This window comes from Bradyrhizobium sp. BR13661 (genome assembly GCF_029892425.1).
GTDB lineage: Bacteria > Pseudomonadota > Alphaproteobacteria > Rhizobiales > Xanthobacteraceae > Bradyrhizobium.
This window is the reverse complement of sequence record NZ_JARXWB010000005.1, coordinates 171503-227743: the sequence shown is the minus strand read 5'-3', so window position 1 is coordinate 227743 and position 56241 is coordinate 171503. Positions and strand designations below refer to the sequence as shown.

At 63.6% G+C, this 56241-nt stretch carries 57 protein-coding genes and 1 tRNA gene (2 of these 58 only partly in view); 53 read left to right on the top strand and 5 right to left on the bottom strand.

Annotated features, from left to right (window positions below):
- Positions 1-670, top strand: partial view of an SDR family oxidoreductase gene (locus M2427_RS10765; protein WP_200293268.1) — the 3' portion only. It extends 98 nt beyond the left edge of the window; 670 of the gene's 768 nt are visible here — the last part of the coding sequence; its start codon lies beyond the left edge, outside the window; the stop codon is at positions 668-670.
- Positions 671-820: 150 nt separating this feature from the next.
- On the opposite strand, the gene M2427_RS10760 is transcribed toward M2427_RS10765, so the two are convergent.
- A complete protein-coding gene (locus M2427_RS10760; protein ID WP_280706244.1) occupies positions 821-2041 on the bottom strand; it encodes a serine hydrolase domain-containing protein in 1221 nt (406 codons plus the stop codon).
- A gap of 163 nt (positions 2042-2204) precedes the next feature.
- Here M2427_RS10760 and M2427_RS10755 point away from each other — a divergent pair.
- The 12 genes from M2427_RS10755 to M2427_RS10700 all read left to right on the top strand — a co-directional run bounded on the left by M2427_RS10755 (position 2205) and on the right by M2427_RS10700 (position 20583).
- Positions 2205-2280 (top strand) — tRNA-Trp (locus M2427_RS10755).
- A 329-nt stretch (positions 2281-2609) separates the two neighbouring features.
- Complete coding sequence (gene secE, locus M2427_RS10750) at positions 2610-2801, top strand: preprotein translocase subunit SecE (RefSeq protein ID WP_007611620.1); 192 nt, start codon at positions 2610-2612, stop codon at positions 2799-2801.
- On the top strand, positions 2801-3358 hold the full coding sequence (gene nusG, locus M2427_RS10745) for a transcription termination/antitermination protein NusG (protein WP_038942315.1): 558 nt from the start codon (positions 2801-2803) through the stop codon (positions 3356-3358). The genes secE and nusG overlap by 1 nt, the downstream gene beginning before the upstream one ends.
- 131 nt (positions 3359-3489) lie before the next feature.
- Positions 3490-3918, top strand: coding sequence for a 50S ribosomal protein L11 (rplK, locus tag M2427_RS10740; protein ID WP_008136439.1), 429 nt, complete (start codon positions 3490-3492; stop codon positions 3916-3918).
- 6 nt (positions 3919-3924) lie between these two features.
- Positions 3925-4617: a 50S ribosomal protein L1 gene (rplA, locus tag M2427_RS10735; RefSeq protein ID WP_280706240.1), complete on the top strand. Its 693-nt coding sequence runs from the start codon at positions 3925-3927 to the stop codon at positions 4615-4617.
- Positions 4618-4723: 106 nt separating this feature from the next.
- On the top strand, positions 4724-5677 hold the full coding sequence (locus M2427_RS10730; RefSeq protein ID WP_280706239.1) for a 2-hydroxyacid dehydrogenase: 954 nt from the start codon (positions 4724-4726) through the stop codon (positions 5675-5677).
- A gap of 582 nt (positions 5678-6259) precedes the next feature.
- Positions 6260-6778: a 50S ribosomal protein L10 gene (gene rplJ, locus M2427_RS10725; protein ID WP_200499671.1), complete on the top strand. Its 519-nt coding sequence runs from the start codon at positions 6260-6262 to the stop codon at positions 6776-6778.
- 54 nt (positions 6779-6832) lie between these two features.
- Positions 6833-7210, top strand: a complete 378-nt coding sequence (gene rplL / locus M2427_RS10720) for a 50S ribosomal protein L7/L12 (protein ID WP_280706238.1) — start codon at positions 6833-6835, stop codon at positions 7208-7210.
- 518 nt (positions 7211-7728) lie between these two features.
- On the top strand, positions 7729-11853 hold the full coding sequence (gene rpoB / locus M2427_RS10715; protein WP_280706237.1) for a DNA-directed RNA polymerase subunit beta: 4125 nt from the start codon (positions 7729-7731) through the stop codon (positions 11851-11853).
- Between the two features lie 129 nt (positions 11854-11982).
- Complete coding sequence (gene rpoC, locus M2427_RS10710; protein ID WP_280706236.1) at positions 11983-16179, top strand: DNA-directed RNA polymerase subunit beta'; 4197 nt, start codon at positions 11983-11985, stop codon at positions 16177-16179.
- Positions 16180-16371: 192 nt separating this feature from the next.
- Positions 16372-18426 (top strand): FAD-dependent oxidoreductase, encoded by a 2055-nt coding sequence (locus M2427_RS10705; RefSeq protein ID WP_280706235.1) that lies wholly within the window; start codon positions 16372-16374, stop codon positions 18424-18426.
- Between the two features lie 135 nt (positions 18427-18561).
- Complete coding sequence (locus M2427_RS10700; RefSeq protein ID WP_280706233.1) at positions 18562-20583, top strand: ABC transporter ATP-binding protein; 2022 nt, start codon at positions 18562-18564, stop codon at positions 20581-20583.
- On the opposite strand, the gene M2427_RS10695 is transcribed toward M2427_RS10700, so the two are convergent.
- On the bottom strand, positions 20502-21749 hold the full coding sequence (locus M2427_RS10695) for an NAD(P)/FAD-dependent oxidoreductase (protein WP_280706232.1): 1248 nt from the start codon (positions 21747-21749) through the stop codon (positions 20502-20504). The genes M2427_RS10700 and M2427_RS10695 overlap by 82 nt on opposite strands.
- 668 nt (positions 21750-22417) lie before the next feature.
- Here M2427_RS10695 and rpsL point away from each other — a divergent pair.
- The 35 genes from rpsL to hisC all read left to right on the top strand — a co-directional run bounded on the left by rpsL (position 22418) and on the right by hisC (position 46022).
- Positions 22418-22789, top strand: a complete 372-nt coding sequence (rpsL, locus tag M2427_RS10690; RefSeq protein ID WP_007603006.1) for a 30S ribosomal protein S12 — start codon at positions 22418-22420, stop codon at positions 22787-22789.
- Positions 22790-22804: 15 nt separating this feature from the next.
- Positions 22805-23275, top strand: coding sequence for a 30S ribosomal protein S7 (gene rpsG / locus M2427_RS10685; RefSeq protein WP_041748231.1), 471 nt, complete (start codon positions 22805-22807; stop codon positions 23273-23275).
- Positions 23276-23308: 33 nt separating this feature from the next.
- Entirely contained in the window at positions 23309-25381 is a 2073-nt protein-coding gene (fusA, locus tag M2427_RS10680) for an elongation factor G (protein WP_280706229.1), read from the top strand.
- Between the two features lie 40 nt (positions 25382-25421).
- Positions 25422-26612, top strand: coding sequence for an elongation factor Tu (gene tuf, locus M2427_RS10675; protein WP_280706228.1), 1191 nt, complete (start codon positions 25422-25424; stop codon positions 26610-26612).
- 81 nt (positions 26613-26693) lie between these two features.
- Positions 26694-27002, top strand: coding sequence for a 30S ribosomal protein S10 (gene rpsJ / locus M2427_RS10670; protein ID WP_002712302.1), 309 nt, complete (start codon positions 26694-26696; stop codon positions 27000-27002).
- A gap of 52 nt (positions 27003-27054) precedes the next feature.
- Positions 27055-27771 carry a 50S ribosomal protein L3 gene (gene rplC / locus M2427_RS10665; RefSeq protein WP_128951221.1) on the top strand — a complete coding sequence of 239 codons (717 nt, stop codon included), beginning with the start codon at positions 27055-27057 and terminating at the stop codon, positions 27769-27771.
- Between the two features lies 1 nt (position 27772).
- The gene (gene rplD, locus M2427_RS10660) at positions 27773-28393 is read left to right on the top strand and encodes a 50S ribosomal protein L4 (RefSeq protein WP_011088150.1); all 621 of its coding nucleotides are present in this window, start codon (positions 27773-27775) and stop codon (positions 28391-28393) included.
- On the top strand, positions 28390-28692 hold the full coding sequence (locus M2427_RS10655) for a 50S ribosomal protein L23 (RefSeq protein ID WP_027535292.1): 303 nt from the start codon (positions 28390-28392) through the stop codon (positions 28690-28692). The genes rplD and M2427_RS10655 overlap by 4 nt, the downstream gene beginning before the upstream one ends.
- Positions 28693-28704: 12 nt before the next feature.
- Positions 28705-29538, top strand: a complete 834-nt coding sequence (gene rplB, locus M2427_RS10650) for a 50S ribosomal protein L2 (protein ID WP_011088148.1) — start codon at positions 28705-28707, stop codon at positions 29536-29538.
- Between the two features lie 12 nt (positions 29539-29550).
- Positions 29551-29829, top strand: coding sequence for a 30S ribosomal protein S19 (gene rpsS, locus M2427_RS10645; protein WP_008136357.1), 279 nt, complete (start codon positions 29551-29553; stop codon positions 29827-29829).
- 10 nt (positions 29830-29839) lie between these two features.
- On the top strand, positions 29840-30229 hold the full coding sequence (rplV, locus tag M2427_RS10640; RefSeq protein ID WP_057745488.1) for a 50S ribosomal protein L22: 390 nt from the start codon (positions 29840-29842) through the stop codon (positions 30227-30229).
- 18 nt (positions 30230-30247) lie between these two features.
- The gene (gene rpsC, locus M2427_RS10635) at positions 30248-30973 is read left to right on the top strand and encodes a 30S ribosomal protein S3 (RefSeq protein WP_280706227.1); all 726 of its coding nucleotides are present in this window, start codon (positions 30248-30250) and stop codon (positions 30971-30973) included.
- Between the two features lie 30 nt (positions 30974-31003).
- Entirely contained in the window at positions 31004-31417 is a 414-nt protein-coding gene (rplP, locus tag M2427_RS10630) for a 50S ribosomal protein L16 (RefSeq protein ID WP_027535296.1), read from the top strand.
- 5 nt (positions 31418-31422) lie between these two features.
- The gene (rpmC, locus tag M2427_RS10625; protein ID WP_027535297.1) at positions 31423-31629 is read left to right on the top strand and encodes a 50S ribosomal protein L29; all 207 of its coding nucleotides are present in this window, start codon (positions 31423-31425) and stop codon (positions 31627-31629) included.
- Between the two features lie 13 nt (positions 31630-31642).
- Positions 31643-31891: a 30S ribosomal protein S17 gene (gene rpsQ, locus M2427_RS10620; protein WP_057745481.1), complete on the top strand. Its 249-nt coding sequence runs from the start codon at positions 31643-31645 to the stop codon at positions 31889-31891.
- Positions 31892-31987: 96 nt separating this feature from the next.
- Positions 31988-32356, top strand: a complete 369-nt coding sequence (gene rplN / locus M2427_RS10615; protein WP_007603030.1) for a 50S ribosomal protein L14 — start codon at positions 31988-31990, stop codon at positions 32354-32356.
- Positions 32356-32670, top strand: coding sequence for a 50S ribosomal protein L24 (rplX, locus tag M2427_RS10610; RefSeq protein WP_063982583.1), 315 nt, complete (start codon positions 32356-32358; stop codon positions 32668-32670). Before rplN ends, rplX begins: the two co-directional genes overlap by 1 nt.
- On the top strand, positions 32663-33220 hold the full coding sequence (gene rplE / locus M2427_RS10605) for a 50S ribosomal protein L5 (RefSeq protein ID WP_011088141.1): 558 nt from the start codon (positions 32663-32665) through the stop codon (positions 33218-33220). The genes rplX and rplE overlap by 8 nt, the downstream gene beginning before the upstream one ends.
- Positions 33221-33267: 47 nt before the next feature.
- Positions 33268-33573 (top strand): 30S ribosomal protein S14, encoded by a 306-nt coding sequence (gene rpsN, locus M2427_RS10600; RefSeq protein WP_057745473.1) that lies wholly within the window; start codon positions 33268-33270, stop codon positions 33571-33573.
- Positions 33574-33587: 14 nt separating this feature from the next.
- Entirely contained in the window at positions 33588-33986 is a 399-nt protein-coding gene (rpsH, locus tag M2427_RS10595; protein ID WP_027535303.1) for a 30S ribosomal protein S8, read from the top strand.
- Between the two features lie 16 nt (positions 33987-34002).
- On the top strand, positions 34003-34536 hold the full coding sequence (gene rplF / locus M2427_RS10590) for a 50S ribosomal protein L6 (RefSeq protein WP_027549201.1): 534 nt from the start codon (positions 34003-34005) through the stop codon (positions 34534-34536).
- 11 nt (positions 34537-34547) lie between these two features.
- Positions 34548-34910 carry a 50S ribosomal protein L18 gene (rplR, locus tag M2427_RS10585; RefSeq protein ID WP_027535305.1) on the top strand — a complete coding sequence of 121 codons (363 nt, stop codon included), beginning with the start codon at positions 34548-34550 and terminating at the stop codon, positions 34908-34910.
- A 44-nt stretch (positions 34911-34954) separates the two neighbouring features.
- Positions 34955-35548, top strand: coding sequence for a 30S ribosomal protein S5 (rpsE, locus tag M2427_RS10580; RefSeq protein WP_057745465.1), 594 nt, complete (start codon positions 34955-34957; stop codon positions 35546-35548).
- A gap of 25 nt (positions 35549-35573) precedes the next feature.
- Complete coding sequence (gene rpmD / locus M2427_RS10575; protein ID WP_280706225.1) at positions 35574-35780, top strand: 50S ribosomal protein L30; 207 nt, start codon at positions 35574-35576, stop codon at positions 35778-35780.
- 14 nt (positions 35781-35794) lie between these two features.
- Positions 35795-36280 (top strand): 50S ribosomal protein L15, encoded by a 486-nt coding sequence (gene rplO / locus M2427_RS10570; protein ID WP_280706223.1) that lies wholly within the window; start codon positions 35795-35797, stop codon positions 36278-36280.
- 150 nt (positions 36281-36430) lie between these two features.
- Positions 36431-37762 (top strand): preprotein translocase subunit SecY, encoded by a 1332-nt coding sequence (gene secY, locus M2427_RS10565; RefSeq protein ID WP_280706222.1) that lies wholly within the window; start codon positions 36431-36433, stop codon positions 37760-37762.
- A 278-nt stretch (positions 37763-38040) separates the two neighbouring features.
- On the top strand, positions 38041-38898 hold the full coding sequence (locus M2427_RS10560; RefSeq protein WP_280706426.1) for an adenylate kinase: 858 nt from the start codon (positions 38041-38043) through the stop codon (positions 38896-38898).
- Positions 38899-39086: 188 nt separating this feature from the next.
- On the top strand, positions 39087-39455 hold the full coding sequence (gene rpsM / locus M2427_RS10555; protein WP_014494511.1) for a 30S ribosomal protein S13: 369 nt from the start codon (positions 39087-39089) through the stop codon (positions 39453-39455).
- A gap of 122 nt (positions 39456-39577) precedes the next feature.
- Positions 39578-39967, top strand: a complete 390-nt coding sequence (gene rpsK, locus M2427_RS10550) for a 30S ribosomal protein S11 (RefSeq protein ID WP_007603045.1) — start codon at positions 39578-39580, stop codon at positions 39965-39967.
- A gap of 113 nt (positions 39968-40080) precedes the next feature.
- Positions 40081-41112 carry a DNA-directed RNA polymerase subunit alpha gene (locus tag M2427_RS10545; RefSeq protein WP_254132177.1) on the top strand — a complete coding sequence of 344 codons (1032 nt, stop codon included), beginning with the start codon at positions 40081-40083 and terminating at the stop codon, positions 41110-41112.
- Between the two features lie 201 nt (positions 41113-41313).
- Positions 41314-41730, top strand: a complete 417-nt coding sequence (rplQ, locus tag M2427_RS10540) for a 50S ribosomal protein L17 (RefSeq protein WP_280706221.1) — start codon at positions 41314-41316, stop codon at positions 41728-41730.
- Between the two features lie 118 nt (positions 41731-41848).
- Positions 41849-42685: a c-type cytochrome gene (locus M2427_RS10535; RefSeq protein WP_280706219.1), complete on the top strand. Its 837-nt coding sequence runs from the start codon at positions 41849-41851 to the stop codon at positions 42683-42685.
- Positions 42686-42766: 81 nt separating this feature from the next.
- Entirely contained in the window at positions 42767-43555 is a 789-nt protein-coding gene (locus M2427_RS10530; protein ID WP_280706218.1) for an SDR family oxidoreductase, read from the top strand.
- Between the two features lie 95 nt (positions 43556-43650).
- Positions 43651-44967, top strand: coding sequence for a chloride channel protein (locus M2427_RS10525; protein ID WP_280706217.1), 1317 nt, complete (start codon positions 43651-43653; stop codon positions 44965-44967).
- Entirely contained in the window at positions 44964-46022 is a 1059-nt protein-coding gene (gene hisC / locus M2427_RS10520) for a histidinol-phosphate transaminase (RefSeq protein WP_280706216.1), read from the top strand. Before M2427_RS10525 ends, hisC begins: the two co-directional genes overlap by 4 nt.
- A 111-nt stretch (positions 46023-46133) precedes the next feature.
- On the opposite strand, the gene M2427_RS10515 is transcribed toward hisC, so the two are convergent.
- Together M2427_RS10515 and M2427_RS10510 are read right to left on the bottom strand one after the other, a co-directional pair.
- Positions 46134-47147 carry a zinc-binding alcohol dehydrogenase family protein gene (locus tag M2427_RS10515; protein WP_280706215.1) on the bottom strand — a complete coding sequence of 338 codons (1014 nt, stop codon included), beginning with the start codon at positions 47145-47147 and terminating at the stop codon, positions 46134-46136.
- 136 nt (positions 47148-47283) lie between these two features.
- Positions 47284-48915: an OprO/OprP family phosphate-selective porin gene (locus tag M2427_RS10510; protein ID WP_280706214.1), complete on the bottom strand. Its 1632-nt coding sequence runs from the start codon at positions 48913-48915 to the stop codon at positions 47284-47286.
- A 344-nt stretch (positions 48916-49259) separates the two neighbouring features.
- Here M2427_RS10510 and M2427_RS10505 point away from each other — a divergent pair, with 344 nt between their 5' ends.
- From M2427_RS10505 to M2427_RS10495, 3 genes are read left to right on the top strand one after another with little or no spacing between them, the layout of a single operon-like run.
- Positions 49260-50663 (top strand): DegQ family serine endoprotease, encoded by a 1404-nt coding sequence (locus M2427_RS10505; protein ID WP_280706213.1) that lies wholly within the window; start codon positions 49260-49262, stop codon positions 50661-50663.
- Positions 50660-51997 (top strand): replication-associated recombination protein A, encoded by a 1338-nt coding sequence (locus tag M2427_RS10500; RefSeq protein ID WP_280706212.1) that lies wholly within the window; start codon positions 50660-50662, stop codon positions 51995-51997. The genes M2427_RS10505 and M2427_RS10500 overlap by 4 nt, the downstream gene beginning before the upstream one ends.
- 52 nt (positions 51998-52049) lie before the next feature.
- Complete coding sequence (locus tag M2427_RS10495; protein ID WP_280706211.1) at positions 52050-53264, top strand: RluA family pseudouridine synthase; 1215 nt, start codon at positions 52050-52052, stop codon at positions 53262-53264.
- 13 nt (positions 53265-53277) lie between these two features.
- Here the strand turns inward: M2427_RS10495 and M2427_RS10490 are convergent, their stop codons facing one another.
- Positions 53278-53724 (bottom strand): hypothetical protein, encoded by a 447-nt coding sequence (locus M2427_RS10490; protein WP_280706210.1) that lies wholly within the window; start codon positions 53722-53724, stop codon positions 53278-53280.
- Positions 53725-53812: 88 nt separating this feature from the next.
- Here M2427_RS10490 and M2427_RS10485 point away from each other — a divergent pair, with 88 nt between their 5' ends.
- Together M2427_RS10485 and M2427_RS10480 are read left to right on the top strand one after the other, a co-directional pair.
- Positions 53813-54607, top strand: coding sequence for an ATP12 family protein (locus M2427_RS10485; RefSeq protein ID WP_280706209.1), 795 nt, complete (start codon positions 53813-53815; stop codon positions 54605-54607).
- Between the two features lie 55 nt (positions 54608-54662).
- Positions 54663-56241 carry the 5' portion of a flagellar hook-length control protein FliK gene (locus tag M2427_RS10480; RefSeq protein WP_280706208.1) on the top strand. Its footprint extends 50 nt past the window's final position, so only the first 1579 of its 1629 coding nucleotides appear in the window; its start codon is at positions 54663-54665; its stop codon lies beyond the right edge, outside the window.

The following is a 56241-nucleotide window of genomic DNA, read 5'->3' as shown; positions in this document are numbered from 1 at the left end:
GAAGGTCGTGATCTCCTCGCGCAAGGCCGACGTCTGCGAAGAAGTTGCCAAGGGCATCAACGACAAATTCGGTAAGGGCACTGCGGTGGCGATCGCCGCCAACATCTCGTCGAAGGAAAATCTGCAGAACCTCGTCGACGAGAGCAACCGCGCCTTCGGCAAGATCGACGTGCTGGTCTGCAACGCCGCGTCGAATCCGTATTATGGTCCGCTCGCCGGCATCTCCGACGATCAGTTCCGCAAGATTCTCGACAACAACATCGTCGCCAACAACTGGCTGATCTCGATGGTGGTCCCGCAGATGATCGAGCGCAAGGACGGCTCTGTCATCATCGTCTCCTCGATCGGCGGCCTGAAGGGCTCGACCATCCTCGGTGCCTACGCGATCTCCAAGGCCGCCGACATGCAGCTCGCGCGCAACCTCGCCTGCGAATACGGCAAGCACAACATCCGCGTGAACTGCATCGCACCCGGCCTGATCAAGACCGATTTTGCGAAAGCGCTGTGGGACAATCCTGAGAACCTGAAGGCGTCGACCGCGCGCTCGCCGCTCCTGCGCATCGGCATCCCCGACGAGATCGCGGGTGCTGCCGTGTTCCTGGGGTCCAAGGCGGGCGACTTCATGACCGGCCAGACCATGGTCATCGACGGCGGCGCGACGATCAGCTGACGCTCTCGTGTCCCGGACGCGGCGCAGCGTGTAACGCTGCTCCGCAGAGCCGGGACCCAGAAGGCGACGCTCGAGATAGCGGACACATGGGCCCCGGCTCTGCAACGCACCGCTACGCGCTGCGTTGCGTCCGGGGCACGAGAGCGGAGGTCAATCCACCGCCGCGTAGACCAGATCCCTTACCAGCGTCCGCGTAAAGTCACGTTGTCCCGGGCCCTGGGTCATGAACACCGTGAACAGATCCTCCTTCGGATCGATCCAGAAGAACGTGCCGGCGATGCCGCTCCAGAAATAATTGCCGACGCTGCCGGGGAAGGGCGCGATGCCGGCTTCGCGGCGGACGGCGAAGCCGAGACCAAAACCGTGGCCGGGCGACAGCAGCGTGCCGTTGGTTTTCACCTCGGGCCCGAGGTGGTCGGACGCCATCAGCTCCAGCGTCTTGCGGCCGATGATCCTGACGCCGTCGAGCGTACCGCCATTGCGCAGCATCAGCGCGAAGCGGGCATAGTCCATCGTGGTCGAAACCAGGCCGCCGCCGCCGGATTCCATCACCGGCTGCTCGAGCATGTTGAACAGCGCGACCTTGTCGCCGGTCCAGGGATCGGCTTCGAACGGCTGGGCCAGCCTGCCGGCATTGGCCTCGGAGGTCGAGAAGCCGGTCTCGCTCATCTGCAAGGGCGCGAGGATGCGCTCGGTGAGGAACGTGCCGAGCGATTTGCCGCTGACGACCTCGATGATGCGGCCGAGAATGTCGGTGGAGCGGCTGTAGTTGAACTCGTCGCCGGGGTGGCAGACCAGCGGGAAGCTCGCGACCAGCGCGGCGTGCTCGGCATTGCTGATCTTGCGGCTGCGGACGCGGGACTCCTGGTAGAGCTTGTGCACGGGGCCGTCGCCCTGGTGCTCATAGGTCAGACCCGACGTGTGGCGAAGCAGGTCCTGCACCGTCATCGGCCGTTTGGCCGGAACCAGTTCCAGCCTGCCGCCGCTGACCACGCCGACCTTCTGGTCGGCAAATTCCGGAATGAACTTGGCAACGGGATCGCCGAGGAGGAGGTGGCCGTCCTCGACCAGCGCCATGATGCCGACCGAGACGATCGGCTTGGTCATCGAGAAGATCCGGAAGATCGAATCAAGCGCCATGGCCGGGCCCGTGGGGCCCTGCTTGCCGAGCGCCTCGAACCAGCCGACCTGGCCGCCTCTGGCCACCAGCACGGTCACCCCGGGAACGGTTCCCTTGTCGATCTCGCGCTTGAACGCATCCGACATCGCCTGCAGGCGCGGCCGCGACAGGCCCAGCGTCTCCGGCTTGGCCTCGGGCAAAGGCGGGGTTTTCGGCGCGATCGAGGGGCGAGGGGCGGCGGTGGCGGTCATGTTCACTCCCGGGGCACATTATTGTCGGAAACGAAGATTGGCCCAGAAGCCGCCGCTTGAACAAGCGAAGCCAGCGCGCTTCACCCTTGCAATCCGTCCTTGCAATCCGGCCGTCCCTTGTGCTTGAAAGCGCGCCTGATCCGGCGGCGACGCGAGGGTCCGTAGGAGTGTAGCTCAATTGGTAGAGCACCGGTCTCCAAAACCGGGGGTCGCAGGTTCGAGCCCTGCCACTCCTGCCAGCTAATCCCGACATTCAGGATCGACAGGCAGGACGATGACGGGCTGAATAGCTCGGGCGCTGGGTCATGGGGATTGGGTAAGCCCTTGATCCGCATCGCCTCCGCGAGCCGGGCCCGGATGCATTCCGGTCCGGCCGCACCTTGACCTTTGGCCCCATCCGCAGTAGATACCCCGCACTCGCAGCCGGCCCGTTGAGATGCGGATATCCGGCGCGGCTTTGAAATCCCCCGAACATCAGAGCCCGGTTTTCCGGCTCATCCTTCGAGACAGAGGGCTGGGCCACATCAGGCTGTTCGGATCCCTGAAATCCTTAATGGCGTCTCAAACGATGGCAGTCAGCCCGTTCAAGTTCTTGCAGGAAGTGCGCTCGGAGACAGCCAAGGTCACCTGGCCGACCCGTCGTGAGACCACGATCACCACCATCATGGTGTTCGTGATGGTCGCCGTGGCCTCGATCTTCTTCTTCGCCGCCGACCAGATCATCCGTTACCTCATCACCTTCCTTTTGGGCATTCACTGATGGCAACAGCCGCCGCAACCCAATCGTCCGACAAGCGCTGGTATATCGTCCACGCCTATTCGAACTTCGAGAAGAAGGTCGCCGAATCGATCCGCGAGCAGGCCAAGCAGCGCGGTCTCGAGGAGCTGTTCGAGCTGGTGCTGGTTCCGACCGAGAAGGTCACGGAAGTGCGCCGCGGCCGCAAGATCGACGCCGAGCGCAAGTTCTTCCCGGGCTACGTGCTGGTGAAGATGAAGCTGACCGACGAGGCGTTTCACCTGATCAAGAACACGCCGAAGGTGACGGGCTTCCTCGGCGCCGAGAACAAGCCGATGCCGATCTCGGAAGCCGAGGCGATGCGCATTCTGCACCAGGTGCAGGAGGGCGTGGAACGGCCGAAGGCGTCGGTGTCGTTCGAGATCGGCGAGAACGTGCGCGTGGCCGATGGCCCGTTCGCTTCGTTCTCGGGCGTGGTCGAGGAAATCGACGAGGCGCGCTCGCGCGTGAAGGTCGCCGTGTCGATCTTCGGCCGCGCAACGCCGGTCGAACTGGAATTCGGTCAGGTCGAGAAGGTCTGATCGGGTAAGGCGTGAGGCTTCGGCCTCACGCGACAAGAGGCCGTGGGAGGGAGAGGGCGGTTGCCAGCCGCATCCGACCCAGACCACGAACCTGAAACCGCCGGCATTTGCCGGCACAACAGGAGTGATACATGGCAAAGAAAGTGACCGGATACCTGAAGCTTCAGGTCCCGGCCGGTGCGGCGAATCCTTCGCCCCCGATCGGTCCCGCGCTTGGTCAGCGCGGTCTCAACATCATGGAGTTCTGCAAGGCGTTCAACGCCCAGACCCAGAAGGAAGAGAAGAACACCCCGATTCCCGTCGTGATCACGATCTACGCCGATCGTTCGTTCACGTTCGAGATGAAGACCCCTCCGATGTCCTTCTTCCTCAAGCAGGCTGCCAAGATCCAGTCCGGCTCGAAGGCGCCGGGCCGTGACAAGGCCGGCAAGGTGACCAAGGCGCAGGTGCGCGAGATCGCCGAGAAGAAGATGAAGGATCTCAATTGCGACACCATCGAATCGGCCATGAAGATGGTCGAGGGCTCTGCCCGTTCGATGGGTCTGGAAGTGGCGGGGTAAGCGGCTATGGCAATCGGAAAGCGTTTGAACAAAGCCCGCGAAGGTGTTGACCGCGAAAAGCTTTACCCGCTCGCGGACGCCATCAAGATGGTCAAGGAACGCGCCAAGGCGAAGTTCGACGAGACCATCGAGGTCGCGATCAATCTCGGCGTCGATCCGCGTCACGCCGACCAGATGGTCCGCGGCGTCGTGACCCTGCCGAACGGCACCGGCCGTACGCTCCGCGTCGGCGTGTTCGCCCGTGGCGCCAAGGCTGACGAGGCCAAGGCCGCAGGTGCCGACGTCGTCGGCGCCGAGGACCTGGTCCAGAAGGTGCAGGAAGGCACGATCGATTTCGATCGTTGTATTGCGACCCCCGACATGATGCCGCTGGTCGGCCGTCTCGGTAAGGTGCTCGGCCCGCGCGGCCTGATGCCGAACCCGAAGATCGGCACCGTGACCATGGACGTCACCGGTGCGGTGAAGGGTGCCAAGGGCGGCTCGGTCGAGTTCCGCGTCGAGAAGGCCGGCATCCTGCAGGCCGGCGTCGGCAAGGCCTCGTTCTCCGAGGAGAAGCTGGTCGAGAACATCAAGGCTCTCGCGGACGCTGTTGCGAAGGCGAAGCCGGCCGGCTCCAAGGGCACCTACATCCAGCGCGTTGCGGTGTCCTCGACGATGGGCCCGGGCGTGAAGGTCGAGCCGGGTACGATCCTGGGCTAAGGCTTGCCTCGGCTAAGTCTGGAAATTGCATGAGGCGAGGGGCGGAATTGGGCAACCGATTCCGCCCCTCGTCGTTTGTGGGCGTCATTCACCGGAAACAAGAACAATGGCTGACAAGGTCCTGATCTATTCGCGCTTTCCCAAGACGATGATGGCGCGCTTCGCCGAGCGGTTCGAGTTGCTCGACACCGGTGGCAAGCCCGCGCGCGAAGTGTTTTCGGCGGAAGAACTCGGCGGCATTCGCGCGATGCTGACGGCCGGCGGCTCGCCGCTTGGCGCGGAGGCGATGGACCTGTTCCCAAAACTCGGCGCGATCGTCTGCTACGGCACCGGCTATGACGGCGTCGACCTGAAGGCCGCGGCCGCGCGGAACATTGCGGTCGGCCACAGCCCCGGCGCCAATGCCGCCTCGGTCGCCGACATCGCGATGACGCTGATGCTGGCGACGACGCGGCGGATCCTGGTCGCGGACCAATATGTCCGCAGCGGCGATTGGGCCGCGTCCAAACAGTCGCCGATGATGCGCCCGCAGGCCGGCATGCCCGGTCGCCGCATCGGCGTCTATGGCATGGGCGAGATCGGCCGCAAGATCGCCGCCCGCTGCACCGCCTTCGAGAGCGAGGTCGGCTATTTCAGCCGCAGCAAATACGATCTGCCCTATCAGTATTTCCCGTCGCTGGAAGCGCTGGCCGACTGGTGCAGCGTGCTGATGATCGCGGTCCGGGCGGGGGCCGAGACCCAGCATGTCGTCAACGCTGGCATCCTTAAGCGGCTCGGCGAGGATGGCTATGTCGTCAACATCTCCCGCGGCTCGGTCATCGACCAGAGGGCCCTGGTTGCGGCCTTGACCGACAAGACCATCGCCGGCGCCGGCCTCGATGTCTTCGAGAAGGAACCGCACGCCCCCGATGGGCTGACCGCGCTGCCGAATGTGGTGTTCGCCCCCCATATCGGCGGCCACACCCTCGAATCACACGTGGCCATGCAAGATTGCGTGCTGGCCAATCTCAGCGCATTTTTCGAGGGCAAACCGCTTCCTTATGGGGTCAAATCGGCCTGAATCGGCCCTTGTCAGGCCGCCTCAAGCCCTGATGGCAACGGATTGGAACTGGTGTGAATTTTGCTCTTGGCAAGCAGGCAGAGAGCGGTTAAAGAACCGCTTCCGGACGTGCCGGCCTTGGCTGGCGCGTTCGTGCACGCATTCCGAAAACCCGACACGCAGGAGATCATTCCTTTTCAGGACGTCCGCAAGGATTTGCCCGAAAAGGAAGGAAAATCCATCGGCCGGTAGGATGCGGGCAGAGGTCAGGCGGTTCGCCGGCTGGCCTTGTCCTGTCCAAGACTGCAGGCGCCCGCGGGAAATTCCGATTTCCCAACGGCTTAATCGCATGGCCTGCATAGACGGGTGAAGACCGGATTTCACTTCGCTTTCCACTTGAGGGTGGTCGCGGAAGGAGTTTGGTTCGGACCTCGACACGCCGTGGGCTCTTAACGGGCTCCCGGAGGGCAGGCTTTGAATTGTCGTCTCGCCCGGGCGCGTGTCCGAAGGGTTTTGGCCCCGAGGTTCAGGTTTTGGGTGGGACGATGGGTGCAACCCGGCGGTCCCGCTTTTGCGATGACCGCCAACCGGAAAGAGCTTGCTGTGGAACGAGCGGCAAAAAAGGAAGCGGTCGAACAGCTCAATGGGGTCTTCAAGACCACGAGCGTCGCGGTCGTTGCCCAATATTCCGGCCTCACCGTTGCCCAGATGCAGAAGCTGCGCACGCAGATGAAGCAGGCTGGCGCCTCGGTTAAGGTCTCGAAGAACCGTCTCGCCAAAATTGCTCTTGAAGGCACTGACGTCGTTGCCATCGGCCCCATGCTGAAGGGACCGACCGTGATCGCCACTTCGAACGATCCGGTAGCGGCGCCAAAGGTCGCCATCGAATTCGCCAAGGCGAACGAAAAGTTCGTCATCATCGGCGGCTCGATGGGGAAGACCGTCCTGAATGTCGACGGCGTGAAGGCGCTTGCCTCGCTGCCGTCGCTTGACGAACTGCGCGGCAAGATCGTCGGCCTGCTTGTGGCCCCGGCGACCAAGCTCGCTCAGCTCGCCAACGCGCCCGCGGGCAAACTCGCGCGCGTCATCCAGGCTCATGCCTCAAAGGGCGAAGCGGCCTGACGCCCTTCGCAAAACTCAAACCCGAACCAGACTTACACTCAAGGAAACTGAACAATGGCTGACTTGCAGAAGATCGTTGACGACCTCTCGAGCCTCACCGTGCTCGAGGCTGCCGAACTCGCGAAGCTCCTCGAAGAGAAGTGGGGCGTTTCGGCTGCCGCGGCTGTCGCCGTGGCCGGCCCGGCTGGTGGTGGCGCTGCTGCCGCTCCGGTGGAAGAGAAGACCGAGTTCACGGTCGTCCTCGCCTCGGCTGGCGAGAAGAAGATCGAGGTCATCAAGGAAGTCCGCGCCATCACCGGTCTCGGCCTGAAGGAAGCAAAGGACCTCGTCGAGGGCGCGCCGAAGCCTGTCAAGGAAGGCGTGAACAAGGACGAAGCCGAGAAGATCAAGGTCCAGCTCGAGAAGGCTGGCGCCAAGGTCGAGCTGAAGTAACGCAAGTTACTTCAGCGAAATCCCGGGCTCGCGAAGCGAGGCCCGGGATCTCGTCCCAAGATCGTGGATGGCCGGGTGAAGCCCGGCCATGACGATCGGAAAGACCGAGGCCAGATGCAAAAGGCGTGCGACGGATCGTCCCGACGCAGGCTAAACACGAAAAAGTGTGGGGATTTGAGGGTTTAACCCTCGAATCTGAACTATTGTCGCCCCATATCGGGTCGGCAGCACGAAAGCGCGGTGGGCGGGGATGCCAGATTTCCCTGTAAGCCGTTGGGAGAGCAGGCTATTTCGGGCTTTTGCAGTCCGTGAAGACGATCGTTGTGACGGGCGGGCGTGCCTATGCGCCCCGCGCGTCGTTTTGCGTTTTGAAGGTCTGAAGAACAGATTCAGGACATTCCCGCCTGAAACTGAGTCTCCGGCCCCCAAAGCGGGTTCGAAAAATTCAACCCGGGGAGCGGCGGCAGCCGCGTCCCGGACGGTTCGCCCAGAGCGGGCGACGAAAATGAGAGGCCACGATGGCGCAGCAGACATTCACCGGTCGCAAACGCGTTCGCAAGTTTTTCGGACACATCAAGGAAGTCGCCGAGATGCCGAACCTCATCGAGGTTCAGAAGGCGTCTTATGACCAGTTCCTGATGGTCGATGAGCCCGCGGGCGGTCGTCTCGACGAAGGCCTGCAGGCCGTGTTCCGCTCCGTGTTCCCGATCTCGGACTTCTCGGGCACCTCGATGCTGGAATTCGTCCGCTACGAATTCGAGCAGCCCAAGTATGACGTCGACGAGTGCCGCCAGCGCGGCATGACCTTCGCGGCTCCTCTCAAGGTGACGCTGCGCCTCATCGTGTTCGATATCGACGAAGAAACCGGTGCGAAGTCGGTCAAGGACATCAAGGAGCAGGACGTCTACATGGGCGATATCCCGCTCATGACGATGAACGGCACCTTCATCGTGAACGGCACCGAGCGCGTCATCGTCTCGCAGATGCACCGTTCGCCGGGCGTGTTCTTCGACCACGACAAGGGCAAGACCCATTCGTCGGGCAAGCTGCTGTTCGCTGCCCGCGTGATCCCGTATCGCGGCTCCTGGCTCGACATCGAGTTCGACGCCAAGGACATCGTCTATGCGCGTATCGACCGTCGCCGCAAGATTCCGGTGACGTCGCTGATGTTCGCCCTCGGCCTCGACGGCGAGGCGATCCTGTCCACGTTCTACAAGAAGATCCTCTACAAGCGGACCAAGGAAGGCTGGCGCGTTCCGTTCGACGCCAACCGTTTCCGCGGCTACTCGACCGTCAACGACCTGATCGACGCCGACACCGGCAAGGTCGTGCTCGAGGCCGGCAAGAAGCTCACCGTCCGTGCCGCCCGCCAGCTCCAGGAGAAGGGGCTCAAGGCGCTGCGTCTGTCGGATGAGGAGCTCGTCGGCAACTATCTGGCCGAGGACCTCGTCAACCCGAAGACCGGCGAAATCCACGCCGAAGCCGGTGAGGAAATCACCGACAAGTCGATGAAGGCGCTCAACGAGCACGGCTACAAGGAGTTGCCGCTGCTCGACATCGACCACGTCAATGTCGGTCCCTATATCCGCAACACGCTCTCGGCCGACAAGAACATGACGCGTGAAGACGCGCTGTTCGACATCTACCGCGTGATGCGTCCGGGCGAGCCGCCGACGCTGGATTCGGCGCAGGCGATGTTCCAGTCGCTGTTCTTCGACGCCGAGCGTTACGACCTCTCCGCGGTCGGCCGCGTCAAGATGAACATGCGCCTCGACCTCGATGCGCCCGACACCCAGCGCACGCTGCGCAAGGAAGACATCCTTTGCGTCATCAAGACGCTGGTGGACCTGCGCGACGGCAAGGGCGAGATCGACGACATCGACCATCTCGGCAACCGCCGTGTGCGTTCGGTCGGCGAGCTCATGGAGAACCAGTACCGCATCGGCCTCTTGCGCATGGAGCGCGCGATCAAGGAGCGCATGTCCTCGGTCGACATCGACACGGTCATGCCGCAGGACCTGATCAACGCGAAGCCGGCGGCTGCCGCCGTGCGCGAGTTCTTCGGCTCCTCGCAGCTCTCGCAGTTCATGGACCAGACCAACCCGCTCAGCGAAATCACCCACAAGCGCCGTCTCTCGGCGCTTGGACCGGGCGGTCTGACCCGCGAGCGCGCCGGCTTCGAAGTGCGCGACGTGCATCCGACGCATTACGGCCGTATCTGCCCGATCGAAACGCCGGAAGGCCCGAACATCGGTCTGATCAACTCGCTCGCGACCTTCGCGCGCGTGAACAAGTACGGCTTCGTCGAGACCCCGTATCGCAAGGTCAAGGACGGCCGCGTCACCGACGAGGTCGTGTATCTCTCGGCGATGGAAGAAGGCCGCTATTCGGTCGCTCAGGCCAACGTGCCGGTTGACGCCAAGGGCCGCTTCACCGAAGACCTCGTGGTCTGCCGCGCCAGCGGCACCCGCGACGTCGTGCCGATGACGCCCGACAAGGTCGACTACATGGACGTGTCGCCGAAGCAGCTCGTTTCGGTCGCCGCGGCGCTGATCCCGTTCCTCGAGAACGACGACGCCAACCGCGCGCTGATGGGCTCGAACATGCAGCGCCAGGCGGTGCCGCTGGTTCGCGCCGAGGCGCCGTTCGTCGGTACCGGCATGGAAGGCGTGGTTGCGCGTGACTCGGGTGCTGCGATCGCGGCGCGCCGTTCGGGCGTGATCGACCAGATCGACGCGACCCGCGTCGTTATCCGCGCCACCGAAGATCTCGATCCGACCAAGTCGGGCGTCGATATCTATCGTCTGATGAAGTACCAGCGCTCGAACCAGTCGACCTGCATCAACCAGCGTCCGCTGGTGAAGGTGGGCGACATCGTCAAGAAGGGCGACATCATCGCTGACGGTCCGTCGACCGATCTCGGCGAGCTCGCGCTCGGCCGGAACGTGCTCGTCGCGTTCATGCCGTGGAACGGCTACAACTTCGAAGACTCGATCCTGCTCTCCGAGCGGATCGTGAAGGAAGACGTGTTTACCTCAATTCATATCGAAGAATTCGAGGTGATGGCCCGCGACACCAAGCTCGGACCTGAGGAAATCACCCGCGACATTCCGAACGTCTCGGAAGAAGCGCTGAAGAACCTCGACGAAGCCGGTATCGTCTACATCGGTGCGGAAGTGCGCGCCGGCGACATCCTGGTCGGCAAGATCACGCCGAAGGGCGAAAGCCCGATGACGCCGGAAGAAAAGCTCCTCCGCGCCATCTTCGGCGAAAAGGCCTCCGACGTTCGCGACACCTCGCTGCGCGTTCCGCCCGGCGTGCAGGGCACGATCGTGGAAGTCCGCGTGTTCAACCGCCACGGCGTCGACAAGGACGAGCGTGCGCTGGCGATCGAGCGGGAAGAGATCGAGCGTCTGGCCAAGGACCGCGACGACGAGCAGGCGATCCTGGACCGCAACGTCTACAACCGTCTTGCCGAGCTCCTCGAGGGGCGGCAGGGCATTGCCGGCCCCAAGGGCTTCAAGAAAGACACCAAGATCACCCGCGCGGTGCTCGAGGAGTACCCGAAGTCGCAGTGGTGGCTGTTCGCGTCGCCGAACGACAAGCTGATGGCCGAGATCGAGGCCATGCGGAAGCAGTACGACGAGTCGAAGAAGGGGCTCGAGCAGCGCTTCCTCGACAAGGTCGAGAAGCTTCAGCGCGGCGACGAATTGCCGCCCGGCGTGATGAAGATGGTCAAGGTCTTCGTCGCGGTGAAGCGCAAGATCCAGCCCGGCGACAAGATGGCCGGCCGCCACGGCAACAAGGGCGTGGTGTCGAAGATCGTGCCGATCGAGGACATGCCGTTCCTCGAAGACGGCACGCACGCCGACATCGTGCTCAATCCGCTGGGCGTGCCCTCGCGCATGAACGTCGGACAGATCCTCGAGACCCATCTCGGCTGGGCGTGCGCCGGCCTCGGCAAGCGCATCGGCCAGACGGTTGATGCCTATTTGTCGAAGCAGGACATCAGGCCGCTGAAGGAGACCTTGAAGAAGGTCTACGGCGAGGACGAGACCATCAAGACGCTCAACGACAACGAGCTGCTTGAACTCGGCCACAATCTGAGCCGCGGCGTGCCGATTGCGACGCCGGTGTTCGATGGTGCCAAGGAGAGCGACATCGAGGAGATGCTGAAGCTTGCCGGTCTCGACGCTTCGGGTCAGTCGACCGTCTATGACGGCCGCACCGGTGACGCCTTCGATCGCAAGGTGACGGTGGGCTACATCTACATGCTCAAGCTGCACCATCTCGTGGACGACAAGATCCACGCGCGTTCGATCGGTCCGTACTCGCTCGTGACCCAGCAGCCGCTGGGTGGCAAGGCGCAGTTCGGCGGCCAGCGCTTCGGCGAAATGGAAGTGTGGGCGCTCGAAGCTTACGGCGCGGCCTACACGCTCCAGGAGATGCTGACCGTGAAGTCGGACGACGTCGCCGGCCGTACCAAGGTGTACGAGGCGATCGTACGCGGCGACGACACCTTCGAGGCCGGTATTCCGGAATCGTTCAACGTGCTGGTCAAGGAAATGCGCTCGCTCGGCCTCAACGTCGACCTGCACAATTCCAAGGTGGGACCGGCGTCGACGTCGGAAGCGGCCGAGTAACGCGACCTTTCATGCCCGGCCTTCGCGGCCGGGCATTGGCGCCCCTCCCGATGCCTTGAGGGCAGGGCGCCCCGCTTAAGTGATTTTCGAATTTGCGGCCGGAGGCGACCGGTACGCGAGGAGAAGACGATGAACCAAGAAATTATGAATCTCTTTAACCCGACGACTCCGGCTCAGGTCTTCGACCAGATCCGGATCTCGATCGCGTCCCCGGAGAAGATTCTGTCCTGGTCCTACGGCGAGATCAAGAAGCCGGAGACCATCAACTACCGTACCTTCAAGCCCGAGCGCGACGGCCTGTTCTGCGCGCGCATCTTCGGGCCGATCAAGGATTACGAGTGCTTGTGCGGCAAGTACAAGCGCATGAAGTACAAGGGCATCATCTGCGAGAAGTGCTCGGTCGAGGTCACGCTGTCGCGCGTCCGGCGCGAGCGCATGGGCCATATCGAGCTCGCGGCGCCGGTTGCCCACATCTGGTTCCTGAAGTCGCTGCCCTCGCGCATCGGCCTCCTGCTCGACATGACGCTGAAGGATCTCGAGCGGATCCTCTACTTCGAATATTACGTCGTGCTGGAGCCGGGTCTCACCGCGCTCAAGGATCGCCAGCTGCTGTCGGAAGACGAGTATCTGAAGGCGCAGGACGAGTACGGCCAGGATTCCTTCACCGCCATGATCGGCGCTGAGGCGATCCGCGAGCTGCTCAAGGGCATGGACCTCGAGAAGCTCGAGCTCAGCTTGCGTGCCGAGATGCAGGAGACCGACTCCGACATCAAGCACAAGAAGCTCGCCAAGCGCCTGAAGATCGTCGAGGCCTTCCGCCACTCCGGCAATAAGCCGGAATGGATGATCCTGACTGTCGTTCCCGTGATCCCGCCGGACCTGCGTCCGCTGGTGCCGCTGGACGGCGGTCGCTTCGCGACCTCGGACCTCAACGACCTCTACCGCCGCGTCATCAACCGCAACAACCGCTTGAAGCGGCTGATGGAGCTGCGCGCGCCCGACATCATCATCCGCAACGAGAAGCGCATGCTTCAGGAAGCGGTCGATGCGCTGTTCGACAACGGCCGCCGCGGCCGCGTCATCACGGGTGCCAACAAGCGCCCGCTGAAGTCGCTCGCCGACATGCTGAAGGGCAAGCAGGGTCGTTTCCGTCAGAACCTGCTCGGCAAGCGCGTCGACTATTCGGGCCGTTCGGTGATCGTGGTCGGTCCCGAGCTGCGCCTGCATCAGTGCGGCCTGCCGAAGAAGATGGCGCTCGAGCTGTTCAAGCCGTTCATCTACTCGCGGCTTGACGCCAAGGGCCTGTCCACCACCGTGAAGCAGGCGAAGAAGCTGGTCGAGAAGGAGCGGCCCGAGGTCTGGGACATCCTGGACGAGGTGATCCGCGAGCATCCCGTGCTGCTCAACCGCGCGCCGACGCTGCATCGTCTGGGCATCCAGGCGTTCGAGCCGGTGCTGATCGAGGGCAAGGCGATCCAGCTTCACCCGCTGGTCTGCTCGGCGTTCAACGCCGACTTCGACGGCGACCAGATGGCCGTGCACGTTCCGCTGTCGCTCGAAGCGCAGCTGGAAGCGCGCGTCTTGATGATGTCGACCAACAACATCCTGCATCCGGCGAACGGCCAGCCGATCATCGTCCCGTCGCAGGACATCGTGCTCGGTCTCTACTACGTCTCGATCATGCGTGAAGGCCTGCCCGGCGAGGGCAAGCTGTTCGGCGACATGGCCGAGCTCGAGCACGCCCTGCACGCGAAGGTCATCCACCTCCACACCAAGATCAAGTACCGGTGGGAAGGCATGGACGAGACCGGCAAGATCTCCAAGCGCTGGATCGAGACCACCGCCGGCCGCGTCATGCTGGGCAATCTGCTGCCGAAGAACCCGCGCATCTCGTACGAGATCATCAACAAGCTGATGACCAAGCGCGAGATCTCGGGCGTCATCGACCAGGTCTACCGTCACTGCGGTCAGAAGGAGACGGTGATCTTCTGCGATCGCATCATGGCGCTCGGCTTCTACAACGCGTTCAAGGCCGGCATCTCGTTCGGCAAGGACGACATGGTCGTGCCGCACTCCAAGTGGAAGATCGTCGACACCACCCGTACGCTGGCGAAGGATTTCGAGCAGCAGTACAACGACGGCCTGATCACGCACGGCGAGAAGTACAACAAGGTCGTCGATGCCTGGTCGAAGGCGACCGAAGAAATCGCCAAGGCGATGATGAAGGAGATCTCCTCCACCAAGAAGACGGCGAGTGGAGCCGATGCCGACATCAACTCGATCTACATGATGGCTCACTCCGGTGCCCGCGGTTCGCCGGCCCAGATGCGCCAGCTCGCCGGCATGCGCGGCCTGATGGCCAAGCCGTCGGGTGAGATCATCGAGACGCCGATCATCTCGAACTTCAAGGAAGGCCTGTCGGTTCTCGAATACTTCAACTCGACTCACGGCGCCCGTAAGGGCCTCGCGGACACCGCGCTGAAGACCGCGAACTCCGGCTACCTGACCCGTCGTCTGGTCGACGTCGCGCAAGACTGCATCATCACGCAGTCCGACTGCGGCACCAAGCTCGGCATCAAGATGCGCGCCATCGTCGATGCCGGCACCGTGGTCGCTTCGCTCGGTTCGCGCATCCTCGGACGCACGGCCTGCGAAGACATCCGTGACAGCTCCGGCAAGGTGATCATCAAGCGCGATACGCTGATGGAAGAGAGCCATCTGGACGCCATCCAGCAGGGTGGTGTGCAGGAGGTGAAGATCCGTTCGGCGCTGACCTGTGAACTCGTCAACGGCATCTGCGGCAAGTGCTACGGCCGCGATCTTGCCCGCGGCACGCCGGTCAACCACGGCGAAGCCGTCGGCGTTATCGCGGCGCAGTCGATCGGCGAGCCGGGCACCCAGCTGACCATGCGCACCTTCCACATCGGTGGTGCGGCGCAGCTCAACGAGCAGTCTTTCGTCGAAGCCAATTTCGACGGCAAGATCGTGATCAGGAACAAGGCCATCGCCCGCAACAGCGAAGGTCACCTGGTTGCGATGGTGCGCAACATGGTGATCGCGATCGTCGATGCCGACGGCACCGAGCGTGCGACGCACCGTATCCAGTACGGCGCGCGCCTGCACGTCGACGAGGGCGACATGGTCAAGCGTGGCCAGCGCATCGTCGAGTGGGATCCCTACACCCGTCCGCTTCTCACCGAGGTGGAAGGCAGCATCGGCTTCGAGGATCTGGTCGAAGGGCAGTCCATCACGGAAACCCTGGACGAGGCTACCGGTATCGCCAAGCGCGTGGTCATCGACTGGCGCTCGAGCCGCGGCGGCGCGGACCTCCGTCCGGCCATCGTGGTCAAGGGCAAGGACGGCAAGGTGCTCAAGCTCGCTCGTGGCGGTGATGCCCGCTACATGCTGTCGGTCGACGGCATTCTGTCGGTCGACGTCGGAGCCAAGGTCAACCCGGGTGACATCCTCGCCCGTGTCTCGACCGAGAGCGCCAAGACGCGTGACATCACCGGCGGTCTGCCGCGGGTGGCGGAACTGTTCGAGGCACGGCGTCCGAAGGATGCGGCGATCATCGCCGAAATCGCGGGCACCATCCGGTTCGGACGCGACTACAAGAACAAGCGTCGCATCTCGATCGAGCCGATGGACAAGACCGAAGAGGCGCGCGAGTACCTTATCCCGAAGGGCAAGCACATCCACCTTCAGGATGGCGACGTTGTCGAAAAGGGCGACTTCATCGTGGAAGGCAACCCGGCGCCGCACGACATCCTTGCGGTCAAGGGCATCGAGGAGCTCGCGGCCTACCTGGTCAACGAAATCCAGGAGGTCTACCGGCTTCAGGGCGTGCTCATCAACGACAAGCACATCGAGGTGATTGTCCGTCAGATGCTCCAGAAGGTGGAAGTCACCGACCAGGGCGACACGGACATGATCTCCGGCGAGCAGGTCGACAAGATCGAGTTCGACGCGCTCAACGAGAAGGCCAAGGAAGAGGGCAAGAAGATTGCCACGGGGACGCCGGTTCTGCTCGGCATCACCAAGGCGAGCCTGCAGACCCGCTCCTTCTTCTCGGCGGCCTCGTTCCAGGAGACCACCCGCGTCCTCACCGAAGCGGCGGTCAACGGCAAGGTCGATCCGCTCGAGGGTCTCAAGGAGAACGTCATCGTCGGCCGGCTGATCCCGGCGGGCACCGGCGCCTCCATGGCCAAGATCCGCGAAGTCGCTGTGAAGCGCGACAAGATGATCCTGGACGAGCGCGAGAAGCAGCAGTCCGTCGTGTCACCCGCGCCGGAAGCCGAGCTTCCTGCGCTGCCGCCCGCGGAATAATAGATCATCCGTAGGAATACCGAGGACAATGAAAAGGCCGGCGCAAGCCGGCCTTTTTGCTGCTTTCTTTGCTTGCTGCGGTGCAGAACCAACCTTTGTTCATCTTCCCTTCAGTCAGAAAAGCGCTTCTGCTAGGGGAGTTTAGACCGGTGGTCCCGTGACGGGGGCAGGGCCGGAGACCACGGAACTCACATGCTTGATCTCGCAATCGTAGGCGGCGGCCCCGGCGGGCTGATGAGCGCCTGGTACCTGAAGCGTAAGCTCGGCGACCTCTGCCGCGTCACGATCTATGAGGCCTCCGATCGGCTCGGCGGCAAGATCGTCACGCGCAAATTCGATTCAGCGCCGGCGATGTACGAGGCCGGCGTCGCGGAGATCTACGACTACTCGATGACGGGTCCCGATCCGCTGCGCGAGCTGATCCAGCATTTCGGCCTGCAGACTATACCGATGGACGCCGAGCAGGTCCAGTTCGGCGGCGAGCTGCTCGACGACGTCGCCGGCATGCGCCGCAAATACGGCGCCAAGACCGCGGCCGCGATCGAAGCGTTCCGCCAGCGCTGCGCCGACGAGCTGTCGCCGGTCGAATATTACGAAGGCGTCGGCGCGCACGACAACGAGAACCCCTGGGCCTACAAGACCGCCGAGCAGGTGCTCGACGAGGAGGTCGAGGACGAGACCGCAAAGCGATTCTTCAAGGTGATGGCGCGCTCGGACATCGCGACCGAAAGCCACAACACCAACGGCCTGAACGCGCTCAAGAACTATCTGATGGATGTCGACGGCTATATCGGCCTCTACTCGATCCAGAACGGCAACGAGCAACTGATCGAATGCCTGCAGTCGGAGGTCAACGCCGACATCCAGCTCAATCATCGCGTGCTCGCCGTCGGCAAGGCGCCGACCGGCCGCTATCAGCTGAAGATGATGAACGGGAAGGGGCCGGAGACGCGCGACTTCGATCTCGTGCTGGTCTGCCTGCCGCACTCCTGGCTTGCCACGATGGGGTGGGAAGGCGAGCAGCTGCGCAAGTCCATGGTCAAGCATGTCGCTTATTTCGACCGTCCCGCGCATTACCTGCGCGTCTCGATCCTGTTCGACGCTCCATACTGGGGCGACAAGATTTCCGGCGCCTGGTTCATGTCGGAAGCCTTCGGCGGCTGCTGCGTCTACAACGAGGGTGCGCGTCACGACGTTGGCAAGCACGGCGTGCTGAACTGGCTGATTCCCGGCTCCGATGCGCTGGCTTTCGCCAATCTCTCGGACCAGGAGCTGATCGATGCCGCGCTGAAATCGCTGCCGGCCTCGCTCGGCGATGCGCGTGCGCATTTCATGGAAGGCAAGATCCACCGCTGGCTGTCGTCGGTGAACGCGATACCGGGCGGACTGCCGGTGCGCGACGTCATGACCAATCACCGGCCCGAGCCGAAGGAACACCCAGGCATCGTCGTGGTCGGCGACTATTTGTTCGACTCCACGCTGAACGGCCTGCTCGACTCCTCGGATGCCGCGACCGACATCATCCTCACCGAGATGATGCGGCTGCGCCGCGAGCAGGAAGGCAAGCCGGTTTCCAACAAGATCGATCGCGACTATTTCGAGAACTATCGCGGCCTCGGTCCCTACAGCGAGGCATGGCACCACTTCACCGACCCCGATTATCTGACCAAGCTGATTGGCATCGTCTGGGACCAGGTGAAGGGCACCAAGCTGCTGGTCGCGGGCTCCGCCAGCGGCGAGCTGGTCGGCGCGTTGCGCGATCGCGGCATCGATGCCTGGGGCATCGAGAACAACCGCGCGATTCATGCCAAGACGCCGAAGGCGCTGAAGAAGTACAACAAGCTCGGCTCGATCACCGACATGCCGTTCAAGGACGGCAGCTTCGACTACGTGTTCGAGACCAGTCTCTGCCACGTTGCCCCGAAGCAGGTGGTCCGTGCGATTCGCGAGCTGAACCGCGTGGTCAAGACCGGCCTCGTGTTCGGCTCGATCACCTCGGACATGGCGTCGGTCGTGATCGATCGCTATGACCTGTTGCGCGGCGTCAAGAAGCTCGGCACCTGGTGGGAATGGTCCGAGCTGTTCTTCGGCAACGGCTTCGATCTGTCGATGCACCGCAAGGACTGCGCCGACGCGCTCTGGACCGTGACGCTCGCCGCCAACAAGGGCCCGGGCCAGTGGTATGCCGACGCCGACTCCTTGCGCTATTCCTTCTTCGACAAGGTCGAGAACGAAGACGACGACTAGCATCATAGAGCGGATGAATTCGCCAATTGCTTTGCCGAATTCATCCTGATCGCATAGACTCGGTGGCAGTAGCGGTGCTCCGCTATTTCCCTGCTCTCTCTGCGGTCATGCCGGCCGTCAGTATCGGTTGGTTTCATGGCGTCCAGGCCTCTCACTCCCGACAAACAGAAGCTCGCCGCGCAAGAGGCGGAAGAGCTCGAGGACAAGCTCGCCGCCGGCACCGAGCCCGAGCTGGAAGACGACGAGGAAGACGAGGACGACGACGAGCTGGAGCTCGACGACGACGATGAGGAGGACCTCGTCGTCTTTACGGCGCGCGAAGCCGCCGGCGCGCTCGCGACCATCCTCGGTTTCGTCAAGCCCTTCCTGTCCAACTACAAGCGCATCCTCGGTTACGTGGCGTTCGGCGTTCTGGTCGAGACGCTGTTCAACGTCATCATGCCGCTCAGCCTGAAATACCTGATCGACGATGCGCTCGGCGAGGAGGATTTCCAGGCGCTGTACAAGATCCTCGGCGTCCTCGCCAGCGCCGGCATCTTCACCTCGATCGTCGCGGTCTGGTACGAGCGCTGGGACGCGCGGCTGGCGGCCTGCATCATCTCGGACGTCCGCAAGCGCCTGTTCGAGCACGTCCAGGACCTGCCCGCTGCCTATTTCGGCCGCACCAAGCGCGGCGAGATCCTGTCGCGCTTTTCGGTCGACCTCTCGGCCTTTGAAGGCTCGGTCAAGACCTTTGCCAACAGCGCCGCGCTGCCGTTCCTGGAATTGATCGCCGGCATCATCCTGATGCTGTTCCTCAACTGGCAGCTCGCGGTCGTGGCGCTGCTGGTGTTTCCGATCACGCTGATCGGTCCGCGTATCCTGACGCCGAAAGCGGTGCAGGCCAATTACGAGCAGAAGCTCAACGAAAGCGCGCTGCTCGGCATGGTGCAGGAGAACGTGGCGGCGCAGGCCGTGATCAAGGCGTTCAGCCTGCAACGCAAGATGTTCGGTTTCTTCACCTTCCGCAACGACGAGACCCGCAACAGGATTGCGGCTGCCGGGTTCCTGTCGACCATGGTGGAGCGGACGGTCACGATCTCGGTGCTGCTGTTGCACCTCGTGGTGCTCGCGATCGGCGCTTATCTCGCGACCAAGGGCCAGATCACGATCGGAACCTTCGTCACCTTCGAGAGCGCATTCTGGGAGGTCTCCTACAACATCGCTCACGTGATGCACTTCATCCCGGTGTCGATCTCCTCGGCCGCCGCGATCCGCCATATCCAGGAGTTGCTCGACGAGCCCACGCGCGGAGCCGATCGTCCCGGCGCGCCGGATCTGCCGCGCATCGCCCACGACATCACCTTCGACCGCGTGACGTTCCAGTACGAGGGCGGCCAGACGCCGGTGCTGGACAATCTCAGCCTCAAGCTCAACGTCGGCAAGAGCATCGCCATCGTCGGTCCCTCGGGCTCCGGCAAGAGCACGCTGCTCAATCTGATCCTGCGGCTCTACGTTCCAGACGAGGGACGCGTCACCATCGACGGCGTCGACGTGCGCAAGGTTACGCTGGAATCGCTGCGGCGGAGCATGGCGGTGGTGTTCCAGGAGAACATGCTGTTCAACATGTCGATCCGCGAGAACATCCGGCTCGGCAAGGAAGGCGCGAGCGACGAGGAGGTGGAGGAGGCCGCCAAGAAGGCGGAGATCCACCGCTACATCATGAGTCTGCCGCAGCGCTATGACACGCCGGTCGGTGAGCGTGGTGATACGCTGTCGGGCGGCCAGCGCCAGCGCATCGCGATCGCGCGCGCGATCATCCGCAATCCGTCCGTGCTGCTGCTCGATGAAGCGACGTCGGCGCTCGACCAGACCACGGAAGCCGCGATCAATCGCACGTTGCTGAAGGTCGCCAAGGGCCGAACCATGATCTGGTCGACCCACCGCCTGACCTCGGTGGTCGAGATGGACGAGATCATCGTGATTTCAGGGGGCAGGGCGATCGAGCGGGGCTCGCACGCCGAGTTGCTCGCCAAGAACGGCGCCTACCGCAAGCTGTGGAACGACCAGATCCATCAGCCGCACAGCGCGGCCGTTCAGGCGGACGACGACAGCGATGACGACGAAGACGACGAGGATGAGGACGACCTCGACGAGGATGATGAGGACGAGGAGTGACCGAGGAAGTTCGGCTCCAGATGGAACACGCCTCCCAGCCGCCGCAATAATCCCTGGGTCGACCACGCCATGAAACGCGCCCAGCGCTGTGCGGTCCAGTAGGGGCTCGTCGCAATCGACACCGAGCGGAAGCCGAAGGCTTTCGCCGACGACCATTCATCGCAGGCCCGCTTGACGGGATCGGCGTAGAAGGCCGCGATCTTGTCCGCATCCATCCCGTCGGACGCCAGCCATTGCGGGATGTGGACGTTGCAGAGCCGCTCCACGTCGGTGAATACCTTGTCGCAGCCGGTGCCGGCGACCGGGCAGGAGGTGGCGAAGGCATCGCCCGCCAGCACCAGGCCCGGTTGATGGCTTGCATCATTCACATAGAGATCGACCGGGCGGATCTTCACCTCGCCGACGATGTCAAAAGCGCCGGCAATACGCTTGAACCGCGGCAGAGCGGTGTTCAACGTCTCGGCCGGGGCGCGGCGGAATTCGCGCAGCCAGGGATCGTCGAAGCCGCGATAAACGAACAGATTGGCCCGCATCCGCGTGCCGACCGGAAACAACGAGATATAGGGGATGCGGTCGCTCGGCCGCTCGGAGAAATAGGTCAGCGCCGGGAAGTCGAACGCATTCCGGCCGGCCGGCGCTATATCGAACCCGATCGAGATCGAATGGCAGGCGCTGACGATGTTCCTGATGATACCGAGCTGGTGGCGCAGGCCGACATTCAGGCCGTTGGCAAGGACGACCAGACGGGCCGAAATCGTCTCGTCATTGGCGAGCGTGATTCTCTGCCGCTCCGGACTGGTTTCGATCGATATCGCTTTGGTCCAGACGCGCTCGACAGCGTCGGGGATCTCGTCGCGGATCGCGTTAACAAGGGAATCATAGAGGATGTTGAACTGCCGGCTCGGCGCCTTGTCGAGGAGGCGGCCGAATCGTGCGATCCAGTTCTCGCCGGAGAAGGTCGCGCGGCGGAGCACTGAGTCGGCGATTCCCGTCCGCCGGAATCGCTCGACCTGGTCGTAACCGCTGAGTTTTTCGACCCGAAAATCGGCCGGATAGGTCTCGTGCGGGTCGATCATAACAGCTGAAATGCCGGCGCGCCCGAGCATCGCGGCGGCGGTCGAGCCGGCAAGTCCCCCGCCAATGATGGCAACATCGGTGTACCGCATGGCGCTTGTCTCTGCCGAAGGCGGCAGATTGACGCGACAAGAGGAAAAAAAGCCTTAGCGCGGGATATAAAAGTATATTTCTTCCGGGTATAAATTGGTCTGGGGGCTCGCGGAACCGGGGCTTCGCTCCCATATCCGGGAGGCGCGGCGAGGGAGCCAAGCAAGCAATTTCCCGAGGCGCGAGAAGCGCGTCCTGACTGTGGTTTCGCCTTGACTTGAGCGATTCCCACTTATAGAAAGCGCCTCACTTAACGACAGGCGGTGAGCATTGCCAACGTCGGAACGGGCCACCCGTTGATCCCCAGGGATCGCTCAAACGGGCACCAACCTCGACGAATGCCGCTCAGACGCTGTCGATAATAGCTAGGCAATGCCAGTGCGATTTTAGGCCTCTCGAGCAAGTTCTCCTGAGACCGAATTCGGATGCATGACCCCAGTGCGCGGGCCGCGGCTTCACGCTGATCGGCCTCAATACTGCGGTCCTCTGTGGCGTCGAAGCGCTTTCCACTCAGCGATGAGCGGTTGGCGCGATTTCGCTTTGTGCGGATTGTTCCGTGCGGGGTGGCCCCGTCGAGCGGGTAGCGCGACAAGAATTTGTGGCCCCGGTAACGGGCTGCGGCAAGACAGCAGGTCCGCAAGGGGCTGCGATAACAAAGGGTAAGGCCAGGATGCCGACGATCAACCAGCTGATCGCTCAACCGCGTGAAGTGCAGAAGTCGCGCAAGAAGGTGCCGGCGCTGCAGCAGTCGCCGCAGAAGCGCGGCGTTTGCACGCGCGTCTACACCACGACTCCGAAGAAGCCGAACTCGGCGCTTCGTAAGGTCGCCAAGGTGCGTCTGACCAACGGTTTCGAGGTGATCGGCTACATCCCGGGTGAGGGCCATAACCTTCAGGAGCACTCGGTGGTGATGATCCGCGGCGGTCGCGTCAAGGACTTGCCCGGCGTGCGCTACCACATCCTCCGCGGCGTTCTGGATACCCAGGGCGTCAAGAACCGTAAGCAGCGTCGTTCGAAGTACGGCGCGAAGCGTCCGAAGTAAGCGGGAACCAGCTCAATGTCTCGTCGCCACTCAGCGGAAAAGCGCGAAGTTCTTCCCGATCCGAAGTTCGGGAACATCATCGTCACGAAGTTCATGAACTCGGTGATGTACGCCGGCAAAAAGTCGGTCGCCGAAGGCATCGTCTACGGTGCGTTCGGTCTCATCGAAGCCAAGACCAAGCAGAGCCCCCTCGGCGTGTTCGAGCAGGCACTCGAAAACGTCATGCCGACGATCGAGGTTCGCTCCCGTCGCGTTGGTGGCGCGACCTACCAGGTGCCGGTCGAAGTTCGCTCGGTGCGCCGTCAGGCCCTGGGCATCCGCTGGCTGATCTCTGCCGCGCGCGAGCGCAACGAGAAGACGATGACCGAGCGGCTCTCGGCTGAGCTCCTGGACGCATCGAACAACCGCGGGAACGCCGTCAAGAAGCGTGAAGACGTGCACCGGATGGCGGAAGCCAACCGCGCCTTCTCGCACTATCGCTGGTAACGGCGAAACAAACGGACTCGCAAGGAACACCCCATGCCCCGCCAACATGCCATCGAGGACTACCGTAACTTCGGTATCATGGCGCATATCGACGCCGGCAAGACGACGACGACCGAGCGCATCCTCTATTACACCGGCAAGAGCCACAAGATCGGCGAAGTGCACGAAGGTGCCGCGACGATGGACTGGATGGAGCAGGAGCAGGAGCGTGGCATCACGATCACCTCGGCTGCCACCACCGCGTTCTGGAACGGCAAGCGCCTGAACATCATCGACACCCCCGGCCACGTCGACTTCACCATCGAGGTCGAGCGTTCGCTGCGCGTGCTCGACGGCGCCGTCTGCGTGCTTGACTCGAACCAGGGCGTCGAGCCCCAGACCGAGACCGTCTGGCGCCAGGGCGACAAGTACAAGGTTCCGCGCATCGTCTTCGCCAACAAGATGGACAAGACCGGCGCCGACTTTTTCAAGTGCCTGGCCGACATCGTCGACCGCCTCGGCGCCAAGCCGATCGCGATTCAGCTTCCGATCGGTGCCGAGAACAACTTCAAGGGTCTCGTCGACCTCGTGAAGATGAAGGGCATCGTCTGGAACGACGAGTCGCTCGGCGCGAAGTTCGACTATGTCGACATTCCGGAAGACCTGGTCGATCAGGCCAAGGAATACCGCGAGAAGATGGTGGAAGCTGCCGTCGAGCTCGACGACGACGCCATGGCCGCTTACCTCGATGGCAAGGAGCCCGACGAGGCGACCCTGAAGCGCCTGATCCGCAAGGCAGTGCTGACCGGTGCGTTCTACCCCGTGCTGTGCGGCTCGGCCTTCAAGAACAAGGGCGTGCAGCCGCTGCTCGACGCCGTCGTCGACTACCTGCCGTCGCCGATCGACGTGCCTGCGATCAAGGGCACCGACGATGCCGGCAACGAAGTCTTGCGCAAGGCGGACGACAAGGAGCCGCTCGCGCTGCTCGCGTTCAAGATCATGGACGACCCGTTCGTCGGCACCATCACCTTCTGCCGCATCTACTCCGGCGTTCTGCAGAGCGGCACCGGCGTCGTGAACTCGACCCGCGAGAAGAAGGAGCGCATCGGGCGCATGCTCTTGATGCATGCGAACAACCGCGAAGACATTAAGGAAGCCTATGCCGGCGACATCGTCGCGCTGGCCGGCCTGAAGGAAGCGCGCACCGGTGACACGCTGTGCGATCCCGACAAGCAGGTGATCCTCGAGAAGATGGAATTTCCCGAGCCGGTCATCGAGATTGCGATCGAGCCGAAATCCAAGGCCGACCAGGAAAAGCTGGGCGTGGCGCTGGCCAAGCTCGCTGCGGAGGATCCGTCCTTCCGCGTCTCGACCGACCAGGAGTCCGGCCAGACCATCCTCAAGGGCATGGGCGAACTCCATCTCGACATCAAGGTCGACATCCTCCGCCGTACCTACAAGGTCGACGCCAACATCGGCGCGCCCCAGGTTGCGTTCCGTGAGCGCGTCACCAAGAAGGCCGAGGTCAAGTATACCCACAAGAAGCAGACCGGTGGTACCGGTCAGTTCGCCGAAGTCTCGATCGTCGTCGAGCCGAACGAGCCCGGCAAGGGCTACGAGTTCGAGTCGAAGATCGTCGGCGGCGCGGTGCCGAAGGAATACATCCCCGGCGTCGAAAAGGGCCTCAACAGCGTGATGAGCTCTGGCGTGGTCGCGGGCTTCCCCGTGGTCGACGTCAAGGTTCAGCTCGTCGACGGCAAGTATCACGACGTTGACTCGTCGGCGCTCGCCTTCGAAATCGCATCGCGCGCGGCTTTCCGCGAAGCGCTGCAGAAGGGCAAGTCCGTCCTGCTCGAGCCTATCATGAAGGTCGAAGTGGTGACCCCGGAAGACTACACCGGTTCGGTCATCGGCGACCTGAATTCCCGGCGCGGTCAGATCCAGGGACAGGACATGCGCGGCAACGCCAACGTCATCAACGCGATGGTGCCGCTCATGAACATGTTCGGTTACGTGAACAACCTGCGCTCGATGAGCCAGGGTCGCGCGACCTTCACCATGCAATTCGATCACTACGCAGAAGCGCCGGCTAACGTGTCGGCGGAAGTCCAGAAGAAGTTTGCCTGATTGTCGTCGGTCTCGAACTGACGATTGAACGGAGAGTCAAATGGCCAAAGCAAAGTTTGAACGTACCAAGCCGCACTGCAACATCGGTACCATCGGTCACGTCGACCATGGCAAGACGTCGCTGACCGCGGCGATCACCAAGGTTCTCGCCGAAGCCGGCGGTGCAACGTTCACCGCGTACGACCAGATCGACAAGGCGCCGGAAGAGAAGGCGCGCGGCATCACCATCTCGACCGCGCACGTCGAGTACGAGACGCCGAACCGCCACTACGCCCACGTCGACTGCCCCGGCCACGCCGACTACGTGAAGAACATGATCACCGGCGCCGCCCAGATGGACGGTGCGATCCTGGTCGTGTCGGCTGCTGACGGCCCGATGCCGCAGACCCGCGAGCACATCCTGCTCGCCCGCCAGGTCGGCGTTCCCGCGCTGGTCGTGTTCCTGAACAAGTGCGACATGGTCGACGATCCGGAGCTGCTCGAGCTCGTCGAGCTCGAAGTCCGCGAGCTGCTCTCGAAGTACGAATTCCCGGGCGACACCATCCCGATCGTCAAGGGCTCGGCGCTCGCCGCTCTCGAAGATTCCGACAAGGCGCTCGGCCATGACGCCATCCTCGAGCTGATGAAGCAGGTCGACGCGTACATTCCGCAGCCGGAGCGTCCGATCGACCAGCCGTTCCTGATGCCGGTTGAAGACGTGTTCTCGATCTCGGGCCGCGGTACCGTTGTTACCGGCCGTGTCGAGCGCGGCATCGTCAAGGTCGGCGAGGAAATCGAGATCGTCGGTCTCCGTGCGACCCAGAAGACCACCGTCACCGGCGTCGAAATGTTCCGCAAGCTGCTCGATCAGGGCCAGGCTGGCGACAACATCGGTGCGCTGCTCCGCGGCACCAAGCGCGAAGACGTCGAGCGCGGCCAGGTGCTGTGCAAGCCGGGTTCGGTCAAGCCCCACACCAAGTTCAAGGCTGAGGCCTACATCCTCACCAAGGAAGAGGGCGGTCGCCACACCCCGTTCTTCACCAACTACCGTCCGCAGTTCTACTTCCGCACCACCGACGTGACCGGTGTCGTGCATCTGCCGGAAGGTACCGAGATGGTGATGCCGGGCGACAACATCGCGATGGAAGTGCACCTGATCGTGCCGATCGCGATGGAAGAGAAGCTCCGCTTCGCGATCCGCGAAGGCGGCCGCACCGTCGGCGCCGGCGTCGTCGCTTCGATCATCGAGTAATTACGAGAATAGGGACGGCGAATAGCGAGTGGTGACATTCGCTATTCGCTATTCGCCACCCAACGAAGAGAGACCACGGCAATGAACGGCCAAAATATTCGCATCCGTCTCAAGGCGTTCGACCATCGTATCCTCGATACGTCGACCCGCGAGATCGTGAACACGGCGAAGCGCACCGGTGCGCAGGTCCGCGGACCCATTCCGCTGCCCACCCGCATCGAGAAGTTTACCGTCAACCGTTCGCCCCACGTCGACAAGAAGAGCCGCGAACAGTTCGAGATGCGCACTCACAAGCGTCTGCTCGACATCGTCGATCCGACCCCGCAGACCGTCGATGCTTTGATGAAGCTCGACCTGGCCGCCGGTGTCGACGTCGAGATCAAGCTCTAAGATTTTGGATCACGTTCGCGATTAGCGGACAGAAAGAACAGGAAGCACGCCGATGCGCTCCGGAGTGATCGCACAAAAGGTCGGGATGACGCGGGTCTTTACGGAGGCCGGCGAACATATCCCCGTGACCGTGCTGAAGCTCGGCAATTGCCAGGTCGTAGGCCACCGCACTGAAGAGAAGAACGGTTACGTTGCGCTCCAGCTTGGTTCTGGCAGCCGCAAGACCGTGTACATGCCCAAGGCAGAGCGCGGCCAGTTCGCGGTCGCCAAGGTAGAGCCGAAGCGGCAGGTCGAGGAGTTCCGCGTGTCCGCGGATGCCATGATCCCCGTGGGCGCCGAGATCCTGGCCGACCACTTCGTCGTCGGCCAGTTCGTCGACGTCACTGGCACCTCGGTCGGTAAGGGCTTCGCCGGCGGTATGAAGCGCTGGAACTTCGGCGGTCTGCGCGCCACCCACGGCGTGTCGGTCTCGCACCGTTCGATCGGTTCGACCGGTGGCCGTCAGGATCCCGGCAAGACCTGGAAGAACAAGAAGATGCCCGGCCACATGGGTGTCGACCGCATCACCACGCTCAACCTCCGCGTCGTTCAGCTCGACGTCGAGCGTGGCCTGATCCTCGTCGAAGGCGCCGTTCCCGGCTCCAAGGGCGGCTGGATCCGCGTGCGCGACGCCGTCAAGAAGCCGCTGCCGAAGGAAGCTCCGAAGCCCGGCAAGTTCAAGGTTGCGGGCGGCGAAGCCGAGGCTGCGGCCCAGCAAGAGGGTGCGTGAGATGGAATTGAAGGTCACCACCCTCGAGGGCAAGGAAGCGGGCTCCGTCCAGCTGTCCGACGCCATTTTCGGCCTCGAGCCGCGCCAGGACATCATTGCACGTTGCGTGCAGTGGCAGCTCAACAAGCGCCAGGCCGGCACGCACAAGGCCAAGGGTCGCGCCGAGATCTGGCGCACCGGCAAGAAGATGTACAAGCAGAAGGGCACCGGCGGTGCTCGTCACGGCTCGGCCCGCGTGCCGCAGTTCCGCGGCGGCGGTCGTGCCTTCGGTCCGGTGGTGCGTTCGCACGCCACCGACCTGCCGAAGAAGGTCCGTGCGCTCGCTCTCAAGCATGCGCTCTCGGCCAAGGCCAAGGACGGCGACCTGCTCGTGATCGACAAGGCGGCGCTGGAAGCCGCCAAGACCAAGGCGCTGCTCGGTCACTTCTCGGGTCTGGGGCTCACCAATGCGCTGATCATCGATGGCGCCGAGCTCAATAACGGCTTTGCCGCTGCGGCCCGCAACATCCCGAACATGGACGTGCTGCCGATCCAGGGCATCAACGTCTATGACATCCTGCGCCGTCAGAAGCTCGTTCTGACCAAGGCCGCCATCGATGCGCTGGAGGCGCGCTTCAAATGACGAAGAACATCGAGGCTCGCCACTACGACGTGATCGTCGCTCCGGTCGTCACCGAAAAGGCGACGCTGGCGTCCGAGCACAACAAGGTTCTGTTCAAGGTGGCCGCGAAGGCGACCAAGCCGCAGATCAAGGAAGCGATCGAGAAGCTGTTTGACGTCAAGGTCAAGAGCGTCAACACGCTGGTCCGCAAGGGCAAGACCAAGGTCTTCCGCGGCAATCTCGGCTCGCAGTCGAACACCAAGCGCGCGATCGTGACCCTCGAAGAGGGCCACCGGATCGACGTCACCACCGGTCTGTAAGGTCGTACGACGATGGCACTGAAGACATTCAATCCCACGACGCCGGGCCAGCGCCAGCTGGTCATGGTCGATCGTTCGGCGCTCTACAAGGGCAAGCCGGTCAAGGCGCTCACCGAAGGTAAACACTCCTCGGGCGGTCGCAACAACACCGGTCGCATCACCGTGCGCTTCCGCGGCGGCGGTCACAAGCAGACCTTGCGTATCGTCGACTTCAAGCGCGACAAGGTTGATGCGCCCGCGACCGTCGAGCGGCTGGAATACGATCCGAACCGCACCGCGTTCATCGCGCTGGTCAAGTACGAAGACGGCACCCAGGCCTATATCCTGGCGCCGCAGCGCCTGGCGGTCGGCGACTCCGTGGTTGCCGGCAACTACGTCGACGTGAAGCCGGGCAACGTCATGCCGCTCGGCAACATGCCGGTCGGCACGATCATCCACAACATCGAGGTCAAGATCGGGAAGGGCGGCCAGCTCGCCCGTTCCGCTGGCACCTATGCCCAGCTCGTCGGCCGCGACCAGGATTACGTCATCATCCGCCTCAACTCGGGTGAGCAGCGCCTGGTGCACGGCCGTTGCCGCGGTACGATCGGCGCGGTATCGAACCCGGATCACATGAACACCTCGATCGGCAAGGCCGGCCGCAACCGTTGGCTGGGCCGCAAGCCGCATAACCGCGGTGTTTCGATGAACCCGATCGACCATCCGCACGGCGGTGGTGAAGGTCGTACCTCGGGCGGTCGCCACCCGGTCACCCCGTGGGGCAAGCCGACCAAGGGCAAGAAGACCCGCAGCAACAAGTCGACCAACAAATTCATTCTCCTAAGCCGCCACAAGCGGAAGAAGTAAGGAACGACGGACATGGTTCGTTCAGTCTGGAAAGGCCCGTTCGTCGAGGGTTCTCTGCTCAAGAAGGCAGATGCCGCGCGCGCGTCCGGCCGTCACGACGTCATCAAGATCTGGAGCCGTCGCTCGACCATCCTGCCGCAGTTCGTCGGCCTGACCTTCGGCGTCTACAACGGTCAGAAGCACGTGCCGGTGGCCGTCAACGAGGAAATGGTCGGTCACAAGTTCGGCGAGTTCTCGCCGACCCGGACCTTCCATGGCCACTCCGGCGACAAGAAAGCCAAGAAGGCTTGAGGATTAAACGATGAGCAAACCTAAGCGCGAACGGAGCCTCGCCGAGAACGAGGCCAAGGCGGTCGCCCGGATGCTGCGGGTGAGCCCGCAGAAGCTCAACCTGGTCGCCCAGCTCATTCGCGGCCGGAAGGCTTCCGCTGCGCTCGCCGACCTGCAGTTCTCGCGCAAGCGGATCGCGGTCGACGTGAAGAAGTGCCTGGAATCGGCTATCGCCAACGCCGAGAACAACCACGACCTCGACGTCGATGATCTCGTCGTGGCGCAGGCCTTCGTCGGCAACGGCCTCGTGATGAAGCGCTTTGCCGCCCGCGGCCGTGGCCGCTCGGGCCGTGTCTACAAACCATTTTCGCAGCTGACGATCATTGTTCGTCAGGTCGAAGCCGAAGCAGCAGCGGCCTAAGGGTCGCAGGAGAAAACGATGGGTCAAAAGATCAATCCGATCGGTCTGCGTCTCGGCATCAACCGGACCTGGGATTCCCGCTGGTTCGCCGGCAAGCAGGAATACGGCAAGCTGTTGCACGAGGACGTCAAGATCCGCGAGATCCTGCACAAGGAGCTCAAGCAGGCGGCTGTCGCCCGCATCGTGATCGAGCGTCCGCACAAGAAGTGCCGCGTCACCATCCACTCGGCTCGTCCGGGCGTGGTGATCGGCAAGAAGGGCGCCGACATCGACAAGCTTCGCAAGAAGGTCGCGGACATCACCTCGTCCGACGTCGTCATCAACATCGTCGAAATCCGCAAGCCGGAGCTCGATGCGACGCTGGTGGCCGAGTCGATCGCGCAGCAGCTCGAGCGCCGCGTGGCGTTCCGCCGCGCCATGAAGCGCGCCGTTCAGTCGGCGATGCGTCTCGGCGCGGAAGGCATCCGCATCAACTGCTCGGGTCGTCTGGGCGGTGCGGAAATCGCGCGCATGGAGTGGTACCGCGAAGGTCGCGTGCCGCTGCACACGCTGCGCGCCGACATCGACTACGGCGTTGCGACCGCGTTCACGACCTTCGGCACCTGCGGCGTCAAGGTCTGGATCTTCAAGGGTGAGATCCTCGAGCACGATCCGATGGCCCAGGACAAGAGAATGGCCGAGGGCGAGACGGGCGGCAGTGGTGATCGTGGCGGCCGTGGGCGCCGCGACAACGCTTCAGCCTGATCCAGCACAGGAATTTGAGGGCTTAAAGCCATGATGCAACCTAAGAAAACGAAGTTCCGGAAGGCGCATAAGGGCCGCATTCACGGCGTTGCGACTTCGGGCGCGACGTTGGCGTTCGGCCAGTTCGGCCTGAAGGCGACCGAGCCTGAGCGCGTCACCGCGCGCCAGATCGAAGCCGCTCGCCGCGCGCTGACCCGCCACATGAAGCGCGCCGGCCGCGTCTGGATCCGCGTGTTCCCCGACGTTCCGGTGTCGAAGAAGCCGGCCGAAGTCCGCATGGGCTCCGGCAAGGGTTCGCCGGAATTGTGGGTCGCCCGCGTCAAGCCGGGTCGGGTGCTGTTCGAGATCGACGGCGTCAACACCCAGACGGCGCGTGAAGCGCTGACCCTGGCGGCCGCCAAGCTGCCGATCAAGACGCGCTTCGTCGAGCGCATTGCGGAGTAATGGCCATGGCCCAGATGAAGATCGAAGACATCCGCGCGATGAGCCCCGACCAGCAGGACGACGCCGTCCTGAACCTGAAGAAGGAGCGCTTCAACCTGCGCTTCCAGCGTGCCACCGGGCAGCTCGAGAACACCTCGCGCCTGCGCGAGGCTCGCCGCGACATCGCCCGGATCAAGACCGTCGCCGCGCAAGCGCGCGCGAAGAAGAAGTAAGGGGCTAACGGATATGCCGAAACGTACTTTGCAAGGCGTGGTCGTCAGCGACAAGACTGCCAAGACTGTCGTGGTGCGCGTCGATCGCCGCTTCACGCATCCGATCTACAAGAAGACGATCCGCCGTTCGAAGAACTACCACGCGCACGACGAGAACAACGAGTTCAAGCCGGGCGACATGGTCTGGATCGAAGAGACCAAGCCGATTTCGAAGTTGAAGTGCTGGATCGTGATCCGGGGCGAACACAAGAAAAGCGCCTGATCTGTTGGCCTTGGCCATTCATTTGGCCGACTGACTTCAGGGAAATGTTGAGCGCCGGCTAGGCTGGCGCAAAGAGAAAGAGGACGAGGTGCATCAATGATTCAGATGCAGACCAACCTCGACGTGGCCGATAATTCTGGCGCACGCCGTGTCATGTGTATCAAGGTGCTCGGAGGCTCCAAGCGCCGCTACGCCACGATCGGCGACATCATCGTCGTCTCGATCAAGGAAGCCATTCCGCGTGGCAAGGTGAAGAAGGGCGACGTGATGAAGGCCGTCGTGGTGCGTGTCCGCAAGGACATCCGCCGCGCTGACGGTTCGGTCATCCGCTTCGACCGCAACGCCGCCGTTCTGATCAACAATCAGTCCGAGCCGGTCGGCACCCGTATCTTCGGGCCCGTGCCGCGCGAGCTGCGCGCCAAGAACCACATGAAGATCATTTCGCTCGCGCCGGAGGTGCTGTGATGGCTGCGAAGATCCGCAAGGGCGACAAGGTCGTCGTGCTGACCGGCCGCGACAAGGGTCGCACCGGCGAAGTGTTTGAGGTTCGCCCCGACGCCGGTACGGCGCTCGTGCGCGGCATCAACATGGTCAAGCGTCACCAGAAGCAGACGCAGGCCCAGGAGGGCGGCATCATCTCGAAGGAGTCGCCGATCCAACTGTCCAACATCGCGTTCGTCGGCAAGGATGGAAAGCCGACCCGCGTCGGATTCAAGATTCTGGCGGACGGCAAGAAGGTCCGCATCGCCAAGAGCTCGGGAGCTGAGATCGATGGCTGAGGCCGCTTACACCCCGCGCCTGCGCGCGGAATACGACGCGAAGATCCGCACGGCCATGACCGAGAAGTTCGGTTATGAGAACGTGATGCAGGTTCCGCGCCTGGACAAGGTCGTGCTGAACATGGGCGTTGGCGACAGCGTCAACGACCGCAAGAAGGCCGAGACCGCCGCTGCCGAGCTGACCCAGATCGCCGGCCAGAAGGCGATCGTGACCTATTCGCGCATCGCCATCGCGACCTTCAAGCTGCGTGAGAACCAGCCGATCGGCTGCAAGGTCACGCTGCGCAAGGCCCGCATGTACGAGTTCATCGATCGCCTGGTGACGGTCGCGCTGCCGCGCGTCCGCGACTTCCGCGGCCTGAACCCGAAGAGCTTTGACGGCCGCGGCAACTACTCGCTCGGCATCAAGGAGCACATCATTTTCCCCGAGATCGACTTCGACAAGGTCACGGAAGCCCGCGGTATGGACATCACCGTCTGCACCACGGCCAAGACCGACGAAGAGGCGAGGGCCTTGTTGACCGCTTTCAATTTCCCGTTCCGGCAGTGAGACGCTGAACCTAAAGCCTCTCAAACGCGGATACCCAGGAGCCAAGCATGGCAAAGAAGAGTTCAGTCGAGAAGAACAACCGGCGCAAGCGGATGGTGAAGAACGCCGCCCCGAAGCGCGAGCGGTTGAAGGCGATCATCGCCGACAAGACGCTGCCGATGGAGGAGCGGTTCGCCGCCACCCTGAAGCTGGCGGAAATGCCGCGCAATTCGTCGGCCACCCGCATCCGTCTGCGCTGCGAGCTGTCGGGCCGCCCGCGCTCGAACTATCGCAAGAACAAGCTGTCCCGTATCGCGCTGCGCGACCTTGGCTCCAAGGGCATGGTCCCGGGCCTCGTGAAGTCGAGCTGGTAAGGAGGGTCGTTTAAATGTCTACGCACGATCCAATCAGCGATCTGATCACCCGCATCCGCAACGCGCAGATGCGCGCCAAGAGCAAGGTCTCCACGCCTGGCTCGAAGATGCGCGAGAACGTCCTCGAAGTGCTCAAGAGCGAGGGCTACATCCGCGGTTACGCCACGCTCGAGCATTCCTCGGGCCGCAGCGAGATCGAGATCGAGCTGAAGTACTTCGACGGCGAGCCCGTCATCCGCGAGATCGAACGTGTTTCCAAGCCCGGGCGTCGCGTTTACGCCTCGGTGAAGAACCTGCCGCGGGTCAATAACGGACTCGGTATTTCGGTGTTGTCGACGCCGAAGGGGATCATGGCCGACCACAGTGCGCGTGAAGCGAACGTGGGCGGTGAAGTCCTCTTCACGGTGTTCTGAGAAGGATTTTTGATCCATGTCACGTGTTGGCAAAAGGCCTGTTGCGGTGCCGTCCGGTGTGACCGCGACCGTTGACGGGCAGACCGTCAAGATGAAGGGGCCGAAGGGCCAGCTTCAGTTCGTCGTCCATGACGACGTCGAGGTGAAGCTCGAGAACGGCCAGGTCAAGGTGAACCCGCGGGTCGAGACCAACCGCGCGCGGGCGCTGTACGGTACCGCTCGCGCCCAGGTCGCGAATCTGGTCGAAGGCGTCACCAAGGGCTTCGAGAAGAAGCTCGAAATCACCGGCGTCGGTTACCGCGCCGCGATGCAGGGCAAGAACCTGCAGCTCGCGCTCGGCTACAGCCACGACGTGGTCTACGCGATCCCGGAAGGGATCACGATCACCGTGCCGAAGCCGACCGAGATCACGGTGACGGGCAGCGATATCCAGCGCGTCGGCCAGGTCGCCGCGGAGATCCGCTCTTATCGCCCGCCGGAGCCCTACAAGGGCAAGGGCGTGAAGTATGTTGGCGAATTCATCTTCCGCAAGGAAGGCAAGAAGAAGTAACGGAGCCGGTCATGTCCAAAGCCAAGGTTACAAATGCCCGGCGCAAGCGGAGTGTGCGGCTGAAGCTGCGCCGCTCCGGTGCTGGCCGCCCGCGTCTGTCGGTGTTCCGCTCGTCCAAGCACATCTACGCCCAGGTCATCGACGACCTGAAGGGCGAGACGCTGGCCTCTGCCTCGTCGCTCGAGAAGTCGATGCGCGACGGCGGCAAGACCGGCGCCGACATCGATGCAGCGAAGGCGGTCGGCAAGCTGCTGGCCGAACGCGCCGCCGAGAAGGGCGTCAAGGAAGTCGTGTTCGATCGCGGCAGCTACCTCTACCACGGGCGCGTCAAGGCACTGGCCGACGCTGCGCGTGAGAGCGGGCTGAGCTTCTAACAGAATTTGAGGATTGAGGCGCAAGCCTCTGAAGGATTGGAAAAATGGCAGAACGCGAACAACGTGGTGGACGCGATCAACGCGGCGGCGGACGTGAACGCAAGGAGCGCGAGGAGCGCGACAGCGAGTTCGTCGACAAGCTCGTCCACATCAATCGCGTGGCCAAGGTCGTCAAGGGCGGTAAGCGCTTCGGTTTCGCAGCGCTGGTCGTGATCGGTGACCAGAAGGGCCGCGCCGGCTTCGGTCACGGCAAGGCGCGCGAAGTGCCTGAGGCGATCCGCAAGGCCACCGAGTCCGCCAAGCGCAACCTGACCCGCGTGTCGCTGCGCGAGGGCCGCACCCTGCATCACGACATCGCCGGCCGTCACGGCGCGGGCCGTGTCTACCTGCGTGCAGCTCCCGCCGGTACCGGCATCATCGCCGGCGGTCCGATGCGCGCCGTGTTCGAGACGCTCGGCGTCCAGGACGTGGTCGCGAAGTCGATCGGCTCGTCGAACCCGTACAACATGGTTCGCGCGACCTTCGATGCGCTGAAGCATCAGGACTCACCGCGTTCGGTCGCGGCGCGCCGCAATATTAAGGTCTCCACCCTCCAGGGTCGTCGCATCGGCGGCGATGCCGAGGCGGCTGCGGACTAACCAACGCTTTTCGGAGTAGACCACGATGGCCAAGGACACCGCTAAGTCCGCAAAGACGATCAAGCTCGAGCAGACCGGCAGCGCGATCCGCCGCCATCACTCGCAGCGCTCGACGCTGATCGGGCTCAAGCTCAACAAGATCGGCCGCGTCAGCGAACTGCCGGACACCCCGGCCGTGCGCGGCATGATCGAAAAGGTTCACCATCTCGTCCGCATCGTCGGCGAGAAGTAATAAGGAGCAGGGCGATGAAGCTCAGCGATATCGCCGACAACGCCGGCTCGCGCAAGAAGCGCATGCGCGTCGGCCGTGGCATCGGTTCGGGCAAGGGCAAGCAGTCCGGCCGCGGAGGCAAGGGTCAGACCGCGCGTTCGGGCGTGCGCATCAAGGGTTTCGAAGGCGGTCAGATGCCGTTGCATCGCCGTCTGCCCAAGCGCGGCTTCAACAACATCTTCCGCGTCGAGTTCGCCGAGATCAATCTCGACCGGCTCCAGGATGCGGTCGATGCCAAGAAGCTCGAGGCTGGCGCCGTCGTGAATGTCGAGGCCCTGGTGAAGGCCGGCGTGCTGCGTCGCGCCAAGGCCGGCCTGCGGCTGCTCGGCCGCGGCGAGCTCAAGGCCAAGCTGAACATCGAAGTCCACGGTGCCACCAAGTCCGCGATCGAAGCGGTCGAGAAGGCCGGTGGTTCGGTGAAGATCCTTGCCCCTGCGAAGGAAGAAGGCGAGGCGGCGTAACAACTGCGTCATTGGCCCGCGGCTCGCGGGCCTTTTCGCATGCGGGACGATGGACTTATCGAAGCCGAAGCGCCAGATAATGTCCGGCGTCCGCTAAAGTAGCCCGGCCGCGGGTATGACGGCGCAAAAGGCGGCGGGAGAAAGTCCAATATGGCCTCTGCAGCGGAACAACTGGCAGCCAACCTCAATTTCGGCGCGTTTGCCAAAGCCGACGAACTGAAGAAGCGCATCTGGTTCACCCTGGGTGCGCTGCTCGTTTATCGGCTCGGCACCTACATCCCGCTGCCGGGCATCGATCCCAACATCTGGGAGCAGGTGTTCAAGTCGCAGGCAGGCGGCATCCTCGGCATGTTCAACATGTTCGCCGGCGGTGGCATCCACCGCATGGCGATCTTCGCGCTGAACATCATGCCGTACATCTCGGCCTCGATCATCATCCAGCTCCTCACCACCGTCTCGCCGCAGCTCGAGGCGCTGAAGAAGGAAGGCGAGGCGGGCCGCAAGACGCTGAACCAGTACACCCGCTACCTCACGGTGATCCTGGCCGCGTTCCAGTCCTACGGCATTGCGGTCGGCCTCGAAGGCGCCGGCAATGTGGTCAGCGACCCCGGCATGTTCTTCCGTCTCTCCACCGCGATCACGCTGACCGGCGGCACCATGTTCCTGATGTGGCTGGGCGAGCAGATCACCTCGCGCGGCATCGGCAACGGCATCTCGCTGATCATTCTCTCCGGCATCGTCGCCGAGCTGCCCGCAGCACTCGCCAACATGCTCGAGCTCGGCCGTCAGGGTGCGATGTCGACCGGCCTGATCCTGGTCGTGATCGTGATGGCGGTCGCCGTGATCGCCTTCATCGTGTTCATGGAGCGTGCCCAGCGCCGGCTGCTGATCCAGTATCCGAAGCGCCAGGTCGGCAACAAGATGTTCGAGGGGCAATCCTCGCATCTGCCGCTCAAGCTCAACACCTCGGGCGTGATCCCGCCGATCTTCGCGTCCTCGCTGCTGCTGCTGCCGACCACGGTTGCAAACTTCAATGCGGGCAAGGGGCCGGAATGGTTCCAGTGGATCACCACCCAGCTCGGCCACGGCCGTCCGTTGTTTCTGATCCTGTATCTCGCGCTGATCGTGTTCTTCGCCTTCTTCTACACCGCGATCGTGTTCAACCCGACCGAGACCGCGGACAATCTGAAGAAGCACGGCGGCTTTATCCCCGGCATCCGCCCGGGCGAGCGCACCGCGGAATATATCGACTACGTACTGTCGCGCGTCACCGTGCTCGGTGCGATTTATCTGGCGATCGTCTGCTTGATCCCGGAAATCCTGATCTCCTACGCCTCGGTGCCGTTCTACTTCGGCGGCACCTCGCTGCTGATCGTCGTCAGTGTCACCATGGACACGGTGGCGCAGGTGCAGGGCTATCTGCTGGCCCACCAGTATGAAGGCCTGATCCGCAAGTCGAAGCTGCGCGGCCGCCGCCGCTAAGACACGGCGTCCTCTCAAAGGCGGCGCGGTCGCGCCGCCGATTCGCCGCGCTAGCGACGCGCGGCGCCCGCGGAAGGCGATCAACAACCGTTCGGTCGCACCGCCCGAGCTGCTCTCGACGCAGCGCAATCACTGATTTCAAAGCCGTCTTGGCGTCCGGGCATTTGCTCCCCTATGATATGGGTAGCGGTGCGGCGCTGATTATGATTTGCACTGTTACTGAACTTTCAAACACCGGTGCGCGACGTATCGCTCACCAATCCGGGGGGCGTACGCCGATGAGAATTATACTTCTGGGACCACCAGGATCGGGCAAGGGGACCCAGGCGCAGCTGCTGGTGGAGCGCTATGGCATCGTCCAGCTCTCGACCGGCGAGATGTTGCGTGCAGCGGTTGCGGCCGGAACGCCGGTCGGGCTGAAGGCCAAGGAGATCATGGCCAGCGGCGGGCTCGTGCCCGACGAGGTCGTGGTGGGGATCATCTCCGACCGCATTGACCAGCCCGACGCCAAGAACGGTTTCATCCTCGACGGTTTCCCGCGCACCGTGCCGCAGGCCGAGGCGCTGGATGAGCTGTTGCGGCACAAGCACCTCAAGCTCGATGCCGTGATTGAGCTCCGCGTCAACGAGAGCGCGCTGCTGAGTCGCGTCGAGACCCGCGTCGCCCAGATGCGGGAGCGCGGGGAAGAGGTCCGCCTTGACGACACCCCGGAGGTCCTGACCAAGCGGTTGGCCAGCTACCGCAGCCAGACCGAGCCGCTGATTCACTACTATTCCGAGCGTCGGAAGCTCTCGACCATCGACGGCATGATGGCTATCGACGAGGTCACCCGCGCCATCCACCGCCAGCTGCTGGCGCTGGGTGCGGTGGAACCGAAGACCCATGCCCGCAGCGCGGCCAACGCGGTGCCCGCCAAGAAGGGGGCTAAGAAGGCCAAGGCAGCCAAAAAGCCGGCGAAAACGGCTAAAAAGCCTGCCAAATCGGCCAAAAAGACCGTAAAGGGCGCCAAGAAGGCGGCCAAGAAGACAGCCAAAAAAACTGCCAAGAAAGCGGTCAAAAAGACCGCCAAAAAGGCCGTCAAAAAAGCTTTGAGGAAGGGTCCAAAAAAGGTCACGAAAAAGCGAGCCAAGCGCTAGCGGCGGTTGACGAAAGCCCCCTGAATCCCTTAATAAGCCCCGCATCCAAGTCGGATAGTTTCAAACGATGCCGGGCCCCAGGAAGACCAGGGGTGGGCGTCGTGTTCGCGTTTGTGAACACCTGCCCGAGAAACATAAGCACTTAAAGCCCGATTCCTGACGAGGGATCGGCAACAGGAGAGAAGGCCGTGGCCCGTATTGCCGGCGTGAACATTCCGACCAACAAGCGCGTGCTGATCGCGCTCCAGTACATCCATGGCATCGGCCAGAAGATTGCTGGTGAGATCCTCGAAAAGGTGAAGATCCCCGAGGATCGTCGCGTCAATCAGCTGAGCGACGCCGAAGTGCTCCAGATCCGCGAAGTGATCGACCGCGACTATCTCGTCGAGGGTGATCTGCGTCGTGAAGTCGGTATCAACATCAAGCGTCTGATGGACCTCGGCTGCTATCGCGGCCTGCGTCATCGTCGCGGTCTGCCGGTGCGTGGTCAGCGGACCCACACCAACGCGCGTACGCGCAAGGGCCCGGCCAAGGCCATCGCCGGCAAGAAGAAGTAAGTTTTCGAATCCAATCGCGGCGTGTGGCGATAGGGGAAGCCCTTTCGCCACGCGCCTTTCGTTCCATCAGGTGTAGCCGCTGGCATTACGGCGGCGTTTGAGATCTCTAGGAAAGGTACTCTATGGGCAAGGAAGCCACCCGCGTTCGTCGTCGTGAGCGCAAGAACATCGCCTCCGGCGTCGCGCACGTGAACTCGTCCTTCAACAACACGACCATCACCATCACCGACGCGCAGGGCAACACCATTGCCTGGTCTTCCGCCGGTACGATGGGCTTCAAGGGCTCGCGCAAGTCGACCCCGTATGCTGCTCAGGTCGCCGCCGAAGACGTGTCGAAGAAGGCGCAGGAACACGGCATGCGCACGCTGGAAGTCGAAGTGGCCGGTCCCGGTTCGGGCCGTGAGTCGGCGCTGCGCGCGCTGCAGGCTGCGGGCTTCACCGTCACCTCGATCCGCGACGTGACCACGATCCCGCACAACGGTTGCCGTCCGCGCAAGCGTCGGCGCGTCTAATACGAAGTTGCGGGCGCTCTGTCGCCCGCGATGCTTTTTTTTAAGAAGCCGCGGGTTTGGTCTGCGGCCTTTCTCCAACGCCAGTGTTTGAATTTTCAAATCGACTGGCCTGTATGGGTGAAACAGTGACGATCCAGAAAAATTGGCAAGAACTGATTCGGCCGAACAAGCTCCAGGTTCAGCCCGGCAGCGACCCCTCGCGTTTTGCGACCATCGTTGCCGAGCCGCTCGAGCGCGGTTTCGGCCAGACGCTCGGCAACGCGCTGCGCCGCATCCTGCTCTCCTCGCTCCAGGGCGCGGCGGTGCAGTCGGTGCACATCGACGGCGTGCTGCACGAGTTCTCCTCGATCGCTGGCGTCCGTGAGGACGTCACCGACATCGTGCTGAACATCAAGGACATCGCGATCAAGATGCAGGGCGAAGGCCCCAAGCGCATGGTCGTGAAGAAGCAGGGCCCGGGCACCGTCACCGCCGGCGATATCCAGACCGTCGGCGACGTCACCGTGCTCAACCCGGACCTCCAGATCTGCACGCTCGACGAGGGCGCCGAGATCCGCATGGAGTTCACGGTCTCCACCGGCAAGGGCTACGTGCCCGCAGAGCGCAACCGTCCCGAGGACGCGCCGATCGGCCTGATCCCGGTCGACAGCCTGTACTCGCCGGTCCGCAAGGTCTCCTACAAGGTCGAGAACACCCGCGAGGGCCAGATTCTCGACTACGACAAGCTGACCATGACGATCGAGACCAACGGCGCGATCTCGCCGGATGACTCGGTGGCTTACGCCGCCCGCATCCTGCAGGATCAGCTCAACGTGTTCGTCAACTTCGAGGAGCCGCGCAAGGAAGTCGCCCAGGAGATCATCCCGGACCTCGCCTTCAACCCGGCCTTCCTCAAGAAGGTGGACGAGCTCGAACTGTCGGTGCGTTCGGCCAACTGCTTGAAGAACGACAACATCGTCTACATCGGCGACCTCGTGCAGAAGAGCGAAGCGGAAATGCTCCGCACCCCGAACTTCGGCCGCAAGTCGCTGAACGAGATCAAGGAAGTGCTGGCCCAGATGGGTCTGCACCTCGGCATGGAAGTGCCGGGCTGGCCGCCGGAGAACATCGACGAGCTCGCCAAGCGCTTCGAAGATCACTACTGAGCATTTCTACCGTCGTGGCCGGAATCATCCGGCCACGATTTTTCAAGCATGATCCGGAGAAGTGCGAAGCGGTTTTCCGACTAGATCATGCTCGAACTAAGAAGCGAAAGCGCGTCGTGCTTTCGCGGGCGAACGCAGGCAGCCCACCTGAGCAACATGTCCGACGAACCGTCGCGGCAGTTTTAAGTAAGGACTAAACACATGCGTCACGGCAAGGTTCATCGGAAGCTCAACCGCACGGCCGAGCATCGCCGCGCGATGTTCGCCAACATGGCGGCCGCGCTGATCAAGCACGAGCAGATTGTCACCACGCTGCCCAAGGCCAAGGAGCTTCGTCCGATTGTCGAGAAGCTCGTCACCCTCGGCAAGAAGGGCGGCCTGTCCCTGCGTCGCCAGGCCATCTCCGAGATGCGCGACAAGGATCAGGTCAAGAAGCTGTTCGACGTGCTGGCGCCCCGCTACAAGGATCGTCAGGGCGGCTACACCCGTATCATCAAGGCCGGCTTCCGCTACGGCGACAACGCCGCGATGGCCGTGATCGAGTTCGTCGACCGCGACGTCGATGCCAAGGGCCAGGACTCCGGTCCGGTGCAGGCCAAGGACGCCGAGGCGGCGTAAGCCAAATCGCATAGTGTTTCAAAAGCGGCGCCCCTGGGTGCCGCTTTTTTGTATCCGGCAGCCATTTCTCATGCTGCGCACGATGATTTCAACAAAAGCACTTTGATTGGGGGCTTCGATGAGGTTGGCCTTTGGGATCGCGCTGGCGTTGCTGCTGTCGCCGGTTTCCGCCGAGACGCTTGTCGAGCGCGGCGCCTATCTCGTGAACAGCGTGATGGTCTGCAACAACTGCCACACGCCGCGCGGGCCGCAGGGCCTGGAGATGACGCGCATGCTCTCGGGCGGGCAGACATTCGACGAGCCCGCCTTCAAGGTCACCGCATCCAATATCACGCCGGACAAGGACGCCGGCATCGGCGCCTGGAGCGAAGCGGAGCTGAAGCATTTCCTCGTCAGCGGCATCAGGCCGAACGGATCCGCCGTTGCGCCGATCATGCCGACCATCTTCTACACGGTGCTCACAGCGCGCGATCTCGATGCGCTCACGGCTTACTTGCGCTCCGTGCCGTCGGTGCACCACGAGACGCCGGCGCCGGAATACAGGATCACACTGAAGGTGGAGATGCCGACCTATGCCGGCACGCAGGCAACCGAGACGGAGCTCGCCGACAAGCTCGCCCGCGGCCGCTATCTCCTGACCATCGCCCATTGCCTGGAATGTCACACGCCGGAAGGCCCGTCCGTGGTGCACGATTTCGCCGGCGCCAGCGGCAAGGGTGGCCGCACGTTCAAGGGGCCGTGGGGTGAATCCGTCTCGCCCAACATCACGTCGGATCCCGCGGCGGGCCTCGGGCAGTGGAGCGACGACGAAATCAAACGTGCGATTACGCAAGGCGTCGCACGTGATGGTCGCAAGCTCAAGCCGCCGATGGCCTATGCTGGCTACGCCACCATGACGGCCCAGGATCTCGATGCCATCGTCGCGTTTGTCCGGACGCTACCGCCGCGCAGCTAGCTCGTCACGCGTCGGTGATGCACGATTGAAGCTGCTTGTGCAGCGCACGATATCTCCGTCAATAGCAATGGAGATTGACTGATGAAGATCGACCTTTCCGGAAAGACCGCCCTCGTGACCGGCTCGACTGCCGGCATCGGCCACGCCATCGCAAAAGGCCTTGCTGCCTCCGGCGCCAGCGTCGTCATCAACGGGCGCGGCCAGGACAAAGTCGATGCCGCCGTGCGCAAGCTGGAAGCAACCGGTGCCAAGGTCCGCGGCATCGCCGCCGACGTCTCCACGGCCGCGGGCTGCAATGCGCTCGTTGCAGCGCTGCCTGAGGTCGACATCCTCATCAACAATGCCGGCATCTTCGAGCCCAAGGGCTTTTTCGAGATTCCGGACGAGGACTGGAGCCGCTTCTTCGAGGTCAATGTGATGAGCGGCGTGCGGCTGTCGCGTGCCTACATGAAGGGCATGCTCAAGCGCAACTGGGGCCGCATCGTCTTCATCTCCTCTGAATCCGGGCTCAACATTCCCGCCGAGATGATCCACTACGGCATGAGCAAGACGGCGCAGCTGGCAATCGCGCGCGGCCTCGCGCAGCTTACCCAGGGCACCGCCGTCACCGTGAATTCAGTGCTGCCTGGCCCGACCATGTCGGAGGGTGTCGAGACCTTCGTGAAGGATCTCGCGAAACAGAACGGACAGTCGGTGGATGAAGCCGCCGCCAATTTCGTCAAGCAGCATCGCCCGAGCTCGCTGATCCAGCGCTTTGCCAGCGTCGACGAGATCGCCAACATGGTGGTCTACGTCGCCTCGAAGGAGGCGTCCGCGACCAATGGTGCGGCGCTGCGGGCCGAAGGCGGTATCGTCAACACCATCGCATAAGCTGCGACCGGGCGTCGGGAGCGAGGTTCCGGGCCTAGCTGCTCCGCTCCTGCGCCCCCTTTCATTCGTCGCGGGACTGGCTAAAACGGGGCTCCATGCTCTGGCCCCTCTCGACCCGCCACAAGCGTCTGTTCAGACTGACATCCGCGCGATGGCAGCGGCGGGCGATCTTTGTGCTTGGCGGGATCGGCGTCGGCGCTGCGGCGGTGGCGCTGGCGCAGCTCGCTGATCTGGCGCAGCACGTCTTTGCGCTCCTCCTGGCCGGGTCGCGCTATGCCGTGCTGGCGGTGACGCCGCTTGGCTTCATGCTGTCGGCCTATCTGACGATTCGCCTGTTTCCAAACGCGCAAGGAAGCGGCATTCCGCAGGCGATTGCCGCGCGACATCTGACCGACCAGGCGGCGCGCGAGAGCCTGGTCTCGATCCGGATCGCGATCGGCAAGATGATCCTCACGCTGTTCGGGTTGCTGTGCGGCGGCTCCGTGGGGCGGGAAGGGCCGACCGTTCAGGTCGGCGCCTCCATCATGTTCGCGCTCGGTCGTGTCTCGCCGCGCCGCCAGCCTGGATTGATCCTCGCGGGTGCGGCCGCCGGCGTCGCCGCGGCCTTCAACACGCCGCTTGCGGGCATCGTCTTCGGCATCGAGGAGATGAGCCGCGCGTTCGAGACCCGCACATCGAGCCTCATCATTGCCGCCGTCATTGCGGCCGGCCTGACGTCGCTCGCACTGGCCGGCAACTACGCCTATTTCGGCAGCAGCGCGATGTCGCTTTCGCGTGGCACTGACTGGCTGGCCGTGCCGCTCTGTGGCGTGGTCGGCGGCTTCGCCGGCGGCTTGTTCAGCCGCGTCGTCATCGCGATGGCGCGCGGTTTCAAGAACCCGCTCGGACGCGCAATCAAGGGCCATCCGCTCTGGTTCGCATGTGCCTGCGGTCTCGCTGTCGCGATCTGTGGCCTGGTATCGGGCGATACGATCTATGGCACGGGCTATGAGCAGGTGAAGACGGCGCTGGAGCGTGGCTCATCGCTGCCGCCTGACTTCGGCGTGCTCAAGCTGCTGGCCACCACCTTTGCCGCGATCAGCGGCATACCGGGCGGCATCTTCTCGCCATCGCTTGCCGTTGGTGCTGGCATCGGCAGCAACATCGCCTCGTTCTTCCATGACGCGCCGCTCGGCGCCATCATGCTGCTCGGCATGGTCTCGTATTTCGCCGGCGTCGTGCAGGCGCCGATCACCGCTTTCGTGATCGTGACCGAGATGACCGACAATCACGGCATGGTCGTGCCGTTGATGACGGCCGCGCTGATCGCGCATTTCATCTCGCGGATGGTCTGCGAGGAGGGTATCTATCACGCGCTTGCAAAAGGCTTCGTCGAACGGGCGACGCGTCCGCGTGAGGGGGAGGAAAGATGAGCCGCTTCTGGAGCAGCTTGACGCATGATCTGAAACCCTACGTGCCGGGCGAACAGCCTCGCATGGCGGATCTGGTCAAGCTGAACACCAACGAGAACCCGCTCGGCCCGTCGCCACGTGCGCTGGAGGCGATCCGCGAGGCGGCCGCCGATACGCTGCGTCTTTATCCGGATCCGCAGGCGACGGCATTGCGGGCGAGCCTGGCCGCCTATCACGGTGTGAAACCCGAGCAGGTGTTCGTCGGCAATGGCTCCGACGAGGTGCTCGCGCACGCCTTCGTCGCCTTGCTCAAGCATGATGCGCCGCTGCTGTTTCCCGATATCACGTACAGCTTCTATCCGGTCTATTGCCGCCTGTTCGGCATCGCCTACGAGACCGTGCCGCTCGATCAGGCCATGCACATTCGCGTTGCCGATTATCGTCGGCCGGCTGGCGCGATCATCATTCCCAATCCGAACGCGCCGACGGGGATCGCGCTGTCGCGCGCCGAGATCGAGGCATTGCTGGACGAGCATCCGGATGCGCCGGTTGTTATCGACGAGGCCTATGTCGATTTTGGTGCCGAGACCGCGATTCCGCTGGTTGCTTCGCACCGAAATCTGCTGGTCGTGCAGACCATGTCCAAGTCGCGCGCGCTGGCCGGACTGCGGATCGGATATGCGATCGGTGATGCCGATCTTGTCGATGCGCTGACGCGGGTGAAGGACAGCTTCAATTCATATCCGCTCGGCCGGCCTGCCCAGGCCGGTGCGATCGCCTCCATCGAGGACGAAGCCTATTTCCAGCAGAGCCGCGTTCGCGTGATCGCGGGCAGGGAGCGGCTGACCCGCGGACTGAAGGGCGCTGGCTTCGAGGTGCTGCCGTCTCTGGCGAACTTCGTGTTCGCGCGCCATCCAGCGCATCGGGGGGCCGCGCTTGCGGCGGCGCTGCGCGAGCAGGCGGTGATCGTCCGCCACTTTACGGCGCCGCGCATCTCGGACTATTTGCGGATCACCGTGGGCTCGGATGAGCAGATCGACAGGCTGTTGTCGGCTCTGTCCGGGATAGTGAAATAGTCGTGGAATCGTAGGGTGGGCAAAGCGCGGCGTGCCCACCATCTCTCGCCGTCATTACGAGAAGGTGGGCACGGCGCAAGCGCGCCTTTGCCCACCCTACGAGATCGTTGCCTACCAGCCCTCCAGCACGATCTTGCCGCGCGACTTGCCGCTCTCGAGCAGTGCATGCGCGCGCTTGAGGTTGGCCGCGTTGATCGTGCCAAAAGTCTGGTCGAGCGTGGTACGCAGCACGCCCTTGTCGATGAGGTCGGCGACGTCGCCCAGCAGATGATGCTGCGCGATCATATCAGGCGTCTGGAATGAGGAGCGCGTGAACATCGATTCCCAGTGCACCGAGATCGCCTTGCCCTTGAACGTGCTCATGGCGAACTCAGGGGGATCGTCGATCAGGCCGAACTTGCCCTGCGGTGCCATGAACTCGGCAATGCTCTTGTAGTGCTGATCGGTGAAGGTGAGGCTCGCCACCAGCGCGACCGGCGGCAGCTTGAGCTTTTCGATCTGCTCCTTCATCGGCTTGCCGTGGTCGATCACCGCATGCGCGCCGAGATCGAGGCACCATTTTTGCGATTCGGGGCGCGTCGCGGTTGCAACGACAGTGAGGCCAGTGAGGCGGCGCGCGAGCTGGATCAGGATCGAGCCCACACCGCCGGCGCCGCCGGTGATCAGCAGCGTGCGCGGATCAACGCTCTTGCCGGGCACGGCACTGAGCCGATCGAACAGCAATTCCCAGGCCGTGATCGAGGTGAGGGGAAGGGCTGCGGCCTGCGCAAAGGAGAGCGATTTCGGCTTGTTGCCGACAATGCGCTCGTCGACCAGGTGGAATTCGGAATTGGTGCCCTGGCGCAGGATTGAGCCCGCGTAAAATACCTCGTCGCCCGGCTTGAACAGCGTGACCTCGGGCCCGACGGCATCGACCACGCCGGCGGCGTCATAGCCCAAAATCTTGGTCTCGCCCTCGGGGGGCGCGGCGCGCTTGCGTACCTTGTAGTCGACCGGGTTGGCCGAGATCGCCTTCACCGCGACGCGGATGTCGCGTCCCTTCGGCTCGGGCTTGGCGGTTTCGAAATCGATCAGTGCGTCCTGATCCTCGATCGGAAGCGACTTCTTGTAGCCGACGGCCTTCATGGCTTGTCTCCATCAGATGGCGTGTTCGCCTGCCGCTCTAACTGTCGCGCTGGCTCCGGTTTGGCAAGTACGTTCCCGATTGGTTACCATTGGGAAAATCTCCGGGAGCGGCGTGCCGCTCCCGGAAGAGCCAAGCTTAGAACGCGACCTGCGTGCGCATGGCGACCGCGTTGAACGAGGAGCCCGTGTTCACGGCTGACGTCGCGCTCGCCTGCTTGGAGATCTCGCCATGCAGGTAGTCGAGCATGAAGCGGACGTTGTTGTTGACGTACCAGTTCAGTGCGGCGGTGTAGATGGTCTGGCGTCCACCCGCGATGCCGGCGGCGGTCGCGAGCTGGTCGTTCAGGTTCATCTGGCTCACGCGCCCGGCGATTTCCCACGCGCCCCAGCCGCCGCCGGCGAGTGAGAATGGATTGGCCGGCTTGATCCCGCCATAGGCGGCGTTCGCGGCATTGTAGGCCCGGCTCTCGCCGGTCAGGACGTAACCGACTTGCGCGTAGCCGCCGTCGAACTTCAGGCTTGTCGCGCCGACCGGCGGCAGACCGGTATTCGCCGTGCGGTCGACGTTGAACCAGTAATATTCGCCCTGCGCGATGAACGGGCCATAGGTCGCGGCCGCTTCGACGCCGTACACCTGCGCGCCCGAGACGTTGGCGATTGCACCGGTCGAGATCAGCGTCGTCGGATCGATCCGCAGCTCCGGCCGGTCACTGAGCGTGAGCGTCTGCGCCTGCGTCACCAGATTGCGCGGCGGCTGGATCAGCCACTCGGCGTCGGCGCCGATATGCACCGAGTAGCCGTTGCCACTGATCGGGTTGCCGGCGACACGGACGACGGCGCCATATTGCTCGCTGCTGCCGGGCGGAGAGACGCTGGACGCGGAGTGGATCGCGCCGGTGGTCGGTCCGGTGACATAGGCACCCATCCAGAGCTGGTCATTCCACCAGCGGGTACCGACCGCCGAGCGGAAGTCGCCGGCTGCGATGTTCTGCGCGATGAGGCCCGACGAGGCGCGCTCCATGAACATGATGTCGTTGGAGCTGGTGGATTCATCCATCGTCCAGGCGATGTCCATGACACCCGCTTCGATCGCCATCTTGCCGCCGAACGGCTTGAGGCCGGTGTAGCTGAGATAGGCGTTCTCGATGCCTGAGGTGCCGCCGCCCGGAAGGAAGCCGACGGCGGTCGCGCCGGCTGCACCGGTGCCGCCGAAGCCATCGGACGAACCGCCGAAGTCGTAGATCAGCGAGTAGTTCCAGTCGCCGAAGAACTTGCCGACGATGCCGATGCGCGCGCGGCGAACGTTCTCGCCGCTGTCGAGCTTTTGCGGCACCGTTGCTGCGGTGTCGGGACGGTAACTGTAGCCGCCGACATCCCAGTGCACCCGGCTCGTGATGGCGACGCAGTTCTGTTCGTCCGCGGTGCAGATGGTCGGCCGGTTGTTCGGCATCGTCACCACGATGCCGGACGGGGCCACCGGGCCCTTGACCGGAATTGCCGCGTTGGCATTGGCGATCGCTGCCTTCGCCTCAGAGCGCGCTTCAGCCTTGGCTTCGGCCTTCGCTTCCTGCCTGGCCTTCGCCGTGGCCGCGGTGTTCGCTGCGGTCTGGTTCTGAAGCTTGTCGAGCTTCTGTTCCAGCATTTTCAGCTGCTGCTTCAGGAGCGCGATCTCCTGTTCGCTGTTGCTTGCCGATTCCGCGTGGGCCGGTGCGGCCGCCAGCATGCCGGCGAGACCAATCGCCGTCGCCGCAATTCTCGTTCTGCTCATGTCATGACTCCATCCTTTGACCAACTTCCCCAAGACCAACTATCCCAAGACCAACTTCCCCAGGTCGCAACGGGAGAGCCTAAGAATGATCGATGACTGCCCCGCGACAGCGCGCGCCCGGTTGCGCGGTTCCCACTGATGCAAATTCGCCGCAACCGAATCCGCCCGGCATGAGAGTGCAGGATGATGCGCATCATGCCAATGCAGCGCCCCCGGCAAATTGCCATTTCGCACGCCGGGCTGGCATGCGGGACACACCGGAAAGAGGCTGAATATTGCCGCCGGCGCCCTTCTATTGGGCGGCGAACGCGCCTATATTCCTGCGTCTTTTCCAAGAGGTAGGAATGTTTCGAGCGAACTGGACCGCCGTCGTCACGGTATTGTGCATAGGCTTTTCGGCCCACTTCAATTCTGTTGCCGCACAGGACCGCCGCGTCCCGTCGTCGCCGGCCGAACTGCGGCTCTCCTACGCGCCGATCGTACAGCGGGTGCAACCGGCGGTCGTCAACGTCTATGCCGCCAAGGTGGTGCAGAACCGCAACCCACTGCTGGACGACCCGATCTTCCGCCGCTTCTTCGGCGGCGGCCAGCAGCAGGAGCAGGTGCAGCGGTCGCTGGGTTCGGGCGTGATCGTCGATGCCTCCGGGCTCGTCGTCACCAACGTCCATGTCATCGAAGGCGCCGACCAGGTGAAGGTATCGCTGTCGGACAAGCGCGAGTTCGAAGCCGAGATCGTGTTGAAAGACTCCCGCAGCGATCTCGCGGTGCTGCGCCTGAAGGACGCCAGGGAAAAGTTTCCTGCGCTCGAATTCACCAATTCGGACGAGTTGATGGTGGGCGACGTCGTGATGGCGATCGGCAATCCCTTCGGCGTCGGCCAGACCGTGACCCACGGCATCATCTCGGCGCTGGCGCGCACGCAGGTCGGCATCACCGACTATCAATTCTTCATCCAGACCGATGCCGCGATCAATCCCGGCAATTCCGGCGGCGCGCTGGTCGACATGAACGGCCGGCTCGCCGGGATCAACACCGCGATCTATTCGCGCTCCGGCGGCTCGCAGGGCATCGGCTTTGCGATCCCTGCCAACATGGTGCGCGTCGTGGTTGCCTCCGCCAAGAGCGGTGGCAAGGCGGTGAAGCGTCCCTGGCTCGGTGCCAAGCTGCAGGCGGTGACGCCCGAGATCGCCGAGAGCCTCGGCCTGCGCTCGCCCACCGGCGCGCTGGTCGCGAGCGTCGTTCCCAACGGTCCCGCGGCGAAGGCCGGCCTGAAGTCCTCAGACCTCATCACCGGAATCGACGGCCAGACCGTCGACGATCCCAATGCGTTCGACTACCGCTTCGCCACCCGTCCGATCGGCGGCAGCGCGCAAATCGACGTGCAGCGCGGCGGCAAGCCGTTGAAGCTCGCGATCGCGCTCGAGACCGCGCCCGATACCGGCCGCAACGAGCTTGTCGTCACCGCGCGCTCGCCGTTCCAGGGCGCGAAGGTCTCGACCATCACGCCCGCCGTGGCCGACGAACTGCATCTCGATGCCGATACCGAAGGCGTCGTCATCACCGAACTGGGCGACGACTCGCCGGCCGCCCAAGTCGGCTTCCAGAAGGGGGACATCATCCTGGCCGTCAACAACCAGAAGATCGGCAAGACCGGCGACCTCGAGAAGGCTGCGGGCGTCAGCCAGCGGATTTGGCGTATCACGCTGGTGCGCGGCGGCCAGCAGATCAACGTCACGCTGGGCGGATGAGTCCGAAGCGACCACAGGAGACGCCAACTCTCTTCGCCGCGGCGGGGCTCGATCACGAAGCCCCGCATCCGCTGCCGGACAGGCTGCGGCCGCGTGCGCTGGCGGAGGTCGTCGGTCAGGATCACATCCTCGGCCCCGACGGTGCGCTCACGCGCATGCTGGAGACGCGCACGCTGGGATCGCTGGTGTTCTGGGGCCCGCCCGGCACCGGCAAGACCACGGTGGCGCGGCTGCTCGCCGATGCGACGGACCTGCATTTCGAGCAGATCTCGGCGGTGTTCTCCGGCGTCGCCGATCTGAAGAAGGCGTTCGATGCCGCGCGCGCCCGCCGCGAGATGGGCAAGGGCACGCTGCTGTTCGTCGACGAGGTGCACAGATTCAACCGCGCCCAGCAGGATTCGTTTCTGCCCGTCATGGAAGACGGCACCGTCGTCATGGTCGGCGCCACCACGGAAAACCCGTCGTTCGAGCTCAACGCGGCGTTGCTCTCTCGCGCGCGCGTCCTGGTGTTTCGCTCGCTCGATGCACCTGCGATCGAAAAGCTATTCGCGCACGCCGAGGAGGTCGAGGGCCGCAAGCTGCCGCTCGATGAAGAGGCGCGCGCGGTACTCGTGCGCATGGCCGATGGCGATGGCCGCGCCTCGCTGACGCTCGCCGAAGAGGTCTGGCGTTCGGCGCGAGCCGACGAGATCTTCAATGCCGCGCAGTTGCAGGACATCCTGCAGCGCCGCGCGCCGATCTACGACAAATCGGCCGACGGCCATTACAACCTGATCTCCGCGCTTCATAAGTCGGTGCGTGGCTCCGATCCTGATGCGGCGCTGTATTATCTCGCTCGCATGCTCGATGCCGGCGAGGACCCGCTGTTCCTGGCGCGCCGCGTCGTGCGCATGGCGGTGGAAGACATCGGCCTTGCCGATCCGCAGGCGCTCGTCATCGCCAATGCCGCCAAGGATGCCTTCGACTTCCTCGGTCATCCCGAAGGCGAACTCGCCATCGCGCAGGCTGTGGTCTATCTCGCCACCGCGCCGAAATCGAATGCGGTCTACACGGCCTTCGGCACCGCGATGCAGGTCGCAAAACAGGCCGGCTCGCTGCTGCCGCCGAAGCACATCCTGAATTCGCCGACCAAGCTGATGAAGTCGGAAGGCTACGGCGCCGCCTACGAATACGACCACGACGCCCCCGACGCGTTCTCCGGCCAGGACTACTTTCCGGAGGCTCTGGGCCGCCAGACCTTCTACGACCCACCGGAGAGGGGTTTCGAGCGGGAGATCAGGAAGCGGCTGGATTACTGGGCCAAGCTGCGCAAGGAGCGGGGCGGTTCGCGCTAGAAACGGCCATTTCGCCGTGACGGCAGGCCACTTTTGGGCTAGGCAGACAGCCATGAGCCGCCGCATCAAGAGAATGAACCCAAAGCCCCGTTCGCGTGACGAGCGCGAAGATTCACGTCCGTTCAAGGCACGGACGGCGAAGAAGGCTGGACCGCGTCCGAGCGGCAAGCCTGGTGGCAAGCCGCCAAGGTTTGCCGGTGAGCGCGCCGAGCGGCGCCCGGCCAAGCCAGAGCTGGAGAAGGCTGCACCGGCAAAACCGGTCGAGGCGCTGCTGCCGACCAAGGTGCAGACGGTCACCGTGACGGCCGACGAGAACAACATGCGCGTCGATCGCTTTCTCGAAGCGCACTTTCCCGGCCTGTCGTTCTCCCACATCCAGCGTGTTGTCCGCAAAGGCGAGCTGCGCGTCGATGGCAAGCGCGTCGACAGCAAGGATCGCCTGGAGGAAGGACAGAGCGTCCGTATTCCGCCGCTGAAGCTCGATGCACCGAAGGTTGTCGGTGAGCTCTCGGATGCCGCGCAGAAGACGCTCAAGGCGCTGAAGGACATGACCATCTACGAGGACGACGACGTTCTCGTCCTGAACAAGCCCGCCGGTCTTGCCGTGCAGGGCGGCTCGGGCATGACGCGGCACATCGACCAGATGCTGGAGGTGATGCGCGATTCCAAGGGCCAGAAGCCGCGCCTCGTGCATCGTATCGACCGTGAGACGTCGGGCTGCCTCTTGATCGCCAAGACGCGCTTCGCTGCCTCGCATCTCACCGGCGCGTTCCGCTCGCGCTCCGCACGAAAAACATACTGGGCGCTGGTGCCGGGCCTGCCGAAGCCGAAGCAGGGCCGCATCTCCACCTTCCTTGCGAAGGAGGAGAGCGAGGACGACACCATCATGCGCATCGCGCAGCATGGCGATGAGGGCGCCAGCCACGCGGTGACCTACTATGCGGTGGTCGAGACCGCCGGCAACAAGCTGACCTGGGTGTCGCTGAAGCCGGTGACGGGCCGCACCCATCAGCTCCGCGCCCACATGGCCCATATCGGCCATCCCATCGTCGGCGATCCCAAATATTTCAACATCGAGAACTGGCAGCTGCCGGGCGGCCTGCAGAACCGCCTGCATCTGCTCGCGCGCCGCATCGTCATCCCGCATCCGCGCGGCGGCGTGATCGACGCCACCGCACCGCTGCCGCCGCACATGCAGCAGTCGTGGAATCTGCTCGGGCTCGATGCGAGCCGGTTCGATCCGATCGAGAATGCACCGGAGGAGTAGGGGCGGTCGCCCCTCAATTCCGAAACTGCTCCAGAAACATCCGCAAGCTATCGTGCGGGCTCTCGACGTCAGTGATCAGCCAGCCCTCGGGTCCGTTGACCAGGATGAAGTTCAGCGTGACCTTGCGGCCATGATTGTCGAAATTCGCCGCGACATAGGTCTTGTCGTATTGCTTGCGGATGATTGCGATCGCAACAGGGCCAAGCTTCCAGTTCGGGCTCTGCACCAGGAAATCATAGGGTTCGCTGCGCGGTGCGGACCAGGCCTTACGCAAGGATGGGTCGAAGAATTGCCGGGTGGTGATCTCGTCCCGCGGCAAGCCCTTCGACAACTCCGGCGCACCCTTGCCGTAATAGGCATACACGTTGCGGACCAGCGATTCCGGGGTGCGAAAGCCGGCCTCGGCCACGGCCAGCCAGAGCCCGGCGAACAGGGCCAAAATGCCTGCAAGTTCCCTCATGCCTGCTCGCTTTATCGGCCGCTAATCTTATCTTAAAAGCCGATCTTACTTCAAAAACCGCACCCAGCGACCGGGACCGAAAACTCACATGCGCGAATTGTTCGAAGAAGCGGCCAGCCAACCCCCGCAGGATCCGCGCGAATCGGTGCGCGCGTCGGCGCGAGCGCCGCTTCGCAAGCGCTTCTACAAGGAGGCCGACGTCACCGAGGCCAAGGGCGGCTTTGCCATCACCCTCGACGGCAAGCCGATCCGCACACCCTCTGCCCGCCAGGTGGTCATCCCGTCGCGGGCGCTGGCCGATGCGGTGGCCGCCGAATGGGCCGGCCAGGGCGAGGCGATCGATCCCGTGACCATGCCGCTGACCCGGATCGCCAACAGCGTGGTCGAGGGCGTGGTGGACCGCGTCGAACTCGTCACGGATGACCTCGCAAAATACTTCGAGACGGACCTGCTGTTCTATCGGGCTGGCCACCCCGAGGGGCTGGTCGCCCGCGAGGCCGCTCATTGGGATCCCGTGCTGTTCTGGGCCGCCGAGGCGCTGGGGGCTCATTTCATCCTGTCTGAGGGCATCATGCATGTGAAGCAGCCCGACGAGGCGCTCCGGGCCGCCCGCGCGGCGCTGCCGGGAGATCCGTGGTCGGTTGCGGCCCTCCACGTGGTGACGACCCTGACCGGCTCGGCGCTGCTGGCCCTGGCGCTGGCCCACGGCGTGCGCGACGCCGGCCAGGTCTGGGCCGCCGCCCATGTCGACGAGGACTGGAACATCGACCAATGGGGCGTGGACGAGGAGGCGGCCGCCCGCCGGGCCACGCGCCTGCGGGATTTCGAGGCCGCCGTGGCCGTGCTGACGGCCGTGAACCCGCCCGCGGCCAAAGGTCCTTAACGAGAGGTTTACGAGGGGCCCCTAGGGTGGGATTCGCGTTCCCTGGGCCGCCTTAATGCCGACGCCGATAAGCTCGATCCTTCCGGTTAGTGCCGCCAGCCCTGTGGCTGATGCGGCAACACCCGATCTCGTGCTTCAGGCCGGCAGCGTCGTCGACGCAAGGGTCGTCAGCGTGCTCGCCGACAATCTGGTCCGAATCGCGATCGCCAACCTCTCGATGGACGTGATGTCCGAGGTGTCGCTGACCCCGGGCCAAAATCTCCAGCTCGCGGTGTCGCAGAACGACGGCACCATCCGTCTTGCCGTCGTCAACGGGGCAGGCGAGGCGAGCTCTGATCAGGTCACGCTGACGCCAACAGCGGCCTCGCTGGTCGACAGCCCGTCGCTTGCGCCGTCGGTCAATGTGGCGCGCAACACGCTGACACCTTTGGAGCAGGCCGCCGTCACCGCAGCCTCGGCCGAGGCGGTCACAAAACAGGGCAGCCAGGCGCCGCTGTTCGCCAATCTGGCTGCGGTCGTCACTGGCAGCGATCTGCCTGAAGGATTGAAGCAGGCCGTGCTGGACGTGCTGGCACAACAAACACCGTTCAACACCGGTCTCGATGGCAGTGACATCGAACACGCCTTTCAGCAGTCCGGCCTGTTTCTCGAAGCTTCGCTTGCCGCCGGCACGTCGCCGCCGCAAGGCGCCGTGCCCGATCTGAAGGCCGCGCTGCTCGTGCTCCGCCAGACATTGGCGGCGACATCAGGCACGCTCGCGACCACAGCGCCGCAGGCCGCAACGCAAGGCGCGGCACCTTCGGTTGTTCTGCCGACTGCAGTCTCAACACCGCAGGTGGCGGGCGAGACAGCGCAGGCGGTGGTTCCGTCACCTGGTGCGGCGGTTGCTCAACCCACGCAATTGCCACGCGGCGCCGCGCTGGTCGCTGCCGTGCTGGCCGACATCGCTGGCGAAACGCCGCAGGCGCCGGTGCCGCGAACCATGTCCGCAGGCCTTGCCGCGACCCTGCTGCAAGAGGTCACCCAAAACCTGCCGCGCCTGACCGGCAATGTGCCGGGCTCCAACAAGACGGCGCCCGACAGCCAATTCTTCGAGATGGCCGCGCGCACGACCACCCCGCCACCCATCCGCGGCGCGTTGCCGTCGCCGCAAGCGATCGCCTCGCCGTCGCTCGCGCCAAACACGCCGCTCGCGGCGACTGTGCATCGCCTGCTCGACGATACCGATGCCGCGATCGCGCGGCAGACGCTGTTGCAAGTGGCCTCGCTGCCCGATCGCGTCGATGCCAGCGGCCATCGCACCGACCCGACCGCGCCGCAGTGGAATTTCGAGATTCCGTTTGCGACCCCTCAGGGCACCGCGATGGCGCAGTTCGAAATCTCGCGCGACGGCGGCAATGAGGCGCCCGATCCCGCCAAGCGCGCCTGGCGCGCGCGCTTCACGATCAATGTCGAGCCATCAGGTCCCGTGCACGCGCTGATCACGCTCAACGGCGACAAGACCTTCGTGCGGATGTGGGCCGAGCGACCGGCGACGGCGCAGCAACTCCGTGCCGGGATCGGCGAGCTCAATCAGGCGCTGACCAAGGCCGAGCTCAAGCCCGGCGATATCGTCGTGCGTGACGGCACGCCGC

Bases quoted from the DNA above. Each gene is read 5' to 3' on its own strand.
- M2427_RS10760 (WP_280706244.1), bottom strand. From the start codon at position 2,041: ATGACCGCCACCGCCGCCCCTCGCCCCTCGATCGCGCCGAAAACCCCG.
- secE (WP_007611620.1), top strand. From the start codon at position 2,610: ATGGCAGTCAGCCCGTTCAAGTTCTTGCAGGAAGTGCGCTCGGAGACA.
- nusG (WP_038942315.1), top strand. From the start codon at position 2,801: ATGGCAACAGCCGCCGCAACCCAATCGTCCGACAAGCGCTGGTATATC.
- rplK (WP_008136439.1), top strand. From the start codon at position 3,490: ATGGCAAAGAAAGTGACCGGATACCTGAAGCTTCAGGTCCCGGCCGGT.
- rplA (WP_280706240.1), top strand. From the start codon at position 3,925: ATGGCAATCGGAAAGCGTTTGAACAAAGCCCGCGAAGGTGTTGACCGC.
- M2427_RS10730 (WP_280706239.1), top strand. From the start codon at position 4,724: ATGGCTGACAAGGTCCTGATCTATTCGCGCTTTCCCAAGACGATGATG.
- rplL (WP_280706238.1), top strand. From the start codon at position 6,833: ATGGCTGACTTGCAGAAGATCGTTGACGACCTCTCGAGCCTCACCGTG.
- rpoB (WP_280706237.1), top strand. From the start codon at position 7,729: ATGGCGCAGCAGACATTCACCGGTCGCAAACGCGTTCGCAAGTTTTTC.
- rpoC (WP_280706236.1), top strand. From the start codon at position 11,983: ATGAACCAAGAAATTATGAATCTCTTTAACCCGACGACTCCGGCTCAG.
- M2427_RS10705 (WP_280706235.1), top strand. From the start codon at position 16,372: ATGCTTGATCTCGCAATCGTAGGCGGCGGCCCCGGCGGGCTGATGAGC.
- M2427_RS10700 (WP_280706233.1), top strand. From the start codon at position 18,562: ATGGCGTCCAGGCCTCTCACTCCCGACAAACAGAAGCTCGCCGCGCAA.
- M2427_RS10695 (WP_280706232.1), bottom strand. From the start codon at position 21,749: ATGCGGTACACCGATGTTGCCATCATTGGCGGGGGACTTGCCGGCTCG.
- rpsL (WP_007603006.1), top strand. From the start codon at position 22,418: ATGCCGACGATCAACCAGCTGATCGCTCAACCGCGTGAAGTGCAGAAG.
- rpsG (WP_041748231.1), top strand. From the start codon at position 22,805: ATGTCTCGTCGCCACTCAGCGGAAAAGCGCGAAGTTCTTCCCGATCCG.
- fusA (WP_280706229.1), top strand. From the start codon at position 23,309: ATGCCCCGCCAACATGCCATCGAGGACTACCGTAACTTCGGTATCATG.
- tuf (WP_280706228.1), top strand. From the start codon at position 25,422: ATGGCCAAAGCAAAGTTTGAACGTACCAAGCCGCACTGCAACATCGGT.
- rpsJ (WP_002712302.1), top strand. From the start codon at position 26,694: ATGAACGGCCAAAATATTCGCATCCGTCTCAAGGCGTTCGACCATCGT.
- rplC (WP_128951221.1), top strand. From the start codon at position 27,055: ATGCGCTCCGGAGTGATCGCACAAAAGGTCGGGATGACGCGGGTCTTT.
- rplD (WP_011088150.1), top strand. From the start codon at position 27,773: ATGGAATTGAAGGTCACCACCCTCGAGGGCAAGGAAGCGGGCTCCGTC.
- M2427_RS10655 (WP_027535292.1), top strand. From the start codon at position 28,390: ATGACGAAGAACATCGAGGCTCGCCACTACGACGTGATCGTCGCTCCG.
- rplB (WP_011088148.1), top strand. From the start codon at position 28,705: ATGGCACTGAAGACATTCAATCCCACGACGCCGGGCCAGCGCCAGCTG.
- rpsS (WP_008136357.1), top strand. From the start codon at position 29,551: ATGGTTCGTTCAGTCTGGAAAGGCCCGTTCGTCGAGGGTTCTCTGCTC.
- rplV (WP_057745488.1), top strand. From the start codon at position 29,840: ATGAGCAAACCTAAGCGCGAACGGAGCCTCGCCGAGAACGAGGCCAAG.
- rpsC (WP_280706227.1), top strand. From the start codon at position 30,248: ATGGGTCAAAAGATCAATCCGATCGGTCTGCGTCTCGGCATCAACCGG.
- rplP (WP_027535296.1), top strand. From the start codon at position 31,004: ATGATGCAACCTAAGAAAACGAAGTTCCGGAAGGCGCATAAGGGCCGC.
- rpmC (WP_027535297.1), top strand. From the start codon at position 31,423: ATGGCCCAGATGAAGATCGAAGACATCCGCGCGATGAGCCCCGACCAG.
- rpsQ (WP_057745481.1), top strand. From the start codon at position 31,643: ATGCCGAAACGTACTTTGCAAGGCGTGGTCGTCAGCGACAAGACTGCC.
- rplN (WP_007603030.1), top strand. From the start codon at position 31,988: ATGATTCAGATGCAGACCAACCTCGACGTGGCCGATAATTCTGGCGCA.
- rplX (WP_063982583.1), top strand. From the start codon at position 32,356: ATGGCTGCGAAGATCCGCAAGGGCGACAAGGTCGTCGTGCTGACCGGC.
- rplE (WP_011088141.1), top strand. From the start codon at position 32,663: ATGGCTGAGGCCGCTTACACCCCGCGCCTGCGCGCGGAATACGACGCG.
- rpsN (WP_057745473.1), top strand. From the start codon at position 33,268: ATGGCAAAGAAGAGTTCAGTCGAGAAGAACAACCGGCGCAAGCGGATG.
- rpsH (WP_027535303.1), top strand. From the start codon at position 33,588: ATGTCTACGCACGATCCAATCAGCGATCTGATCACCCGCATCCGCAAC.
- rplF (WP_027549201.1), top strand. From the start codon at position 34,003: ATGTCACGTGTTGGCAAAAGGCCTGTTGCGGTGCCGTCCGGTGTGACC.
- rplR (WP_027535305.1), top strand. From the start codon at position 34,548: ATGTCCAAAGCCAAGGTTACAAATGCCCGGCGCAAGCGGAGTGTGCGG.
- rpsE (WP_057745465.1), top strand. From the start codon at position 34,955: ATGGCAGAACGCGAACAACGTGGTGGACGCGATCAACGCGGCGGCGGA.
- rpmD (WP_280706225.1), top strand. From the start codon at position 35,574: ATGGCCAAGGACACCGCTAAGTCCGCAAAGACGATCAAGCTCGAGCAG.
- rplO (WP_280706223.1), top strand. From the start codon at position 35,795: ATGAAGCTCAGCGATATCGCCGACAACGCCGGCTCGCGCAAGAAGCGC.
- secY (WP_280706222.1), top strand. From the start codon at position 36,431: ATGGCCTCTGCAGCGGAACAACTGGCAGCCAACCTCAATTTCGGCGCG.
- M2427_RS10560 (WP_280706426.1), top strand. From the start codon at position 38,041: ATGAGAATTATACTTCTGGGACCACCAGGATCGGGCAAGGGGACCCAG.
- rpsK (WP_007603045.1), top strand. From the start codon at position 39,578: ATGGGCAAGGAAGCCACCCGCGTTCGTCGTCGTGAGCGCAAGAACATC.
- M2427_RS10545 (WP_254132177.1), top strand. From the start codon at position 40,081: ATGGGTGAAACAGTGACGATCCAGAAAAATTGGCAAGAACTGATTCGG.
- rplQ (WP_280706221.1), top strand. From the start codon at position 41,314: ATGCGTCACGGCAAGGTTCATCGGAAGCTCAACCGCACGGCCGAGCAT.
- M2427_RS10535 (WP_280706219.1), top strand. From the start codon at position 41,849: ATGAGGTTGGCCTTTGGGATCGCGCTGGCGTTGCTGCTGTCGCCGGTT.
- M2427_RS10530 (WP_280706218.1), top strand. From the start codon at position 42,767: ATGAAGATCGACCTTTCCGGAAAGACCGCCCTCGTGACCGGCTCGACT.
- M2427_RS10525 (WP_280706217.1), top strand. From the start codon at position 43,651: ATGCTCTGGCCCCTCTCGACCCGCCACAAGCGTCTGTTCAGACTGACA.
- hisC (WP_280706216.1), top strand. From the start codon at position 44,964: ATGAGCCGCTTCTGGAGCAGCTTGACGCATGATCTGAAACCCTACGTG.
- M2427_RS10515 (WP_280706215.1), bottom strand. From the start codon at position 47,147: ATGAAGGCCGTCGGCTACAAGAAGTCGCTTCCGATCGAGGATCAGGAC.
- M2427_RS10510 (WP_280706214.1), bottom strand. From the start codon at position 48,915: ATGAGCAGAACGAGAATTGCGGCGACGGCGATTGGTCTCGCCGGCATG.
- M2427_RS10505 (WP_280706213.1), top strand. From the start codon at position 49,260: ATGTTTCGAGCGAACTGGACCGCCGTCGTCACGGTATTGTGCATAGGC.
- M2427_RS10500 (WP_280706212.1), top strand. From the start codon at position 50,660: ATGAGTCCGAAGCGACCACAGGAGACGCCAACTCTCTTCGCCGCGGCG.
- M2427_RS10495 (WP_280706211.1), top strand. From the start codon at position 52,050: ATGAGCCGCCGCATCAAGAGAATGAACCCAAAGCCCCGTTCGCGTGAC.
- M2427_RS10490 (WP_280706210.1), bottom strand. From the start codon at position 53,724: ATGAGGGAACTTGCAGGCATTTTGGCCCTGTTCGCCGGGCTCTGGCTG.
- M2427_RS10485 (WP_280706209.1), top strand. From the start codon at position 53,813: ATGCGCGAATTGTTCGAAGAAGCGGCCAGCCAACCCCCGCAGGATCCG.